This window comes from Malaciobacter mytili LMG 24559 (assembly GCF_003346775.1).
Classification (GTDB): Bacteria; Campylobacterota; Campylobacteria; order Campylobacterales; family Arcobacteraceae; genus Malaciobacter; species Malaciobacter mytili.
The window spans coordinates 2,709,471-2,767,141 of record NZ_CP031219.1; the positions used below are offsets into that span (position 1 = coordinate 2,709,471).

55 protein-coding genes (2 of these 55 cut by a window edge) are annotated in these 57,671 nt (G+C 27.0%); 19 read left to right on the forward strand and 36 right to left on the reverse strand.

Annotation, left to right across the window (positions count from 1 at the left end; all coding sequences use genetic code 11):
* Positions 1-564 carry the 3' portion of an AMIN domain-containing protein gene (locus tag AMYT_RS13095; RefSeq protein ID WP_114842969.1) on the forward strand. The gene continues 138 nt to the left of window position 1, outside the view, so the window shows 564 of its 702 coding nt (coding positions 139-702); its start codon lies beyond the left edge, outside the window; the stop codon is at positions 562-564.
* Between the two features lie 8 nt (positions 565-572).
* On the opposite strand, the gene AMYT_RS13100 is transcribed toward AMYT_RS13095, so the two are convergent.
* From AMYT_RS13100 to AMYT_RS13210, 23 genes are all read right to left on the reverse strand, one after another.
* The gene (locus AMYT_RS13100) at positions 573-1,745 is read right to left on the reverse strand and encodes a cation:proton antiporter (RefSeq protein WP_114842970.1); all 1,173 of its coding nucleotides are present in this window, start codon (positions 1,743-1,745) and stop codon (positions 573-575) included.
* 8 nt (positions 1,746-1,753) lie between these two features.
* Entirely contained in the window at positions 1,754-2,608 is an 855-nt protein-coding gene (locus AMYT_RS13105; protein ID WP_114842971.1) for a biotin synthase, read from the reverse strand.
* Positions 2,595-3,110, reverse strand: a complete 516-nt coding sequence (locus AMYT_RS13110; protein WP_114842972.1) for a metallophosphoesterase family protein — start codon at positions 3,108-3,110, stop codon at positions 2,595-2,597. The genes AMYT_RS13105 and AMYT_RS13110 overlap by 14 nt, the downstream gene beginning before the upstream one ends.
* Positions 3,107-5,440 (reverse strand): type I DNA topoisomerase, encoded by a 2,334-nt coding sequence (gene topA, locus AMYT_RS13115; RefSeq protein WP_114842973.1) that lies wholly within the window; start codon positions 5,438-5,440, stop codon positions 3,107-3,109. Before topA ends, AMYT_RS13110 begins: the two co-directional genes overlap by 4 nt.
* A 69-nt stretch (positions 5,441-5,509) precedes the next feature.
* The gene (locus AMYT_RS13120) at positions 5,510-6,280 is read right to left on the reverse strand and encodes a UDP-N-acetylmuramate dehydrogenase (RefSeq protein WP_114842974.1); all 771 of its coding nucleotides are present in this window, start codon (positions 6,278-6,280) and stop codon (positions 5,510-5,512) included.
* Positions 6,277-7,140 (reverse strand): menaquinone biosynthesis family protein, encoded by an 864-nt coding sequence (locus AMYT_RS13125; RefSeq protein ID WP_114842975.1) that lies wholly within the window; start codon positions 7,138-7,140, stop codon positions 6,277-6,279. The genes AMYT_RS13120 and AMYT_RS13125 overlap by 4 nt, the downstream gene beginning before the upstream one ends.
* Positions 7,141-7,224: 84 nt before the next feature.
* The gene (locus AMYT_RS13130; RefSeq protein ID WP_121500834.1) at positions 7,225-8,235 is read right to left on the reverse strand and encodes a glucosaminidase domain-containing protein; all 1,011 of its coding nucleotides are present in this window, start codon (positions 8,233-8,235) and stop codon (positions 7,225-7,227) included.
* A gap of 76 nt (positions 8,236-8,311) precedes the next feature.
* Complete coding sequence (gene nuoN, locus AMYT_RS13135; protein ID WP_114842976.1) at positions 8,312-9,793, reverse strand: NADH-quinone oxidoreductase subunit NuoN; 1,482 nt, start codon at positions 9,791-9,793, stop codon at positions 8,312-8,314.
* Positions 9,790-11,319 carry an NADH-quinone oxidoreductase subunit M gene (locus AMYT_RS13140; RefSeq protein WP_114842977.1) on the reverse strand — a complete coding sequence of 510 codons (1,530 nt, stop codon included), beginning with the start codon at positions 11,317-11,319 and terminating at the stop codon, positions 9,790-9,792. The genes nuoN and AMYT_RS13140 overlap by 4 nt, the downstream gene beginning before the upstream one ends.
* A gap of 12 nt (positions 11,320-11,331) precedes the next feature.
* A complete protein-coding gene (nuoL, locus tag AMYT_RS13145) occupies positions 11,332-13,194 on the reverse strand; it encodes an NADH-quinone oxidoreductase subunit L (RefSeq protein ID WP_114842978.1) in 1,863 nt (620 codons plus the stop codon).
* Positions 13,195-13,196: 2 nt separating this feature from the next.
* The gene (gene nuoK, locus AMYT_RS13150; protein ID WP_114842979.1) at positions 13,197-13,496 is read right to left on the reverse strand and encodes an NADH-quinone oxidoreductase subunit NuoK; all 300 of its coding nucleotides are present in this window, start codon (positions 13,494-13,496) and stop codon (positions 13,197-13,199) included.
* On the reverse strand, positions 13,493-14,050 hold the full coding sequence (locus AMYT_RS13155) for an NADH-quinone oxidoreductase subunit J (RefSeq protein ID WP_114843207.1): 558 nt from the start codon (positions 14,048-14,050) through the stop codon (positions 13,493-13,495). The genes nuoK and AMYT_RS13155 overlap by 4 nt, the downstream gene beginning before the upstream one ends.
* An 11-nt stretch (positions 14,051-14,061) precedes the next feature.
* Positions 14,062-14,685, reverse strand: a complete 624-nt coding sequence (gene nuoI / locus AMYT_RS13160; RefSeq protein ID WP_114842980.1) for an NADH-quinone oxidoreductase subunit NuoI — start codon at positions 14,683-14,685, stop codon at positions 14,062-14,064.
* A 9-nt stretch (positions 14,686-14,694) separates the two neighbouring features.
* Positions 14,695-15,687 carry an NADH-quinone oxidoreductase subunit NuoH gene (gene nuoH, locus AMYT_RS13165; protein WP_114842981.1) on the reverse strand — a complete coding sequence of 331 codons (993 nt, stop codon included), beginning with the start codon at positions 15,685-15,687 and terminating at the stop codon, positions 14,695-14,697.
* A 1-nt stretch (position 15,688) separates the two neighbouring features.
* On the reverse strand, positions 15,689-18,166 hold the full coding sequence (locus AMYT_RS13170; RefSeq protein WP_114842982.1) for an NADH-quinone oxidoreductase subunit G: 2,478 nt from the start codon (positions 18,164-18,166) through the stop codon (positions 15,689-15,691).
* 1 nt (position 18,167) lies between these two features.
* Positions 18,168-18,956, reverse strand: coding sequence for a hypothetical protein (locus AMYT_RS13175; RefSeq protein WP_114842983.1), 789 nt, complete (start codon positions 18,954-18,956; stop codon positions 18,168-18,170).
* Entirely contained in the window at positions 18,953-19,225 is a 273-nt protein-coding gene (locus AMYT_RS13180; RefSeq protein WP_114842984.1) for an NADH-ubiquinone oxidoreductase subunit E family protein, read from the reverse strand. The genes AMYT_RS13175 and AMYT_RS13180 overlap by 4 nt, the downstream gene beginning before the upstream one ends.
* 9 nt (positions 19,226-19,234) lie before the next feature.
* Positions 19,235-20,467 (reverse strand): NADH dehydrogenase (quinone) subunit D, encoded by a 1,233-nt coding sequence (nuoD, locus tag AMYT_RS13185; RefSeq protein WP_114842985.1) that lies wholly within the window; start codon positions 20,465-20,467, stop codon positions 19,235-19,237.
* A 3-nt stretch (positions 20,468-20,470) separates the two neighbouring features.
* Positions 20,471-21,280 carry an NADH-quinone oxidoreductase subunit C gene (locus tag AMYT_RS13190; RefSeq protein ID WP_114842986.1) on the reverse strand — a complete coding sequence of 270 codons (810 nt, stop codon included), beginning with the start codon at positions 21,278-21,280 and terminating at the stop codon, positions 20,471-20,473.
* On the reverse strand, positions 21,277-21,786 hold the full coding sequence (locus tag AMYT_RS13195) for a NuoB/complex I 20 kDa subunit family protein (RefSeq protein WP_114842987.1): 510 nt from the start codon (positions 21,784-21,786) through the stop codon (positions 21,277-21,279). Before AMYT_RS13195 ends, AMYT_RS13190 begins: the two co-directional genes overlap by 4 nt.
* Complete coding sequence (locus AMYT_RS13200; RefSeq protein ID WP_114842988.1) at positions 21,768-22,157, reverse strand: NAD(P)H-quinone oxidoreductase subunit 3; 390 nt, start codon at positions 22,155-22,157, stop codon at positions 21,768-21,770. Before AMYT_RS13200 ends, AMYT_RS13195 begins: the two co-directional genes overlap by 19 nt.
* Positions 22,158-22,795: 638 nt before the next feature.
* On the reverse strand, positions 22,796-24,532 hold the full coding sequence (locus tag AMYT_RS13205) for an ATP-binding protein (protein WP_114842989.1): 1,737 nt from the start codon (positions 24,530-24,532) through the stop codon (positions 22,796-22,798).
* On the reverse strand, positions 24,516-24,878 hold the full coding sequence (locus AMYT_RS13210) for a hypothetical protein (protein ID WP_114842990.1): 363 nt from the start codon (positions 24,876-24,878) through the stop codon (positions 24,516-24,518). Before AMYT_RS13210 ends, AMYT_RS13205 begins: the two co-directional genes overlap by 17 nt.
* Positions 24,879-25,093: 215 nt before the next feature.
* On the opposite strand from AMYT_RS13210, the gene AMYT_RS13215 reads away from it, so the two are divergent.
* Positions 25,094-27,451, forward strand: a complete 2,358-nt coding sequence (locus AMYT_RS13215) for a tetratricopeptide repeat protein (RefSeq protein ID WP_114842991.1) — start codon at positions 25,094-25,096, stop codon at positions 27,449-27,451.
* 25 nt (positions 27,452-27,476) lie between these two features.
* Here AMYT_RS13215 and AMYT_RS13220 read toward each other — a convergent pair whose 3' ends face one another.
* Together AMYT_RS13220 and AMYT_RS13225 are read right to left on the reverse strand one after the other, a co-directional pair.
* Positions 27,477-28,403: an AEC family transporter gene (locus AMYT_RS13220; RefSeq protein WP_114842992.1), complete on the reverse strand. Its 927-nt coding sequence runs from the start codon at positions 28,401-28,403 to the stop codon at positions 27,477-27,479.
* Positions 28,404-28,549: 146 nt separating this feature from the next.
* Positions 28,550-28,789 (reverse strand): helix-turn-helix transcriptional regulator, encoded by a 240-nt coding sequence (locus tag AMYT_RS13225; protein WP_114842993.1) that lies wholly within the window; start codon positions 28,787-28,789, stop codon positions 28,550-28,552.
* Positions 28,790-28,912: 123 nt separating this feature from the next.
* Between AMYT_RS13225 and AMYT_RS13230 the strand changes: the two genes are divergently transcribed.
* The gene (locus tag AMYT_RS13230; RefSeq protein WP_114842994.1) at positions 28,913-29,140 is read left to right on the forward strand and encodes a hypothetical protein; all 228 of its coding nucleotides are present in this window, start codon (positions 28,913-28,915) and stop codon (positions 29,138-29,140) included.
* A 5-nt stretch (positions 29,141-29,145) separates the two neighbouring features.
* Here the strand turns inward: AMYT_RS13230 and nfo are convergent, their stop codons facing one another.
* Positions 29,146-29,991, reverse strand: coding sequence for a deoxyribonuclease IV (gene nfo / locus AMYT_RS13235; RefSeq protein ID WP_114842995.1), 846 nt, complete (start codon positions 29,989-29,991; stop codon positions 29,146-29,148).
* A gap of 139 nt (positions 29,992-30,130) precedes the next feature.
* On the opposite strand from nfo, the gene AMYT_RS13240 reads away from it, so the two are divergent.
* On the forward strand, positions 30,131-32,089 hold the full coding sequence (locus tag AMYT_RS13240; RefSeq protein ID WP_114842996.1) for an EAL domain-containing protein: 1,959 nt from the start codon (positions 30,131-30,133) through the stop codon (positions 32,087-32,089).
* Here the strand turns inward: AMYT_RS13240 and AMYT_RS13245 are convergent.
* Positions 32,086-32,361 carry a hypothetical protein gene (locus tag AMYT_RS13245; RefSeq protein WP_114842997.1) on the reverse strand — a complete coding sequence of 92 codons (276 nt, stop codon included), beginning with the start codon at positions 32,359-32,361 and terminating at the stop codon, positions 32,086-32,088. The two genes, AMYT_RS13240 and AMYT_RS13245, sit on opposite strands and share 4 nt — an antisense overlap.
* 169 nt (positions 32,362-32,530) lie before the next feature.
* Between AMYT_RS13245 and AMYT_RS13250 the strand changes: the two genes are divergently transcribed.
* Genes AMYT_RS13250 through mreC form a run of 7 tightly spaced genes read left to right on the forward strand, consistent with a single transcriptional unit; the run spans position 32,531 to position 39,023 of the window.
* Positions 32,531-33,604: an epoxyqueuosine reductase QueH gene (locus AMYT_RS13250; RefSeq protein ID WP_114842998.1), complete on the forward strand. Its 1,074-nt coding sequence runs from the start codon at positions 32,531-32,533 to the stop codon at positions 33,602-33,604.
* Complete coding sequence (gene lpxB, locus AMYT_RS13255; RefSeq protein ID WP_114842999.1) at positions 33,601-34,644, forward strand: lipid-A-disaccharide synthase; 1,044 nt, start codon at positions 33,601-33,603, stop codon at positions 34,642-34,644. The genes AMYT_RS13250 and lpxB overlap by 4 nt, the downstream gene beginning before the upstream one ends.
* Before the next feature lie 56 nt (positions 34,645-34,700).
* On the forward strand, positions 34,701-35,144 hold the full coding sequence (gene fabZ, locus AMYT_RS13260) for a 3-hydroxyacyl-ACP dehydratase FabZ (protein WP_114843000.1): 444 nt from the start codon (positions 34,701-34,703) through the stop codon (positions 35,142-35,144).
* An 11-nt stretch (positions 35,145-35,155) separates the two neighbouring features.
* Positions 35,156-35,938: an acyl-ACP--UDP-N-acetylglucosamine O-acyltransferase gene (lpxA, locus tag AMYT_RS13265; protein WP_114843001.1), complete on the forward strand. Its 783-nt coding sequence runs from the start codon at positions 35,156-35,158 to the stop codon at positions 35,936-35,938.
* 18 nt (positions 35,939-35,956) lie between these two features.
* Positions 35,957-37,180 carry an ATP-dependent protease ATP-binding subunit ClpX gene (clpX, locus tag AMYT_RS13270; protein WP_114843002.1) on the forward strand — a complete coding sequence of 408 codons (1,224 nt, stop codon included), beginning with the start codon at positions 35,957-35,959 and terminating at the stop codon, positions 37,178-37,180.
* 15 nt (positions 37,181-37,195) lie between these two features.
* Positions 37,196-38,224: a rod shape-determining protein gene (locus AMYT_RS13275; RefSeq protein ID WP_114843003.1), complete on the forward strand. Its 1,029-nt coding sequence runs from the start codon at positions 37,196-37,198 to the stop codon at positions 38,222-38,224.
* Complete coding sequence (gene mreC, locus AMYT_RS13280; RefSeq protein WP_114843004.1) at positions 38,217-39,023, forward strand: rod shape-determining protein MreC; 807 nt, start codon at positions 38,217-38,219, stop codon at positions 39,021-39,023. The genes AMYT_RS13275 and mreC overlap by 8 nt, the downstream gene beginning before the upstream one ends.
* Here mreC and AMYT_RS13285 read toward each other — a convergent pair.
* The 3 genes from AMYT_RS13285 to AMYT_RS13295 are packed head-to-tail and all read right to left on the reverse strand — an operon-like array spanning position 39,016 to position 41,742.
* Positions 39,016-40,656, reverse strand: coding sequence for a GMC family oxidoreductase (locus tag AMYT_RS13285; RefSeq protein ID WP_114843005.1), 1,641 nt, complete (start codon positions 40,654-40,656; stop codon positions 39,016-39,018). The two genes, mreC and AMYT_RS13285, sit on opposite strands and share 8 nt — an antisense overlap.
* On the reverse strand, positions 40,646-41,131 hold the full coding sequence (locus tag AMYT_RS13290; protein ID WP_114843006.1) for a gluconate 2-dehydrogenase subunit 3 family protein: 486 nt from the start codon (positions 41,129-41,131) through the stop codon (positions 40,646-40,648). Before AMYT_RS13290 ends, AMYT_RS13285 begins: the two co-directional genes overlap by 11 nt.
* The gene (locus tag AMYT_RS13295; protein ID WP_114843007.1) at positions 41,131-41,742 is read right to left on the reverse strand and encodes a riboflavin synthase; all 612 of its coding nucleotides are present in this window, start codon (positions 41,740-41,742) and stop codon (positions 41,131-41,133) included. The genes AMYT_RS13290 and AMYT_RS13295 overlap by 1 nt, the downstream gene beginning before the upstream one ends.
* A 217-nt stretch (positions 41,743-41,959) precedes the next feature.
* Between AMYT_RS13295 and mnmG the strand changes: the two genes are divergently transcribed.
* The 3 genes from mnmG (at position 41,960) to AMYT_RS13310 (ending at position 45,139) form a co-directional block, all read left to right on the forward strand.
* Positions 41,960-43,831: a tRNA uridine-5-carboxymethylaminomethyl(34) synthesis enzyme MnmG gene (mnmG, locus tag AMYT_RS13300; protein ID WP_114843008.1), complete on the forward strand. Its 1,872-nt coding sequence runs from the start codon at positions 41,960-41,962 to the stop codon at positions 43,829-43,831.
* A 69-nt stretch (positions 43,832-43,900) separates the two neighbouring features.
* Positions 43,901-44,209 carry a hypothetical protein gene (locus AMYT_RS13305; RefSeq protein WP_114843009.1) on the forward strand — a complete coding sequence of 103 codons (309 nt, stop codon included), beginning with the start codon at positions 43,901-43,903 and terminating at the stop codon, positions 44,207-44,209.
* A gap of 174 nt (positions 44,210-44,383) precedes the next feature.
* The gene (locus AMYT_RS13310) at positions 44,384-45,139 is read left to right on the forward strand and encodes a hypothetical protein (RefSeq protein WP_114843010.1); all 756 of its coding nucleotides are present in this window, start codon (positions 44,384-44,386) and stop codon (positions 45,137-45,139) included.
* Positions 45,140-45,554: 415 nt separating this feature from the next.
* Here the strand turns inward: AMYT_RS13310 and AMYT_RS13315 are convergent, their stop codons facing one another.
* Entirely contained in the window at positions 45,555-46,331 is a 777-nt protein-coding gene (locus AMYT_RS13315; protein WP_114843011.1) for an exodeoxyribonuclease III, read from the reverse strand.
* A gap of 144 nt (positions 46,332-46,475) precedes the next feature.
* Between AMYT_RS13315 and AMYT_RS13320 the strand changes: the two genes are divergently transcribed.
* From AMYT_RS13320 to AMYT_RS13335, 4 genes are read left to right on the forward strand one after another with little or no spacing between them, the layout of a single operon-like run.
* Positions 46,476-47,858 carry a DNA methyltransferase gene (locus AMYT_RS13320; protein WP_114843012.1) on the forward strand — a complete coding sequence of 461 codons (1,383 nt, stop codon included), beginning with the start codon at positions 46,476-46,478 and terminating at the stop codon, positions 47,856-47,858.
* Complete coding sequence (locus AMYT_RS13325; RefSeq protein WP_129085749.1) at positions 47,845-48,819, forward strand: phosphoribosyltransferase-like protein; 975 nt, start codon at positions 47,845-47,847, stop codon at positions 48,817-48,819. The genes AMYT_RS13320 and AMYT_RS13325 overlap by 14 nt, the downstream gene beginning before the upstream one ends.
* A gap of 8 nt (positions 48,820-48,827) precedes the next feature.
* Positions 48,828-50,879, forward strand: coding sequence for an ORC-CDC6 family AAA ATPase (locus tag AMYT_RS13330; protein WP_114843014.1), 2,052 nt, complete (start codon positions 48,828-48,830; stop codon positions 50,877-50,879).
* 44 nt (positions 50,880-50,923) lie between these two features.
* A complete protein-coding gene (locus AMYT_RS13335) occupies positions 50,924-51,868 on the forward strand; it encodes a hypothetical protein (protein ID WP_162919511.1) in 945 nt (314 codons plus the stop codon).
* 13 nt (positions 51,869-51,881) lie between these two features.
* Here the strand turns inward: AMYT_RS13335 and AMYT_RS13340 are convergent, their stop codons facing one another.
* The 5 genes from AMYT_RS13340 to AMYT_RS13360 form a co-directional block, all read right to left on the reverse strand.
* Positions 51,882-53,063 (reverse strand): TniQ family protein, encoded by a 1,182-nt coding sequence (locus tag AMYT_RS13340; RefSeq protein WP_114843016.1) that lies wholly within the window; start codon positions 53,061-53,063, stop codon positions 51,882-51,884.
* Position 53,064: 1 nt separating this feature from the next.
* Positions 53,065-53,934 (reverse strand): TniB family NTP-binding protein, encoded by an 870-nt coding sequence (locus AMYT_RS13345; protein ID WP_114843017.1) that lies wholly within the window; start codon positions 53,932-53,934, stop codon positions 53,065-53,067.
* Positions 53,935-54,084: 150 nt separating this feature from the next.
* A complete protein-coding gene (locus AMYT_RS13350; protein ID WP_114843018.1) occupies positions 54,085-55,815 on the reverse strand; it encodes a Mu transposase C-terminal domain-containing protein in 1,731 nt (576 codons plus the stop codon).
* Positions 55,802-55,993: a hypothetical protein gene (locus AMYT_RS13355; RefSeq protein WP_114843019.1), complete on the reverse strand. Its 192-nt coding sequence runs from the start codon at positions 55,991-55,993 to the stop codon at positions 55,802-55,804. The genes AMYT_RS13350 and AMYT_RS13355 overlap by 14 nt, the downstream gene beginning before the upstream one ends.
* Before the next feature lie 201 nt (positions 55,994-56,194).
* Complete coding sequence (locus tag AMYT_RS13360) at positions 56,195-56,473, reverse strand: hypothetical protein (protein ID WP_114843020.1); 279 nt, start codon at positions 56,471-56,473, stop codon at positions 56,195-56,197.
* Between the two features lie 269 nt (positions 56,474-56,742).
* Here AMYT_RS13360 and AMYT_RS13365 point away from each other — a divergent pair, with 269 nt between their 5' ends.
* Positions 56,743-57,671, forward strand: the 5' portion of a protein-coding gene (locus AMYT_RS13365) for an AAA family ATPase (RefSeq protein WP_114843021.1). 862 nt of this gene lie beyond the right edge of the window; only the first 929 of its 1,791 coding nucleotides appear in the window; its start codon is at positions 56,743-56,745; the stop codon falls past the right edge of the window.

Genomic DNA, 57,671 nt, shown 5'->3' on the forward strand with positions numbered 1-57,671 from the left:
GAATTTGATAATCAAGAAAAATACTATATCAAAGAGATTCAAGATAATATGAAAGCTAATAGTATAAATAAAGATACAAAAGCTTCAAATGAAAAAAAAGAGCCTGAAGTCTTAACAGAAGAGAAAGTAAAAAAGCTTATAACACAAGCTCAACAAAAAACAGTTAGCGAAACTAAAAAGATTGTAAAAGAGCTAAAAGAGCAAAAACCTGAAGAGATTATTTATGTTAAACCAAGAACTGATGTATCTTATGAAAAAGAGATTTTACCATTTTTAAAACTTGAATATACAAATGAAAAACTTCAGTTACAATCAAAATATAAAGTATTTAAAAAGTTTACTTTACCAAATAAAAATAAAATGATTTTAGATTTTTATGCAAATGAAAACTTTTATACAATAAGAGAAGATTTAAACTCAACAAACTTTACAAAAATTACAGTTGGAAATCATAAAAAAGATAAATTTTTTAGAGTTGTAGTTGAATTATCTGATACACCATTAAATTATGAAGTAACATATGATGATAATCAAGTTACTATTTATAAACTAGAACAGATGTAAAATCTGTTTTAGTTTTTTGCTACTACATTTGGCTTCTTAAATCCCAAATAACTTGTTAATACTCTAATTACAATCATAACTATTAAAACCTCTAAAATTGAAGCTAAAATAAAAGCATAATAATGAAACTGATCAATTGCATGATTGTGATATGCAATTGTTGTTACAGCAATTAAAAGAGTTAAAGGCATAGAGTGAGATAGTCCTAGCATAAAAAACTTATCTCTACCCATCTCTTTAATAAATAATAATGATGCACAAAATCTAATTGCTATCATAGCAAATACAATTAAAAGTGCTGTTGTTATAAGCCCATCTTGAAATAACTCTTCTAATTCAAAAGAAGACCCCACATAAATAAAGAAAATTGGAACTAACCACCCAAATCCAAAGTGTTCTAATTTATGAGGTAATGACTTATTATGTTCAAAGAAAGTTGTAATAAATGTACCAGCAATAAATGCTCCAAAAGCAACTTCAAGCTGTAAATATATCATTAGTGCAATCATTACAAAGAAAATAGCCATAGATACTCTTATATCTTGTTCTTGATGGTCTTGAGTAGGCATAAGATATGTTTTAATCTCAGGATACCACCATACAACATTATGAAATAACTTATAAATAACTGTCATTAAAATCATAAAAACTGTAAATAAAAGCATTGTTTTATAAAACTGCCAAGTTATACCAAACTCAAGCATAGCAGAAACTGTTGTTAATGCAATAATTGAAACTATCTCTCCAATTAATCCTACAACAATAGCCATTCTTATCCAATCCACATCACCATACTCTTTTTTAAGTGCAGCAAGTATTCCAATGGAAATAAGAGGTAAGGTTACAATAAAAATATTACTTAATTCAAAATATAAAGTAATTGCAATAGATAAAGAAAATAGCACCACATTATATAAAAGAGATTTTTTAAGAATATTTGTTGGAATTGTTATTAGTTTTCTTAAATCAACTTCTAAACCAGCTAGAAACATTAAATATAAAAAGCCAAGCTCAGCAACTAACTCAAAAATTGAGTTTTCAACAATAAATGAAAAATATACTGCCAATGCTCCCAATGCTATTTCAATGGGAATTGTTGGTATCTTTAACGCCTTAGATAATAGAGGCGATGTAAATATAATTACAGATAAAGATATAATAATTAAAATTTCATCACCCATATATTACCTTACTTATTACATTCTCTTGTAATTTTAAAACCTAATCTTTCAAGTTCATCAATATCTTCTTGAGCAGACCTTCCTGCTGTTGTTAAGTAATCACCTATAACAAAAGCATTTGCTCCTCTATCAAAGATTTTATATTGTTCTTCTCCAAACATTAACTCTCTTCCTCCTGCAACCATTATTTTTTTCGCATTTGGAATCATTTTTCTTGCTAATTCAATTAGCTCAAAGGCCTCTTGTCTTGTAACACTATTTTCAACAATTGGTAAAGCAGAATTTGGATGGAAAAAATTTAAAGGAACATTCATAGGGTCTAAAGATGCAATTGACTCAAGCATAGATACTCTTTGCTCTTGTGTTTCACCTAAACCAAAAATTCCTCCACAAACAAGTCTTAACCCTACTTCTTTTACATTTTTACAAGTTTGGTATCTCTCTTCCCAAGTATGTGTAGTTACTATTTGAGAATAAAAATCTTGCGAAGTTTCTAAATTATGATTATAAGCATCAACTCCAGCTTCTTTTAGTGTTTGTAATTGTTCAACTGTTGCTGTACCATTACAGGCTATTAAAATTAATCCTAAATTCTCTTTTTTAACTGCTCTTGCAGCTTCACATACAAACTCTAATCTTTTTGGTGTTAAACCTTTACCAGCAGTTACTAAGCAAAAACCATTTGCATTATTTTCTTTTGCTCTTTTTGCTTCTTTAACAATTTGCTCTATATCTTTTTGTTTGTATCTTTGAATATCAGCTTTGTACTTTACACTTTGTGTACAAAATTTGCAATCTTCATTACATGTACCACTTTCAATATTACAAATAGCACAAAGAAATATCTCTTTATTTTCGTTCATATTTATACTCTTCTTTCTTAAAATTATTAGTATTTATATCTCTAAAGTAGTAGTTAATTATATACTCATTTTCTTTAATTTCTAGCAATACGCACTCACTAAGGGGTTTTTGCCTTGCACAAACCTCCCCTGGATTAATAAACAAAGTATTATTAGTATAACTACACTCAAACTCATGTGTATGACCAAAAATCACTATATTACTGTCTGAATTAAGATAATAAGGTAAGTGCATTAACTTAAATGTAATATCTTTTATTTTAAAGTAATATGGTTCTTTTTTAATTTTATATTTATCTGATAAACCCAATAAAGAGTAATCATTATTGCCAAAAACAGTAACATATACAAGCTTTGAATTATGTAATAATTTTAAATTATCTTCTATACATAAGTCACCAGCATGGACTAAAAACTGGGCACCTTGTTCCTTTAGATGATTTATTACTATTTCAGTATAGTCACTTCTTGAGTGACTATCTGATAAAATTCCTATTTTCATTTTGCTTTTTTTGTAGTTGTCTTAGAAGTGCTTTTTGTTGTTTTTTTAGTAGCAGTTTTTGTTTTTTTAGCAGGCTTAGCATCATTTTCAATAATCTCTTGACACTCTTCTAAAGTTAAATCTTGTGCAACTTTTCCTGCAGGTATTTTATAATTTTTTCTACCTTTTTTAATATATGGTCCATATTGCCCTATTAATATTTGTATTTTCTCTTTTTCAAATACTTTTATTGTTGCTTTATCTTTTGCTTCATCTATTTCTTTTATAACTTCTAAGGCTCTATTTAAATCAATAGTATATGGATCATCAGTTTTTAATGAATAAAATTTTGTCTTTACTTGTAAATAAGGACCAAATCTACCAATATTTGCAATAATATCTTCCCCTTCATTATTTTTACCCACATTTCTTGGAAGATTAAATAAAAATAGTGCTTCATCTAAAGTAATAGTATCCATATTTAAATGTTCAGGAATTGCAACAAATTTTGGTTTTTCTTCATCCTCTTTACTTCCAATTTGAACAAAAGGACCAAATCTTCCAACTCTAGCAGTTACAGGTTTCCCTGATTTTGGATCAGTTCCAATTTCTCTTACTTGTAAATAGTCTTCTTTACTTACACTTGTCTCTTTTTCATCAATTCTCTTTTTAAAATCTCCATAGAAATCTTTCATTACTTGTTCCCAAGCAATTTTTCCCTCAGCAATTTCATCAAATTCTTCTTCAATTTTTGCTGTAAAACCTAAATCTACAATTTCAGAAAAATGATCTGTTAGAAAAGAGTTTACAATCTCACCTGTTGGAGTAGGTGCAAGTTTTTTGTCTTCAGTTTTAACCACATATTCTCTTTGTTGAATTGTTGAAATAGTTGGAGCATAAGTTGAAGGTCTTCCTATCCCTTCACTTTCAAGTTTTTTAACTAAACTAGCTTCAGTATATCTTGCAGGTGGTTTAGTAAATAGTTGTTCTAAATCCAATTTTTCTAAATCTAAAATTGTTCCAACTTTTATTGTTGGTAAGATTTTTTCACTACTATCAAGGGCGCTTTCAGGATTATCACTACCTTCTGTATAAGCTTTCATAAATCCCGCAAAAAGAATTCTTTGTCCCTTTGATTGAAATTCAAACTCTTTATTTTTCCCTGCACTAATTTTGTATGTAGTATTTGCAATTTTTGCACTACTCATTTGTGTTGCTAAAGTTCTCTTCCAAATTAAAGAGTATAATTTATATTGAACACTTTCCACATATGGTTTAATATCACTTGGTTTTAAAGCTAAATTAACAGGTCTAATGGCTTCGTGTGCTTCTTGTGCACCTTTTGCTTTTGATTTATAAACCCTTGGTTTATTTAATGAATACTCTTTTCCATACTCTTGCTCAATTACTTCTTTGGCTGCACTTGTTGCAACTTTTGAAAGATTTAAAGAGTCAGTTCTCATATAAGTGATTAACCCACCTGTATGATTTGGGATATTCCCTACATTTCCTTCATAAAGTTGTTGTGCAATAACCATTGTTTGCTTAACAGAAAGTCCAAGTTTTCTACTTGCTTCTTGTTGTAAAGTAGAAGTTGTAAAAGGAGGTGCTGGATTTCTTGTAGATTCATTTTCCTCTATATCAAAAAGTTCAAAATTACCTTGATTAATTGAAGCTTCAATCTCTTTTGCTTCTTGTTCATTTTTTACTTTTGCAGTTTTTGTATTAATTTTTGCAAGTTCTGATTTTAATTCAGGATTTATAAAATCAGCTTTTATTTTCCAATACTCTTCAGGAACAAACTCTCTTATTTCATTTTCTCTATCAACGATAATTCTTACTGCAACAGATTGAACTCTACCCGCACTTAAACCATATCTTACTTTTTTCCATAAAAGTGGCGATAACTCATATCCAACTGCTCTATCTAAGATTCTTCTTGCTTGTTGAGCATCTACTAAATTTTGATCAACATCTCTTGGATTTTCTATAGCTTTTAAAATAGCATCTTTTGTAATTTCATGAAAAACTATTCTTTTAATAGGATTTTTTTCAATTTTAAGTGAAGGAATTAGGTGCCATGCAATAGCTTCCCCTTCCCTATCTTCATCGGCTGCTAGGTAGATTACTGTATCTTTTGTAATATGTTTTTTTAAATCTGCTATAACTTTTCTTTTATCAGTTGAAATTAAATACTGAGGTTTAAAATTATCATTTGGGTCAAAACCTAATTTTGATTTTGGTAAATCTCTTACATGCCCCATTGAGGCCATAACTACATAACTATTATCTAAAAACTTTGATATTGTTTTTGCTTTTGCGGGTGACTCCACTATTACTAAATTCTTCAAACTATCTTACCCTTACCCAATTTTTAAAGTGCAAAGTGTATCATAAATTAATCTAATTAAAAATAAAGTTTAATAAATAACTATCTCTTCTTCTAAATTTATATCAAATTTTTCTTTAACTTTTTGCTTTGCTAAGTTTATTAAAAAAATTGCATCTTCAAAAGTTCCAGCCCCTTCATTTATCAAAAAGTTAGCATGTTCTTTTGAAAAAGACATATCCCCTTTTTTAAAACCTTTTAAACCAACTTCTTCTATTAATCTTCCTGCAAAATCATTTTTTGGATTTTTAAAACAAGAACCAGCACTTGGTTTTTGGGGTTGATTATCTCTCATTTTATTAAACTCTTTTAATCTTTCTTTACTAAAACCACTTTGTGTATTTAAAACTACTTCATAAACTATAGTATCAATTTTTGTATCCCTATAAGAATACTCTACTTCTTCTTTTTTTATATAACCATCTTTTGTTTTAATTTTTTCTATATGATTAAAAATTTCCCAAACTTTTAATCCTGCATTCATTTTTACAACCCCACCCATTGTTCCAGGTAATTTTGCTAAAAACTCTAAATTTGCTATATTATTTTTTCTACAATAACTTAAAACTTTTCCTGTACTTGTTGCACAACCTATATAAAGCCTATTTTCTTCTTGTTTTATATAATCAAAATTACTTCCTAAAATAGCAAAGTTTGGAGGGTTATTTGATACTAAAAGATTATTAGCTTTTCCAATTATTGTATAGTTATCATAATCACCAATTTCTTCAATTACTTTAATTTGACAAACTGGTCCAATTTTTATAGAAGAGTATCTTGAAAAATCTACTTGTTTTATCACTTGTTTCTTAATTCCTCATATTCACTTGGAATTAAAAAATCTTTTGCTTTTATTAAATTCTCATAAAAGCCATGTTTATATCCTAATTCAAACAATTTATCCAAAGCTTTATATTGTATTTCACTTAACATTATAGAATCATCATTTGCATAAAGGTCTAAATAAGTATCAAGAGTTGGGGCATCTACTCTAATAAGTCCTTTTTCTAAAAGCATAGGAGCTAAAACTTTTCTATTTTTATTTGCAACATCAACAGCTTTTATTAAAGTATTTTCATAATCAATTGCACTATGTAGTGGAATTGAACGTCTAAGACACATACCCCCTAAAGGTAAAGGTAGCTCTCCTCCACTTAATTCAACCCATACATCCCACATCTCTTTTTCAACTTCTAAATCTTTATCATAAGTTAAAATTGATTCATGAATTAAAACTCCTGCATCAACACTTCCTTCTAATACAGCTTTTTCAATATCTAAAAAGTTCATATATGATATTTTTGCTTCAGGATAGGCTATTTTAAATAAAAGAGCATTTGTAGTAAATTCTCCACTTAATGCCACTTTGAAATTTCTTTTTAGTTTAGCACCTTTTTTCTTAATTAATTTTGGTCCATACCCTTGACCAAAAGAAACAGCTGTTTTTAATAAAGCATACTCCTCTTTTACAAAAGGATATAGTGCAAAAGAAATTGCACAAATATCATAAACACCTTTTAAAGTAGCTTGATTTAATGTTTCTATATCATCTGCAATATTTTCAAACTTTGCATCTTTAGCAGTTACCCAACCAAACTTAATTGCATAATACATAAAAATATCATCAGCATCTGGTGAGTGAGCAACACTTATAGTTTTCAAATTGTTTCCTTAGTTTCTTTGTAGTAGTTCTTAAAAAACAAATTGTAACAAGTTATCTATTACTTAGAAGTTAAACAAAGTAAATTACTTTGTTTCTTCTTTAGTTTTTTCTTCTGGTTTTTCTTCTGATTTTACAGAAATTTCTTCTTTATTTTCATTTTCTTTTAATTGAGTTTTTTCATCTTCTTGTAACTGTTTTGAAGTAGTTATTTCCTCTTTATTTTCTTCAATAGCTTTCTCTTCTATTTTTCTTTCTTCTTCTTTTTCTACTTCACTTAAAGGTTCATCTTTTTCAATAATAAATTCTTTATCATCATATTTTGTAAAATTATTAAATTTTATCATTGAAGATAAAGCTTTTCCATAAGCCTCTTTTTTTTCTGAGTATTTATCTAATTTTGTAACTAATAAATATGGATTTGGATTTTCATAATTTAGTTTTCTAAACTCTTTAAAAGCAGCACTTCTTGATAAAACTATATAATAATCTTTTATTGCACCTTTTATAGTTGCATATTTTTTTAGCCATATAGTCTTTTCACCCCTTTGACTATTTGCAGCAATTCTTGGCTCAGTTTTATTAAAAGACCAAACTCCAAAAATATTATTTGCCTCTTTAAAAAATCTTGATTCTCCCCAAGCACTCTCCATTGCTGCTTGTGCAAGGGCAATTGATTTTGGATGTGGTTTTAAAGCATATAATAACTCTTCATTTGATTCAACTTTGTAAAACTCTTTTAGATTTTCTATTTCTTCAGTTATATTTCCCTCTTTTATATCTTCTTGAATTCTTAAAAACTGAATTTTTAATTCATCATAAACTTCATTTAAAGGTGGTACCATCATTTTAATAAAATTTGCTTTTTTAACTGCAACTGGTACAGTATTTTTTATTCTTAATTTATTTAACTGCATAATAGTTTGAGATAACTCTTCTTCTAGTCTCTTTTCATTTTCTTTACTATTATTTAACTGCAAAATTAAATCTTCTACTTGATGCGATAGGTGTTGAATTTGTTTATCTTGCATATGATAAAAATATCCAAAAAGTAGTAAAACAACAATGCTCATTCCAATAAGATATATTTTTTTCATAAAGTTTCCTGTATATTGTGATATCTTAGTGTAGCAAAATATCACTAAAAGTTATTTTTGTTGAAATTTTCGGGGATTAAAACCCCGAAATTTGTATATAGTAAGAAATTATTTGAAGTAATGGTTCAATAGTAAAAATTGAAAGAATTGTAAAAATTGCACAAATTGCTGCTATAAATTTTATAGGCATAGATGCATTTTGTAAATAATACTCTTTAGAGTTAATTGGTTCTTTTAAAAACATATAAACGATTGGTTTTAAATAATAATATGCTGCAATTGCTGAATTTAAAACCATAATTAAAGCTAAAAACATAAACCCTGCATTTAAAGCACTACTAATTAAATATAGCTTCCCCCAAAAAAGTGCAAAGGGAGGAAGACCTGCTAAACTTAACATAAATAAAGCCATTATACAAGCAGTTACTGGTGAAGTTTTTACTAATCCTGCATATTTATTTAAACTATCATCAGTTAAACTCTCATCTTTTATTCTATTTAACCAAAGCATAGTAAATCCACCAAGATTTGTAATTAAAAACATAGCCCAATATAAAAATAGACTTTGTGTTGCTTGATGTGTACCTATTAAAATAGCAGCCATTGCAAAACCTGCATTTGAAATAGATGAATATGCTAACATTCTTTTTATATCATTTTGTAATAAAGCAATAATATTCGGAATTGTCATTGTTAATACAACCATTGTATATAAAATAGTTTGTATAAAAATATCATCACTTATAATAAATATCTCAAAAAATCTAAGAGCCACTATAAATCCAGCAATTTTTGGAACAATAGAAATAAATCCAGCTAAAGCCGAAGATGAACCCTCATAAACATCTGCAACCCATAAGTGAAAAGGGAATAAAGAAAGTTTAAATCCAAGTGCAGCTATTAAAAATACTGTTCCTACTAAAATTACAAAATAGTTTTCAAAATTATTTTGAGTTAAGATATATGAAATTTGTCCCAACTCTACACTTCCTGTTTGAGCATAAAAAATCATAGACCCAAAGGCAAAAAATGCAGCTGCTAATGCACCCATAGTAAAATATTTAATTGCAGCTTCAATGGCTGTTAATCTATTATGCATAGCTATCATTGTATATAAAGCTAGTGAAGCCGTCTCTAAAGAAACAAAGATTAAAATAAGGCTATCTGAACTTACCATAAACTGAAATCCAGCTATCATAAATAAAAATAGTGCAAAATATTCTGGGTACCTAAACTCTTGAAAGCTAAGCTTTGAAAATCCTAAAGCAATAAAGAAAATAGAAGCTATTACAATTATTGCTTGAGATAAAGTTGAAATACCATCAACTAATAATAAATCAAAAAATCCTCTACTATCTGAATTAAAAGCAAAAATAAATCCTAAATCAATTAGTAAAAATAAAATAGCTAAAATTATATATAAAGATTTATCTAATTTTTTATTTACTAAATCTACACATAAAATAACTAAAGCACCAATAATTGCTGCTATCATTGGAGCAATTGTAGTAAAGTTTAAACTAGCAAAATCAATGGCTATTTTTGGAATTTCATTCATTTTTGTGCTCCATTTATACTATTTGCATCTAGTAATCTAATTTGCGCTTCTTGTGTAACTATTTTTGCATGCATTATTTCAATCATCTTAGATACTGTATTATTTGCAGGTTCTAAAATTGGTTTTGGATAAACTCCTAAAAGTATAACTAAAGCTACTAAAGGAATAAGTGCCATTAACTCTTTTTTATTTAAATCAAGAAGTTTTTTATTCTCTTCTTTAGTTATTTCACCAAAAAAAGATTTTTTATACATTACTAACATATAAACTGCACCTAAAATAATAGTAAGTCCAGCAATTAAAGTAAGAGTTGGCGAGATTTTAAAAAAACCAAGAAGAGATAAAAACTCTCCTACAAACCCAATAGTTAGAGGAAGTCCCACAGAAGCCATTAAAATCACTGCAAAAATTGTTGCATATTTTGGCATTACTTTTGCAAGCCCACCAAACTCTTCTATTTGTTTTGTATGTCTTCTATCATAAATCACTCCAACAAGCATAAACAGTGCTCCTGATACTATTCCATGAGAAATCATAAGAAAAATAGCTCCTGCTATTCCTTCTACATTTAAAGCAAAAATACCTAAAATTATAACTCCCATATGAGAAACAGAAGAGTAAGCAATTACTTGTTTCATATCCTCTTGGGCATAAGCTACCATTGCAGTGTAAACAATTGCAATTAAGGCTAAAATTGCCATAGGAATTACTAAATATGAGCTAGCATCTGGAAATAGAGGTAAAGAAAATCTTACAAAACCATATGTTCCCATTTTTAGTAATACTGCTGCTAGAATTACTGAACCAATTGTTGGGGCTTGCCCATGGGCATAAGGTAACCAAGTATGAAAAGGGAACATTGGCACTTTAATAGCAAACCCAGCAAAAAAGGCAATAAATAACCAAAGTTGCAAATCAAAAGGTAAAATAAGCATATTCCAATCTTGAATATTAAAACTCCAATTTCCTGTTGTTTGAAAGTAGATATATCCAAGGTATAACATACCTAAAAGCATAATTAGTGAACCAAAAAAAGTATATAAAAAGAATTTAATTGCTGCATAAACTCTTAATTTTCCTCCCCAAGCTCCAATTATATAAAGCATAGGAATAAGTGATAGTTCCCAAAATAAATAGAAAATTATGGCATCTAAAGCTAAAAATACTCCAACCATTGTCATTTCTAAAAATAAAACTGTAATAATTAGATTTTTTAAAGCTTTTGTTTCACTAAGACCAATTAAAGAAATCATTGTCATAAAAGTTGTCATAATAACCAAAAATAGTGAAATTCCATCTATACCTACAAGGTAATTTATTCCATAAGAGGGAATTATTGGGAAACTTTGAGTAAATTGCATACTTGAATCTTGTACATCAAAATTTATCCACATTACTATACTTAAAATAAACTCTATTGCAGTTACTAAAATCCCATAAGCTTTTATAGAATCCTCTTTTACTAAAAACCCTATAAGTGCAGCAAAGGCTGGGAAAAATATTAGTATTGATAAAATATAATCCATCTGCTTTAACCTTTAATTGATAAATGCAAGAGTTGCACTTAATAGTAATATAAACACAACACCTATTGCCATAACCTTCAATGCATGGGATAAATTCCCAGATTGAATTGGTCTTGAATTCTCACCAGTTTTATAAACAACTCTTGCAATTAAATCAACAGTTGCATCAACAATTTTTAAATCCACAACTTTAAATGCAAATTTTGAAAGAGCATAATATGTTTTACAAACTACTTTGTCATAAAACAAAGGAATATAATATTGATTTAACAATAATTTATATATAGCTTTTTCTTCCCAAGATTTACAAAACCCACCATTTTTATACTTAAATACTGCAAATAAAATACCAAAAATTGCAATTGCACTTGTTAGTGCTATTAAAATATATGCTGTTTGATGTGAAATATTTGAAGCCTCCCATGTTGGAAGAGTTTTAGTAACCATTTGTACAAAAGAGTGTTCAAACCAACCAGCAATTATTGCTAAAAGAGCAAGGGGAATCATAGCTGCAATAACAAAAGGATATGTTTCATGAGGATGGAAATCATACTCTTTATAAACAGGTGTTGAGAAAAATATTTTCATAATAAGTCTAAAAGAATAAAAAGCTGTAAGTCCTGCTGTTATAAATAAAATACTCCATAAAATAATTGCATCTGCATTAAAAGCAGCTTCTAAAATCTTATCTTTTGAGAAAAAACCTGCAAAAGGAAAAATTCCAGCAAGAGCAATTGAAGCAATAATCATAATAATTGCAGTTGGTTTCATCTTTTCATATAACCCACCCATTTTTCTAATATCAATTTCATTATTCATTGCATGCATTACATTTCCTGCACCTAAAAATAAGACTGATTTAAAAAAAGCATGTGTTGCAAGGTGAAATAATGCTACCCAATAAGCTCCAAGTCCAGCAGCAACAAACATATATCCCAATTGAGATAAAGTTGAATAAGCAATTACTCTTTTCATATCATTATTTACTAAAGCCATAGTGGCTGCAAAAATTGCTACAAAAGCCCCTAAACAAGCAATAAAATAGCCAACTTCAGGAATTGTTGTATAAATCTCATTTGCTCTAATTACTAAATAAACCCCTGCTGTTACCATTGTAGCCGCATGAATAAGAGCTGAAACTGGTGTTGGGCCTTCCATTGCATCTGCAAGCCAAGTATGAAAAGGAAATTGTGCTGATTTTCCCATTGCTCCAATAAATAAAAATATTCCTATTGATACAATAGTAAGTGTTGAAAGAGAGTCTATATTTGCAAATACAATATCATACTGTAAACTTCCAATATTCCAATAAATTAGGAAAATTCCAATCAGCATTCCTAAATCTGCTATTCTATTCATAATAAAAGCTTCATTAGCAGCCCAAGAAGCACTGTGTTTATGATACCAAAACCCAATAAGAAGCCAAGAACAAAGCCCAACTCCTTCCCATCCTATAAATAGTCCTGCAAAGTTATCAGACATTACTAAAATAAGCATAGAAAATACAAAGGCACTTAAATATGAGAAATATCTATTAAATCCTTTATCATGTTCCATATAACCAATAGAGTGAATATGTACCATTGTTGATACAATTGTAACCACACTCATCATAATTACACTTACTTCATCAACTATAAACCCAAAAGGTATATTAATATTTCCAACAACTATCCAATCCATCATTCTAACATGGATAATTTCACCTGTTTTATATACATAATATAAAAGATTTAATGAAGCAATAGTTGAAACAGCTAACATAAAAGAAGTAAAAAGACCTGTAAAAATAGTTTTTTTACCCATAGCAAAAAGAGCAGCTATAAGGGAACCTACAAGTGGAGCAAAAAGTGCTATATATAAATATTTTTCCATAATTAGCCTTTTAATCTTTGCATACTATCTAAATCAATAGTTCCTGTCTTTTTATACCATAAAATAAGTAATCCAAGACCAATTGCAACTTCAGAAGCTGCAATTGCAACTATAAAAAATGCAAACATTTGACCTGTTAAATCCCCATGAAATTTAGAAATAGCGGCAAGTCCTACATTTACAGCATTTAACATAATTTCAGTAGAGAAAAAAAGCATTAGAAGATTTTTTCTTCTAATTACTCCAAACAATCCTATACAAAATAGAAGAGTTGATAAAATTAAATAAGCATTTAAACTCATAGGTCTTCCTTTTGTTCTTCTATTTGATTTTCACTTAATTGAGTATATGAAGTATTCATTCTTTTACCAGCTAAAATAATCCCTCCAACCATTGCCACAAGAAGCATAATTGCAGCAACTTCAAAAGGAATTAAATATTTAGTAAATAAAACCACTCCCACATCTTGTGTATTTCCCCACTCTGGATGAATAGGAAGATTTGCTTGTACATTTTGTCCAATTATAGGAGATACAAAAATAATAACGATTAAAAGAGCAATAAGTCCACTTAATAAAAACACTAACCTTGGATTTTTAATTTTCTCTTTTACAAGAGAAAGTGAATCAAAAAACATCATACCAAAAGCATATAAAGCCATAACTGCACCTGTATAAACTACTATTTGTACTGCACCTAAAAACTCCGCATCTAAAAGAAAGAAAAAAGCTGAAATAAATATCATACCAGCAGCTAAGGAACTTAAAGCATAAAGGGCATTATTTGTAAATACTGTTATACAAAACATTACAACAGTTAAAGTTGCAAATAGATAAAAAGCTACTACTTCAAACAACATTTTCTCTCCTAATATAAAAGTGGAGTTTTCTTGATTTTTTCATCAGCATCAATAGATACTGCTCCAAAACCTTCATACTCTTTTTGTAAAGATAATTTATCAAGAGGTGTTAATAAATCCTCTTTTAATGCAAAATGAGCTCTTTGTTCACTGGCATTTTCATATCTTCCACCATGAACAATAGCAAGTTCAGGGCAAACCTCAGCACAATATCCACAAAAAATACATCTACCCATATTTATTGTATATTCTAAAACCTCTTTTCTTGAATTTTCATCAATTCTAGTATCCATTTTTATACAATTTGAAATACATATTTTTTCACAAAGTCCACAGCCAATACATCTATTTTCACCAGATTCTAACAAAGCTAAAAGTTTGTGTACTGCTCTATATCGTGGAGAAATAGGAAGTTTCTCTGCTGGATATTGAACTGTATGCATTTGATTTTTAAATAAGGCTTCTTTCATCATATTAAAAGTAATTTTCAATCCATTAAAAAGCTCACCTTTTAAACTTCTTTTTACAACTTGTTTAAAAGCCTCACCATTTGTTTTAGGATAATTATCATCTTGAACAGTAATATAGTTTTGAACACCTACATTTCTATTTTTAAACTCTTCTAAACTCATTTTATACTCCTAAAACATCATCACAAAACCAGTGATTAAGATATTTAACACTGCAAGTGGCATTAAGATTTTCCAACATAACCACATAAGTTGGTCAGGTCTAATATGTGGCCAAGAAGCTCTTGTCCAAAGAAAAAAGAAAATCAAAAACATTACTTTTAAAATAATTGCTAAACCACCAGGGATAAACCAAAGGTCATTAAAACCACCTAAAAAGATAAGTGAAACTAAAAAACAAATTGTAAAAAGATTTGCATATTCCCCAATAAAGAACATTCCCCATCTAATACCTGAATACTCCGTTGCATACCCTGCAATAATTTCAGCTTCATGTTCTAATAAATCAAATGGTGTTCTATTCGTCTCAGCAAATCCAGCTATTACAAATAAAATAAAAGCAAGAGGTTGAGACCACACTAACCAAGAAGTAAAACCACCATTTTGATAATTATTTATATCAATTAAAGATAGACTTCCCACAAGCATTAAAGGTGCAAGAAGAGCTAGTCCTGAAACCACTTCATAAGATAAAAGTTGAATAGCAGTTCTAGCTCCACCTAAAAGTGACCACTTATTTGCACTGCTCATTCCACCTAAAAGCGGTCCATAAAGTCCAACTGATGCCACTCCCATTACAAATAAAACTCCAACATTTATATCAGCAATAATTGGTCTTACTGTATAACCAAATAGTTCAAATTCAGGTAAAAAAGGAACTGCACTCATAGCAATAAAAGCTGTTGCAGCTGTTATAATTGGAGCAATCATAAAAATTGGTCTTATGGCATTTTGAGGAATAAAATCTTCCTTCATAAATAGTTTAATACCATCTGCTGCTATTTGTAAAAGTCCATATGGTCCCACATTCATAGGACCTAATCTTCTTTGCATAAAAGCAAGAATTTTTCTTTCTATATAAGTAGTAAATCCTGCAAGTGCTGAGAATAGTGCTAAAATAACAATAGCTTTTACAACTGTCTCAATAATAATACTTGTTTCCATACTAAGCCTTTGATATAACTGCTTTATTAAATCTATAAGAATCAAAAAGTTCTTTAGTCTTAATATTTTTATCAAAAGTAGAAATATATGCTATTTCTCCATCTATTTGATCATCAAAATAAACTTCTAATTTTAAAGTTTTGCCATTTGCACTAATATTTACACTATCTTTTTCATTTAAACAAAGTTTTTCTAAAAGAGCTTTTGATAGATAAATTCCTGTTTTTGCTTTTTCTTTAAACTCATGAGAAATAGCTACAAATTCATTAAATACATTTATAGGATTTGCTTTATAAATAGTAATTTCTTCTTGAGTTTTACTAAACTGTTCACTAGAAGAAATAGTAAACTCTTCACTACTACTTACTTCCATCACATCAAGTAAATAACCCCTATTCTCTTGCATATCATTTGAAAAGTAGTTAGATAAGTCATCAAAACAAATTGCTTTAAAACCTTTTTTTAAAGGTAAAGCTTGTGTATATTTTATTGTATATTCTATCTCTTGCTCTAAAAGTTTATTTGCTATATCATTTAAAGTATAACCTTTATATGGTAAAGCTGCATTTGTAGGAACAACCCTTTTATCAATATTTACAAAAGTTCCCTCTTGTTGGTTTAAAGCTGGAATATCTAAATCTGCATCCCCTAAAGCAGATAATTCAAAATCAGCTTTTTCATTATATCCTACAATAAAACCATCAGCTTTTTCATCAAGTTCACAAATTAAACTTACACCTAAAGTATTTGTTTTTGTAGGAATAATTACTAAATTAAAGTTTGTATATTTTTCAATTAAACCACATAATTTTGCTAAAGTTTCCCAATTTGGATGAGTTATTAAATCCTCTCCTATAATTAAAGAAAAACTTTGTTTTTTATCAATCATTGAAGAGATAAGTTCATAAAAACTCTCATTTTGTTCAATCTCATCTAAAAGTTTTGAGTAGATATATTCAACTTGTTTTTCTTCATCTTTAGAGATTATTTTTTTAACTTCTTTTTCTTCACCAGTTTGTTCATCTATTACTTTTTCAATAACTTGTTCTTTTTTTGTCTCAATTACTGTTTTTACTCTTTTTTCTTTTAAAGATTCTAAATACTCTTTAATATTTAAAGGTAAATTCTCATTTGCAAATAAATCAAGTATTAAATATAAAATAGCCTCTTCTTTTAAAGGTTTATGGTAAATAAATTCAGAACTTTTACCTTTTTTACCAATTTTTTCTACTATTTTATCAACTATTGGATGGAAATATAATCCATTTGCTTTATTTGTTACTATTGTATTATTAAAAGCATATCTTGCATTTGGTAAATCATGTTTTAAAAAACTTCCAAGTGAGATTACAAAATCTGCATTATGAACCTCTTTTAAAGAACCTTTATATAAACTATTTCCAGTAACACTACTAAAAGCTTTTAAGAATCTTTGATATTTAAAAGCATCTTCATTTATAAGTTTAAAGCCAAGTTTTTCTTTTAATTTTTGTAAAAGTAAAGCTTCTTCATTTGTTATAAAAGAGTTAAATTTTACACTAGTTGCTTTTTGAAAAGCCTCTATTGCACTATTAAAAGCTACTTCATTTTTAACTTGAACTTTATTTTCAAAATCATATGCAAATCTTGCTGCACCATTTAAAGATACATAATGATGGTCATTTGTAACCCTATATATTTTTAAAACATTATGTTTTTCAATTGACTCATGTTTTCTTTCATAATATATTAAAGAACAATCACTTGAATGTGGGTTTGAAGCTGGAATTCTTGTAAGCTCCCAAGCATTTGATTTATATTGAAAATCATGTGAAACTAAAGCCCCAACAGGACAAACAGAGATACATTCTCCACAATCTGTACATGAATTTTCATCAAAACCAATTAAAGATTTATTTAACTTATTCCACATAGAATAAGCATCTTTTGGCATACTATCTTTAAAAGTTTTTTCAATAGCATCAGAGCTTCTTTTTACTGTACTTAAAGCATTTGAACCTATCATATCTTTACATACTGTTACACACTTTTCACAAACAATACATAAGCCAGGGTCATAATTCATTACTCCCCAATGTTGAGTTGGTCTTGGTATATCTTTTATAGCATAATTTTGAGAATCAACTTTCATATATAAAGTATAATTTTGTAATTCACACTCTCCACTTTGGTCACAAACACCACATTGTAAAGGATGATTTACATCATATACTTCCATTATTGCTCTTCTTTCTTTAGCAATATTTTCAGTAGTTGTTTTTACTTGCATACCCTCTTTAGCTTTTGCATTACAAGCATACACTTGTTTTCCATCAGCTTCAACTAAACATAACCTACATGCTAAAGTTGGAGAACATCTTGTAAGATAGCAAATTGCTGGAATAAAAATACCATTTGCTCTTGCAATATTTAATAAAGACTCTCCCTCATTTGCATTACAAATTTTCCCATCAATTTCTAATGATATTAGTTCGCTCACTTTAAAGCCTTTCAATCTTTACGGGTTTATAGTTATATCCTACACTTAAAAAATCTTTATTTTCTATTGTTGCACAAATAGCAATTGTACTTTGTAAACTAGGACTTATTTTAAATTTTTTCTTAGTTTCACCTTCACCTGATTTAATTAAAATTTCACTTTCATCTTCAATTTTTGCAATTCTTGCAAAAGAGGCACTACCATACACAATATCTTCATCTTGTTTTTTATCAATATAAGAATAAATTACAGTTCCATTAAAAGGTAATAACTCTTCAACCTCTTCAAGTTCTTCATCTTCTAAACTTATCTGTTTTGTAGAGATTATTTTAAAATCACTATATTTTTCAATTAAAGCTAAAATTTTTAGAATATTTTTTGCTCTTTTATGATTAAAAATATCTTCACCAACTATTAATACTTTATTTCTTTTTTCTTGTGAAAGTTCTAAAATCTCTTCAAATTCTTCTTCTCCGGCACTTGATTCAGCAGAGATATATCCAATATCCAACTCATCTATATATTCTTGTATATTGTTATTTGAGTTTTTAACAAAAGTATCTAAAAGTAAAGCACTAACGCCTTCTTCACTTCCTGCTTCATATTTTATAAATTGTGTATAAAAATCTTTTAAAGATAAAGTATCAACAGCATGCATATAAACAATATTGGCACTATTATTCTCTTTTGCTTCTTGTATTGCTTGAAAGATCTCTTTATTTGTATTTGATAAAAAAATACCAAAAGTTAAAATAAAATCACTATTTTTTAAAACTTCTAAATTCTTCATAGGTTCTCTTCTTTTTCTTCTAAAATCTCTTTTTTTTCTGGTTGCACTTTTTTAACTACAATTGTCCAATCAACTTCATTAAACTTAATTGAGTTCATTAAGGTATAACCATTTTCATATAATAAATCTGCACTTTTTTGAATAGGAGTAAAATCCCCTATTTCAAAGATAAAAATAGCATTTTCACCATCTTTTATATCATCTTTTAATAACTCTAACATTCTGTTATAAAAATTATCTTTTAAAGCTCTTAAATCATATCTTTTCACAATTTGCCTTTAACGATCAATTTCACCAAATACAACATTTAAGTTACCAATTAAAGTAACCACATCTGCTAATTGATGGCCAGGTAATAGGTCTTCTAAAAGTCCCGTATGGAAAAAACTTGGCGCTCTTAATTTTAATTTATAAGCATAAGGGCTTCCATCACTTACAATCATAAAACCTAATTCACCTTTTGGTGATTCTGTTGCAACATAAATTTCACCTTTTGGTGGTCTCATACCTTGTGTTACTAAAACAAAGTGTTGCATTAAAGAGTAGTTTTGAGTCATTATTTGCTCTTTAGGAGCTGAAATATACTCAGGAGCATGTGCCATTAATTCACTTTGGCTACTTTTATACATAGGTACTAATTGTCTTAAAATTTTTATAGACTCTCTTATTTCTTGCATATAACATTTATATCTTCCATAAGAATCCCCTGTAGTTGCAACTGGAATATCAAAATCAAGTTCAGGATATATACCATAAGGCATCTCACGTCTTAGATCCCATTTAATCCCTGAACCTCTTAATGCAACCCCTGATACACCCCAAGATTTTGCAAGTTCAGGAGTTATTATACCTACATTTTCAAGTCTCATTCTCCAAATTCTATTCTCAGTTAATAAACCTTCATATTTATCAACTTCTACTTCTAAAATCTTTAAATATTTCTGTAAATCCTCACACCAAGAAGATGGTAAATCTAAAGGCACTCCACCTATTCTAACTGCACTATGAGTAAGCCTTGCACCGCAATAGTCTTCCATTAAGTCCATTGCGAACTCTCTTTCTCTAAAAGTATATAAAAATACACTCATAGCTCCAACATCAAGGGCATGGGTTGCAAGCCAAAATAGATGAGAAATAATTCTATTTAATTCTAAAAGCATAGTTCTAATAATCTCAGCTCTTCTAGGAACTTGTATATCTAAAAGTTTTTCAACAGCTAAAGCAAAACCATAGTTATTTGAAGTAGAAGCTATATAATCCATTCTATCAGTAGTTGGCAAGAATTCATTATATATCATATTTTCTGCCATTTTTTCCATACCTCTATGAAGGTATCCCACATCAGGTCTAGCTTTTACTACTTCTTCCCCTTGAAGCTCTAAAATAAGTCTCATTTGCCCATGTGCAGAAGGGTGTTGTGGTCCAAAATTAACCACCATTGTATTATCTTCTCTTTCGAAATTTATATTTTCAAAAAAAGGTTTTAATCTATTTCCTACTTGTTGTTGCATAACTTATCTTCTCTCTTTTAATGTTACAGAGTCTTCTTCTTTAAACTTCTTAATAAGTTTTACTCCTTGCTCTTCTTGATAAGCCAATGGTGTATGTTCTGGTTCTTTACCATTTGATATATCAACTCCATAAGGCACTTCATGTCCTAATCTTGCAAATCTTGTAGTATCATATCTATCAATAGCTGCTGCATCTCTTATTTCTGGGCCTATTATTTGCCTTGCTTCTTTTCCAAAAATTTTATCAACTTCATACCAAGATGCTGCCTCATCTCCATGTAAAGGGTATGTTTTTCTTAAAGGATGATCATGCCAATCATTAGGCATAAGGATTCTTTTCATATTTGGATGATTTAAAATTTTCACCCCATACATATCATACATCTCTCTTTCTGCCCAATTTGCCATTTTAAATAAAGAATATACAGACTCTATTGGTTGTTTTTCTTCAATAAAACATTTAACCCTAAGCCTTTTTCTTTTTGTTAAAGAAAGCATTTCATAAAATATTTCAAAACCACCCTTTGAAGCTATATAATCAATAGCAGAAAGCTCCATTAGCATCTCATATTCAAGTTTAGTTTTTAAAAGCTCTAAAGTTTTTAAATTATCTTTAGGATTTATATATATTACTAAATGCTCTTTTTCAAGATATTTATCTAAAAGCTTTATTGTTGAAGATAAAACTTCCACATCATTTGCAAAAACTTCATCAGTAGATACTTCAAGTCTAGGAATTAAAGGAGTTACAAAAAATCTATCATTATAGTATGCTTTTTGCTGCACATCAGTTTTTGATTTATACTCTCTCATACTAATCTCTTTTTCTTAATATTTCTAAAAATAGATTCTCTTCTAATCTTTTTTTGTAGCATCATAAGTGCATATTGTAAAGTTTCAGGTCTAGGAGCACACCCTGGAAGATATATATCAACTGGCACAATTCTATCTGCACCTTGAACAGTTGCATAAGTATTAAACATCCCACCTGTATTAGCGCAACTTCCCATAGAAATAACCCATTTAGGATCCGGCATTTGATCATATAATCTTCTCATAAATTCAGCATGTTTTTTTGTAAGAGTTCCAGCTATTACAATAACATCAGCTTGCCTTGGACTTGCTCTAAAAATAGTTCCAAATCTATCAAAGTCGTATCTAGAAGCTCCTGTTGCCATCATCTCAATAGCACAACAGGCAAGACCATAAGTTAGAGGCCATAAAGAGTTACTTCGTCCCCAATTTACTAGCTTATCAACTGTTGTTAAAGCTATTGGAGCACCGCCATTTGAAAAATAGTCTACTTTATGCTGTGCCATTCAAGTGCTCCTTTTTTCCATGCATAAATAAATCCAATAGTTAAAATTACAATAAATAAAATCATCTCAATAAATCCAAACCAACCAAGAACTTTAAAATCCACAGCCCAAGGGAACATAAAGATAATTTCAATATCAAATAAAATAAATAATAAAGCCATAAGATAGAATTGAACCGAGATAGTATTAGGTTGTTTTGTAACTTCAGGTCCACACTCATATAAAGATACTTTTAACTTTTCAGTATTTAGCCTTGCAATTTTTCTACTAATAACCCTTGCAAGATACACAGTTAAGATAAAAGCAGTAAATGTTAAAACGAACATAACAAATACACCAAAATACGGATGAGAAAAATCCATATGCGTCATCATGTATCCTTAAGATTTAATTTATACACTTAAGTGTTAATTAATTTATTATTTAAATCCTATCTAATATCTACTAAAGCTATACTTATGCTACGCTTGGCTACATACTTAAATTAAGAAAATTTTTAGATATTATTAGAATCCATAAAAAATTTTATAAATTTCTTACAAAAAAGTAATATAGAAAAGTTACCTATATTATAATTTTGCAGTTTTATTTGTCACTATCTTCCTAGTAAGATAATTTTACAAATCTTTAATATTTTATTTTTTAAAAATAAATGATTATTATTATAATTATAATGTAGATAAATATAGATAAAATTTTATTTTTTAATTAACTTTTTTAGAAAGACTATTTTAAGGTGCCTTGAGAAGTTTTTAAAATTTATTTCTAAAATAAATATATAATTTTTATATAAAAAAAATCTATTTTAAAGAATTCTTAAACCTTAAAAATAAGTTTTATTTATTTTTATATTTGTCATTTTTTTATTTGATTTTTTATAATAAAAGGTGGTTACTTAAATAAAAAGATTTTTTTCAATTAAAAATATGAGTTTTAGCTCTTTTTTTATAAGTATAACTTATAGTATAAAAATAAAAAAAGTAGAAATTACTTCTACTTTTTAACTATTTTAACTCATAAATCCCATTTTATTTTCTGTATCAAAATTGCCTTTTTGCTCTTTTTCTATTTGTTCTTTAAAAGACTCAACAGTAAAAATTGGTTCCTCTTCTAGGGCAATTTTATAAGCTGTATTTTTAATAATCATCTCAATTTGTCCACCTGTTAATTCATATGAAACAAGTTTTTCTATATCAAAATTCTCACTTAAAGGTAAAGATTCAGGAAGTAGTTTTTCCCAAAGTTTTCTTCTTTGTTCTAAATTTGGTTTTTTAAATTCTATTTTATAATTAAATCTTCTTGAAAAAGCTGTATCAATAGATTCTAATAAATTTGTAGTGGCTATTAAAATCCCATCAAATCTCTCAATTTGCTCTAAGAAAATATTTTGCATTTGGTTATGCATTTTTTCACTTCCACTATTTGAAGTGCTACTTCTTGAGCTTAAAAACTGATCTGCTTCATTTAAAAGCAATATAGGTTCTGATTTAGTTTTATCTACTAAATCTCTATATGTATCAAAAATACTTCTAACATTTTTTTCACTCTCACCCACATACATAGATAAAATCTTACTACAATCAAAACTTAATACTTCTCTTTTTAAAGATTTTGCTAAAGCTAAAGCGGTTAAAGTTTTTCCTGTTCCTGCAAAACCATAGAAAATAATTCTTGCTTCAATTCCTTTTCTTTTATCTTTTACTCCCCACTGCTTTAACCTATTTAAAACATTTTTATCTACTTGTTTAAGTAAAGCATCTAAAGTTTCTCTTGTTTTTTCATTTAAAACAACATCTTCTAAAGTTTTATTTGTAGAGATAAGTTCAAACATCTCTTGCTCTTTAATAACAGAGTCTAATTTCATCTTAGCTCTTCTACTTTTCTTTTTTGTAGGATGAGAGATTTTATATAAGATTTCATCAGGAATAAAAAAGTTTCTATTAATCCCTCCAAAAGGTGTTAAAACCTCATCATAATCTATTAAACTATTTGATACTAGTTTAGAACTTTCTTCAAGTAAACTTCTATATTTAATCTTTTCATAATCATCACTAGAAATAAGTTCAATTAAAGAATTCATATCTCTAATTGTCCCATCACCACCTGAATACTCCTCTTTTAATAAAGCTAAAAATATCATTTGTTCTTGCTCATTTAGTGAGTGTTCTTTAAAAAAGTCTTCAAGCATTATCTCTTTTTCTGTAACTTTAACTCTCTCTTTAATTCTATTTTCTAACATCATTAGTTTTGATTTTAGTCTATTTCTATTAGGAGAGTTCTCATCAAAATTTCTTTTAACCATATTTAACTGTTGAGCTAAATCTATTTTAAAAAACTGATCTTGCAAATACTCTAAATGATCACTATATTTTTTAATTTCAGGAAGAATGAACTCTAAAGAACCTTCCTCTAAAAGTTTTAAAAATGAAGTTGATAAAGATACAGATGAGTTTAAAAGTTCAAGCTTTGAAATATCACTTATTTTTACATGATCAAAACTATTATGTACTAGCCACCCCAATTCTAAAAGTGATTTAATACAGTCAATTTTATATAAATGCTCATAGTTTTTTATTTCATAAAATTCACTTAAAATATCAATTACAATTAAAGCATCTCTACCACTTATATACTCTTTTGTAATATATTGTAAGATTTTTGCTTCTTCATTTGTACACTTTAATTGTCCAAATAAAGTAGTTTTTGTTATATCTTTTGCATTAATAAACTCAATTATTTCTTTCATTTTGTAACTTTTCCTGTAAAAATTTATAAAAGATTTCCATATCTTCTTTTGAATTAAAATCTAACTTTTTATCATTAAATATTATGCTATTTTTTTGTTTTTCTATCTTATTTATATCTTTAAAAAAATACTCAGCCTTATTTTTTTGTAAATCTATTACTAAACTATTTTTCATCTCTAAAACTCTATTTTCACATATGGCTTTATATGAACCTTTAGAATAGATATAATTTTTACAATTTTGAGTTTTTATATACTCTTCAAGCTCTTTTAAATTTGAGTTGTCATACATATTTAGTGCGATAAAAATAAATGCTATAAAACCGAAAAACACTAAAAATAACATAACCTACTCCTAAAATAAAAGAATAGATAATACATAAAAGTCTCTTAACTGTTAATGAGTTAATTTTTATAAGTATTTTATGTGCTATAGCTTGAATTAAGATTAGTTAGTCTATTATCAGATTTTAATAATGGTTGTTAATTACAACTAAGTTAGATTTTATCTAAAATTGGTGGTACAAAGTACTAAATTATTTTAATTAAAAAAGAGAGATTATGAAAATAGCAATATCAATTTTTTTAACCTTATTATTTTTAACTGGTTGTTCTACTTTGAATTTTCAAAATACTGTAAGTTCAAAAGAAGAATTAATAAATAAAGCAAATAAGGGTGATATTAAAGCAATGATTGCTTTAAATAAGTATTATAAATTCCCAGAAACAAAAGAGGGATTTGATCTTTATAATAAATGGTATGAAACTATTAATAAAGAAGATAAAACAGAAGATATTTTAGAGTTTGCAAATATTTTTTCAAAATACAATGATATGTTTATTAATGGAAAACAAAAAACTCAACATTTATATAATCTTGCAGTTGAGTTAGGAAGTGAAGATGCTTTATTTTTACAAATTGAAGCATATTTAAAAGAGTATAATTATCCTAAAATCAATCAAATAAAGAAAAAAATTTTAGAAAATCCAACAGAAGAAAAATTAACTAAATTATATACTCTTTATAAAAGTAAATATATGAATACAGAAGCTTCAAAAATAATTGAGCTTATGACAAGTTACGGATTTACTTATAAACAAACAACAGAAGAAAAGCTAAAGGATTTAATATATAAAAAAGATAGTCAAGATGAGATAAATAAAATTTTAGAGGAAGTTATAGCTTCAAAAGACTCTAAAGAGATTTTTCAAACAGCAGATTATCTAAAAAAGAAATATAAATATACTTATGCTTTAAAACTTTATGAAGCAGGACTTTTACTTGATAATACAAATGCTCATGCTTATTATGAAGCTTCAGAAATTTACAGAAGAGGTAACTATACTGAAAATCTAAAAAGAGATGAGAATAAAGCTCTTGAGTCATTACAAAAAGCTGCTGATTATAATCACTTTAAAGCAAGTGCTGAGTTATTAAGAGAATATACAAAAAATCAAGAGAATATACAAGATTATTTTAATTTAGTAGAAAAACTAAAACAAACAAAAGAAGGTAAAAGAGCCTTAGCACAGTATTACTACAACAATTATAAAAAAGCTAAAGCAAATGAGATTTTAAATGAGCTAGCACAAGAAGGTGATGAAGAGGCTATTTTAGAGCTTGCTTTAAGAATTCCATCAAAATATAGTTTTAATCCTGAAGAGTTTAATTTAACAAAAAAATGGCAAAAAAATATTATTGAAAGTAATAATCTATCTTTAAAAAAGAAATTTGAAGAAAAAATCTCTTCTTTTAGATTCGCTTCTTATTATACAACAATGAATGAAGAGTTAGTAAAAAAAGCTTTAGAAGAAAAAAATATTATAACTTTAAGAGAGCTATATATAAAAAATAGATATAGAAATTATGATATAGCACTTGAGTATTTACAAACAGCTGCAAATTATGGTGATGTAAAAAGTAATTTAAATTTAGCAAGAGACTATTTAGGAAGTAAAAAAGAGGAAGATATAAATAAAGTTTTAGCTATTTATGAAGATTTAGCACAAAAAGGTGATATAAATACTACAAGAACCTTAGCAGAATTTTATTTCTATCCTCCATATACAAAAGAAAATTTTAAAGACTATAAAAAAGCTATTTACTACTATGAAAAAGCTGCTAATATGGGTGATTTAAGATCTATTAAAAAACTAGCTCAAATATTTCTTTGTGGAGAATGTGAAAGTAAAAAACTTGTAGATTATAAAAAAGCTAAAATTTATTTAGAAAAATTAGCACAAATGGGAGAAGCTAGAGATTTATTTAATCTTGGATGGACTTATAATTTTGGAAAAGGTGTAGAAAAAGATTTACTAAAAGCAAAAGAGTATTATGAAAAAGCAGCAAATTTAGGATTTTCAAGTGCTTATTATAATCTTGCATGGTTATATTATAAAGATGATGTAATTAAAGTAGATTATAAAAAAGCTTTAGAATATCTAAAAAAAGGTGTAGAATTAAATAACTCAAATTGTATAAATCTTTTAGGATTATTTTATGAAAAAGGGTATGGAGTTGAAAAAAATATGCAAACTGCCATTTCATATTATAAACAAATAGCTAATTTTGATAAATATGCAGCAAATAATCTTGCAAACTATTATAGAGATAATAAAAACTATAAAGAAGCTTTTAAATATTATGAAATTGGAAGCCAATTAGGAAATGATGAGTCTATGAATGAATTAGGTATTATTTATGAACAAGGATTAGGAGTGCAAAAAGATATACAAACTGCACTAAACTATTATAATAAAGCTTATAATGCCAATTTAAACCCACATGCAGCATATAATATAGGTTTAATATATCATTATGCAAAAGGTGGAATTAAAAAAGATTTACAATTAGCAAAAAAATGGTATAAAAGATCAACAATTGATGATGCTAAAAAACAACTAGCAAAAATTAAATAATAAAGAGTAGTTTTAAACTACTCTTTTAAAAATATCCTTGAAGAAGCATTAAAAATGCAGAGATTGTAAAAATAGAAACTAAAGTTTCTGCTGTAATAATTGTAGACATTAATTTTAAATCTCCTCCAAGTTCCCTTGCTAAAATATAAGAGCTTGAAGCTGTTGGCATTGAACCAAAAAGAACTAATATTGCTAAAGCTTGGCCTTGTATTCCAAAAGCTTGCCCTATAAAAAAAATAAAAGTAGGAAATAATGCAAGTTTAGTAAAAAGTGAACTAAATAACTCTAATTTTACTTCTTTAATATGTTTTATATGAAGTCCTACTCCAACAGATAAAAGTCCTAAAGGAAGTGCTGCAGAACTTAAAATACCTAAAGTTTTTTCAATTGGTGCATATAAACTAATTCCAAAATAGTTTAATAAACCTCCAAATATACATCCTAAAATTAGGGGATTTTTAATAATAGACTTAATAAAAGAGATTACTGTTATTTTACTACTAGCAGCATATATAGAAAAAATACTAATACAAAATACATTTATTATTGGTATCATAAAAGTCATTAAAAGTGCAGCTAAAACTAAACCACTATCTCCAAAAATAGCATCTGTTAAAGCTAAAAATACATAAGTATTAAACCTTATTGCACCTTGATAAATAGAAGTAAAAGCTTTACCATCAAATAAAAATAAAAATTTAGATAAAAGCATTAAAAATATAGTTATAAATATTAAAGTAAGTATAGATGAAGAAATAAATGCAAAACCATCTATTTCATTTAAAGAAGCAGTTGAAAGTTTATAAACTAATAAAGCAGGGAAAAGTACATAATATGTAAATTTATCTGCATACTGCCAAAATTCAATACTTGGAAACTCTATTCGTTTAAATAAATATCCTAAAAAAATTAAAAAAGAAACAGGTAATAGTGCCACTAAAATTGTTTCCATAATTCTCCCTTTGAAAACATTTTTCTTTATTGATTAAAAATTAAAGGGGAAATTATACTCTTTTTTTCAATATTTTCAATTAGAGTAAAAAAGTAACTATTATTTAATTTTAAACTAAAACATTTTTTTAATATATTTATAAAAAATCACTTAAAAAACTCTGATATTTCAACATCTAATACATATGCAATTTTACCCAAATGTTCAAGATTAAAATGGTAACCTTTATGGTATATCTCTGCATAAGAGATAACACTAACACTTTTATGTCCTATTGCATGAGACAAGGCTAATTGGCTTATCCCTTTTTGTATTCTTATTTGCTTTACATTGTTTCCTATTTTTTTATGAAATTGCTCTAAATTGAAATTATCAATATCTTTCATTATATAATTTTTTTGCCTTATTTATATAAGTTGAGATTAAATTTTAGGAAGTTATAATCAAATGTACAACTTATTATAATAAGTTTTGGCTTATTTTAATTATTTTTTAAAGAGAGGAGTGATATGAAGGAAGTTATAAAATTATTAGGGAAGTTAGATTTAAAATCAAATATTTTTTATAACAAAATTATTGAAAATAAAAATTCTGTAATGATAAAAAAGTCCTGTGAAAAAAAAATTACGGCACTTGAAATTAAAGAATTAGTGAGTATATATGATCTTATTTATACATATAAAGATTTAAAAATAAAAGTTGCAGAAAATGGAGATATTTTAATAAAAAAGATTTAGTGGAATTAATTTTCCACTAAATTATAAAGTGCTTGTATTTCTTCTTCCCAAATCTCTTCATTTATTGTTTCTAAAATAAGAGGAATGTCATCCATTCTTTCATCATTCATAATATATTTAAAAGCATCCCAACCAATTTTCCCAAGACCTAAAGAATCATGTCTATCAACTCTACTCCCTAGTTCTGGCTTGGAGTCATTTATATGCATACCTAAAAGAAACTGTTTTCCAACAACTCTATCAAACTCTTCCCAAGTTTTATCATATGCTTCTTTTGTTCTTATATCATACCCAGCTGTAAACATATGACAAGTATCAATACATACTCCAACTCTACTTTTATCTTCTACTTTATCAATTAAATACGCAAGATGTTCAAATTTATACCCTAAATTGCTTCCTTGTCCAGCTGTATTTTCAATTACTAGTTTTACATCTTTAGTAGCTTCAATTGCTTGATTCATAGATAAAGCAATTCTATCTAAACACTCTTCTTCAGATATTTTTCTTAAATGCGAACCAGGATGAAAATTTAATCTATCCAGTCCCAAAATTTCGCATCTTTGTATTTCGTGAATAAAGCTATTTAAAGATTTTTCCCTTGCTTCTTCACTTGGGTGTCCTAAATTTATAAGATAACTATCATGAGGTAAAATATGCTTTGGTTGAATTTTTGATTTTTCTAACTCTTCAAACCATTTATCAATAGTTTTACTATCTAACTCTTTTGCTGTCCATTGTCTTTGATTTTTAGTAAAAAGGGCAAAGGCCTTTGCTTTAATTGCAGTTGCATTTATAGGTGCATTAAATACTCCACCACTTGCGCTTACATGTGCTCCAACATATTTCATAGTCCGTCCTCGTTTTACGTGGATTTTACAAAAAATGTGCTTTAAAAATTATTTGATATACAAATCACAAATTTTAATAAAATTATTTCTTATTAAGTAATAACTTTATACAATAACTAAAAAATTATTTTGAGTTTCTATGGATAAATCAACAACGTATAAAAAACTGATTACTAAAATTATTTTCTTTACACTCTTTGTCACTTTAGGTGTAGCTTTTATATATGGAGAGTACCTTAAAAAAGATGCCATAGAAAAACTTACAAAAATAGATGCAAAAAAAACTAGTAAACTTATCTTTCAATCTTTATACTCAGCAATGGAAAAAGGTTGGACAAAAAAAGATTTAGCAAATATTATTGATAGAATTAATACTATTGATGAAGAGATGGTAGTAAATGTATATAGAAGTCCAATTGTAGCTGAACTTTATGGTGATATTGAAAATGATGAAAAAGCAAGAAAAGCAAATCCTTTTGTAAAAAAAGCTTTAGAAAAAGAAGAAGTTTTAAATATCATAGATAAATCTTTAATTCAATTTTATTATCCAATAGTTGCAGAAAAAAAATGTCTTACATGTCATACAAACGCCCAAATAGGTAATGTTTTAGGAGTAATTGATATTTCTTATCCTGTACATGATTTAAAAGTCTCTTTAACAGGTATGATTAACTTTTTTGCAATGTTTATTATTCTTTTTTCTATAATTATATTTTTAGCTTTATATTTTGAGTTTGATAAATATTTAGTAAAACCAATAAAAAAATTTGTACATATAATAAATGAAATTTCAGAAAATAAAGATATAAAACAAAGAATTCAAATTGATAATAAAATAGAAGAGATTACTTCTATGCAAAAAGTATTTAATAATATGCTTGATTCTTTAGAATATCAATTTTATAATGATGAATTAACTTCTCTTCCAAATAGAAAAAAATTATTAGAAACTATTGCTGAAAATAAGTATGCTTCTTTAATGCTTATTAATATTGATAAATTCCAAGAGATAAATGATTTATATGGGGATAATATAGGGAATAACCTTTTAGTTCATATTTCAACTATATTAGAAGAAAACTCTCCTAAATCTTCAGTTTTATTTAAAATGCACGCAGATGAATATGCTTTATATTATGAACAAGACTTATCTTTAGAAGAGTTAAAAAGTTTAGCTTTATATTTAATTGATAGCATAGAAAAAAATGCTTTTGTGGTAACAAATGGAAATGAAGCCCATGTAAATGCATCAATTGGTATTGCTATTGGAAATGAAGCACTTTTAACAAATGCAGATATAGCTTTAAAAATTGCAAAAAGAAAAAGACAAAAATATATAGTTTATGACTCATCAATGAAAATTGAGCATGAATATGAGCAAAATTTAAAATGGGGTAAAAAAATAAAAGACGCCATAAAAGAAGATAGAATTATCCCATTATTTCAACCAATAGTTGATACACAAACTCAAAAAATTTTAAAGTATGAGTCATTAATTAGAATGATAGATAAAAATGGAGAATTAATCTCTCCTATTCACTTTTTAGAATTGGCAAAGAAAAATAAACTATATCCTCAACTTACAATGATAATGATTAAAAAAACATTTGAAAAGTTTAGTAAAATAGATAAAAAAATCTCTATAAATTTAAGTGTTGATGATATTTTAAATAAAGAAGTATATGACTGTATAATAAAACATCTAAAAGTATCAAATTTAGGTCCTAGAGTTGTATTTGAACTAATAGAATCTGAAGGAATTGAAAACTTTGAAGAGGTTTTAAATTTTATTGAAGAGGTTAAAACATATGGATGTCAAATCTCTATTGATGATTTTGGAACAGGATACTCAAACTTTGAATATCTAATGAAGTTAAAAGTTGATTATATTAAAATTGATGCTTCAATGATTAGAAATATAGATACAAATAGAAACTCACAAATGGTAACAGAAACTATTATAGATTTTGCAAATAAGATGAAAATAGAGACTATTGCTGAGTTTATTCACTCAAAAAATGTATATGAAAAAGTAAAAGAATTAGGTATTCATTATGCACAAGGATACTATTTTGGAGAGCCAACTAGTTTAGACTAGTTTCTCTTTACTTTTATTAAAATTGCATTTTTTCTATCTTTAAAATTTATCTCATTATCTTCTTTTTCAAAAAGCTCTTTTATAAATTTTTCATTATACGAACTACTTAAATATTGTTTATTAAAACTTTTATAATCTAAACAACTAAAAGTATCACTACAAACTTGTTGTTTATAAAGTTTTAAATTTAAAATACTCTTTCCTGCTGTAAATATCTGAACTTGTGTAAAATCTTGATATTTTGTAATAAATCCTGTATCATAAAACTTCATAGTTGGTGTTTTAATAAGTATTGTTGCACTATGGCTTTTTATTGGCTGTTTAGTTGCACAAGCACTAAAAAGTAAAGTAATTATTAAAAAAATATATTTATTTATAGCTTTTCCTTTTGTTTTGGATTATTTTACTATAATTGCGCAAAAATATGAGTAAAGGTTAGTTTTGTTAGTACATATATGTTGTTCAGTAGATAGCCACTACTTTTTAGAAAAAATTCAAGAAGATTACCCAAATGAAGAGCTTGTAGGGTATTTTTATGACCCTAATATTCATCCTTATAGTGAATATAGATTAAGATACTTAGATGTAGAACATTCATGTAAAAAATTAGGTATAAAATTAATCGAAGGTCCTTATAATCTTGAAGAATGGCTAAAAAAAGTAAAAGGGATGGAACATCTTCCTGAAAAAGGAGATAGATGTACAGTATGTTATGATGATAGGCTAGAAAATAGTGTTCAAAAAGCACTGGAATTAGGACATAATAAATTTACAACTACACTTCTTATTTCTCCTAAAAAATCCCAAGAAAAACTTGAAAAAATAGGAAATGAACTTCAAGAAAAAACAGCTGTTGAGTTTGTTTTTAAAGATTATAGAGCAGGAAATGGAACACAACTACAAGGGGAAGTTGTAAAAAAATTCTCTTTATATAGACAAAATTATTGTGGTTGCCTTTTTGGTCTAACAGCACAAAGAGAGAGTCAAAAAAAAGTAATGGATGAGATGTTTAATCCAATTTCAAATCAAATTTTGCCTGAGTCAATTGAGCAAAGATTAGAACTTTATCAAAAAAGAAATAAATTTGAAGAAGAAAATAAACCCTATAAGATTATTAAACAAAGATTTTTAAATTATCGATTATTTAATGGAAAAGTTGCTATAAATAAGCAAACTATTCCTTCATATTTTTTATGTTATTCAACAATAAATAGAACAAATACAAATGGAAGAATAGAGTATTGTAAAGATGGGATAAACTACTTAAATAGAGATGAAGTAAAATTACTTGATTTAGATACTTTTAATACTTTAGCAAATAGTGATTATGCAAATGTAAAAGAGCTTATGTATAATCCTTTAAAATTTGAAGAGGAATTAGAAGTAAGAAATAAAATAGTTAATAATGCTTATGATTTAAGTGCTGTTATAATTGTAGATACAATTATTGATGGAAAATATGAAATACAATTAGATGCTCAAACATACGAAGATATAAAGGAAGAGATTATATGAAAATATTAGTAAGTGCATTGGAGACTTCTTCAAATATTCATTTAAAAGAGTTAAAAAAATATTTAAGTGATGAAGTAGAGTTTGTTGGAGTATTTGATAAAGAGTTAGGAACTCCCTTATATGATTTAACTGCACTTGCTATTATGGGTTTTATAGATGCTTTAAAAAAATTAAGATTTTTCTTTAAATTAAGAGATGAATTAGTAGAGCTTGCAAAAGATTGTGATAAGGTTTTATTAATGGATAGTTCAGGGTTTAATTTACCTTTAGCAAAAAAACTTAAAGAGACTTATCCAAATAAACAGATTATTTATTATATCTTACCTCAAGCTTGGGCATGGAAGAAAAAAAGAGTAGAAAAACTACAAGCATATTGTACAAAGCTTTGTTCAATTATTCCTTTTGAAGAAGAACTTTATACAAAAAAAGATTTAATTACTTATGTGGGGCACCCCTTATTAGATGAGATAAAACACTTTAAACAAACATATGAGAAAACTAATAAAATTATATATATGCCAGGAAGTAGAAAAACAGAAATAGTAAATCATATGCCTGTTTTTAGACAAATAGTAAAAGAATTACCAAATAAAGAACATATTTTAATAATTCCTTCAAAATTTGACCAAGAGTATATAAATAGAGTCTATGGAGACATTAGTGATTTTACAATTTCAAATGACGCTCATAAAAGTTTAATTGAAGCTGAGTTTGGTTTTATTTGCTCGGGAACAGCAACCCTAGAAGCAAGTTTAATAGGAACACCTTTTGTTATGTCATATGTGGCTAAGAAACTTGATTATTTTATTGGAAGACTTTTTGTAAAACTTCCATATATTGGTTTAGCAAATATATTTTTTGATAAAATGGGTAAAAAGGCTATTCATAAAGAGTTTTTTCAAGAAGAGGTTACTTTTAAAAATCTATTAGATGAGTATCATAATATGAACAAAGAAAATTTTTTAAATAATTCAAAAATATTAAGAGAGTATTTAAAAAATGGTAGTTCAAAAAATGTTGCTCAAATAATACAAAACTAATTTTTTTTTAGATAAAATGTATAGCTATTAAAAACACACAGTATATAGGATATAGAATGTTAGATGTTATGGAAATTCAAGAAATTTTACCTCATAGATACCCATTTTTATTAGTAGATAGAATTACTGAAATGGAAAAAGGTAAGAGTGTAACTGGTTATAAAAATATTTCTATTAGTGAACCTGCATTTATGGGACACTTTCCAGGACACCCTATTTACCCAGGAGTATTAATTCTTGAAGGTATGGCTCAAGCAGGTGGAGTTTTAGCTTTAAAAAGTAATGATTTATCAGCAGAAGAGTTACAAAATAAAGTTATCTATTTTATGAGTATTGATAAAGCAAAATTTAGAAGCCCTGTAAGACCAGGAGACCAATTAGTTTATAAAATTGAAATTTTAAAATTAAGAGGTAGTCTAATTGTATTAGATGGGAAAGCTTATGTAGATGGAAAACTAGTTGCTGAGGCAGAATTAAAAGCAATGGTTGTAGATAAATAATTAGGTTTGATATGAACAACATTCACAAAACAGCAATAATTGAAGAAGGTGCACAATTAGGTGATAATATTACTATTGGTGCATATACAATTATTGGAAAAGATGTAAAAATTGGAGATGGAACTACTATTGGTTCTCATACATTAATTGAAGGAAAAACTACGATTGGACAAAACAATCAAATTTTTTCTCATGCTACACTAGGGTCAATTCCTCAAGATTTAAAATTTCAAGGGGAAGATGTAGAGTTAATTATTGGTAATAATAATAAAATTAGAGAATATACTTTATTTAATCCGGGAACAATAGGTGGTGGAAGTAAAACAGTTATTGGTGATAATAACCTTTTTATGGGATATACTCATGTAGCTCATGATTGTATTATTGGAAATAATTGTATTTTTGCAAATGTTGCAACATTAGCTGGTCATGTGGAGTGTGGTGATGCAGTTGTTGTAGGAGGACTTACACCTGTTCACCAATTTTGTAAACTAGGAAGTTATGCAATGATTGGTGGAGGTTCAGTTGTAACACAAGATATACCTCCATTTTGTTTAGCAGAAGGGAATCGTGCAGTTTTAAGAGGTCTTAACTTAACAGGTCTTAGAAGAAGACTTGATAATAGAGAAGATATTGATGAAATAAAAAAAGCTTATAAAGCAATTTTTCAATCTAAAGACCCAATTGCGGATGTTGCTAATAAATTACTTGAAGAGAGTAATAATAGTTATGTACATGAATTGGCTCAATTTGTATTAGATACAAAAAGAGGAATTCCATTTAATAGAAAATAGTGGAGAATTTTATAAAATATGAGTAGTGTAAAGTGTGATTTTTGTGGAGTTAGTGAATCAAAAGATAATCCAATTATTGCAGGAGATAATGGATATATTTGTAAAGGTTGTGTAACTGCAGCATATGATATTTTAAATGGTGTAGAACCAAGAAATTTTGATGATGAAGAAGTACCACAACAAGAAGAACAAAAAGAGATTAAACTAAAAACTCCAGCGCAATTAAAAGCTATATTAGATGACTATGTAGTAGGACAAAATAGAGCCAAAAAAGTTTTATCGGTTGCAGTATATAACCACTATAAAAGAATATTTAGAAATGATTTTAATGAAGATGAAACTGAAATTAATAAATCAAATGTTCTTTTAATAGGACCAACAGGAAGTGGAAAAACTTTACTTGCTCAAACAATTGCAAAATACCTTGATGTTCCTTTAGCAATTGCTGATGCTACTTCATTAACAGAAGCTGGTTATGTGGGTGATGATGTTGAAAATGTTATTACAAGACTTCTTCAAGCAGCTAATGGTGATGTAAAAAAAGCCGAAAAAGGTATTATTTTTATTGATGAAGTGGATAAAGTAGCAAGAATGAGTGAAAATCGTTCTATAACTAGAGATGTATCAGGTGAGGGAGTACAACAAGCACTACTTAAAATTGTTGAAGGTGCGGTTGTAAATGTACCACCAAAAGGTGGAAGAAAACATCCTGGACAAGATGCTATTCAAGTTGATACTACAAATATCTTATTTATTTGTGGTGGGGCTTTTGATGGAATCGAAGATATTATAAAAAAGAAAAAAGGTGCAAATATCTTAGGATTTAATCAAGATAAAAAAAGTAAAAATGAACAAACTGACTTAATCTCTGAAGTTGAAGCTCATGATTTAGTTAAATTTGGACTTATTCCAGAATTAATTGGAAGACTTCATATGATTGCAACTTTAAATGAGATAAGTGAAGATGATATGGTTCATATTTTAACAGAACCAAAAAATGCACTTATAAAACAATACATCAAACTATTTAAAATGGATGATGTAGATTTAAGTTTTAAAAAAGATGCTCTAAAAGAAATTGCAAAAAAAGCAATTGAGAGAAAAACAGGAGCAAGAGGTTTAAGATCAATTTTAGAAGATATTATGTTAGATATAATGTTTGATTTACCAAACTACAAAGGTAAAAAAATTACAATAACAAAAGCAGTTGTTTTAAAAGAAAAAGAAGTTGAAGTAGCATAATAAAGGATAAGAAGAATGTTAAATAAATTAATAGGTCTATTTTCGAATGATATGGCGATTGATTTAGGAACAGCAAATACTGTTGTTTCTATTAGAGGGAAAGGTATCATAATTAATGAACCTTCTGTTGTTGCAGTTCAGCATGATAGATATGGAAGAGATAAAATATTAGCTGTTGGGCAAGAAGCAAAACAGATGATAGGTAAAACTCCACTTAATATTCAAGCTGTAAGGCCTATGAAAGATGGTGTAATAGCTGACTTTGAGATGACTGAAAGAATGATTAGATATTTCATTGAAAAAGCTCACTCAAGAAAATCATTTATTAGACCTAGAATCATTATTTGCATTCCTTTTGGTATTACTCAAGTTGAGAAAAAAGCAGTAAAAGAATCAGCTATGAGTGCAGGAGCAAGAGAAGTATTTCTTGTAGAAGAACCAATGGCAGCAGCAATTGGTGCAGGTATTCCTGTATCTGATCCTTCTGGTTATGTTGTTGTAGATATTGGTGGAGGGACAACTGAAATTGGAGTTACTTCACTTGGTGGACTAGTATTATGTAAATCTATTAAAGTTGCAGGAGATAGATTTGATAAAGCAATTATGGATTATGTAAGACAAAACTATAATCTATATATTGGTGAAAGAACAGCAGAAAGTATTAAAATAGAAATAGGAACTGCTATAAAACTTGAAAAAGAGTTAAAAATCAAAGTAAAAGGAAGAGATAACTCTGGATTGCTTTCAACTATTGAGTTAGGAAGTGAAGGAGTTAGAACTGCAATAAAAGAACCTTTAAGAGAAATTGTTTCAGCAGTGAAGAGTGTATTAGAAGATATGCCACCTGATTTAGCAAGTGATATTGTTGATAATGGAGTTATTTTAACTGGTGGAGGAGCTTTAATTAGAGGTCTAGACACATATTTAGCAGATATTATTAAATTACCTGTAAAAGTTGCTGATGAGCCTTTATTAGCAGTTGCTTATGGTACAAGTAATGTCTTAAATCAAGCGGAGCTTTTAAAACTTATCACTAATGAATAAACTAATCTTCTTTATTCTTTTTTTAATAGTAAGTTTGTTATACATCTTAGATGTAAACAAACTTATGAGTACAAATTTTACTTTTTTTAATAAAATCAAAGAATTTTATATTGAAAAAGTTATAAGCATAACTAACTTTACAGAAAAATATTTTAATCAAGCAAAAAATATTTCCATATTAAAAAAAGAAAATGAAGAATTATTAAAATACAAAACTTTATATATTGATCAAAAAACTCAACTAAATGAAATCCAAAAAAAATCTTCTTTACAAACAATACAAGAGTCTGTAACTTTAGTAAAAGCTCTTTCTTATGTTGAATTTGATGACTTAACAAGAGTATGGTTAGATTTAAAAAAAGAAGATACTAAAATTGCTGGACTTATTTATAATAACTTTGCAGCAGGAATAGTAGTAAAAAAAGATGATAAAGCTTTAGCTTTATTAAATGGAAATGAAAAAGCAAATTATGCAGTTTTTATTGGAGAGAATAGTGCTCCGGGAATTATTCATGATTATAGAAAAAGTAAATATATAGTTGCAAAGTATATTCCTATTTGGATAGATATAAAAATAGGAGATGAAGTTATAACTTCAGGAATGGATAATATATTCTTTAAAGGTTTAAAAGTAGGAAAAGTAATCTCTATAAATAAAATGGCTGATATGCAAGAGGCAGTTATTGCCCCTTATGCACAGGTTTTAAAAGAGAGATTTTTTTACCTTTATGAAACAAAAGCAGAAATACCCAAAAATATAAAAGTTGAAACACAAGAAGAAAAACAACAACCTAAATAATTGTTTTTATATAATCAGCAACTCTAAATGAATTTGCATATATTGTCCAAGTGTGAGGTACACTTCCTCCTGTTGGCATAAAACTTCCATCTGTTATAAAAAGATTTTTTAAATCATGACTTTGACAATATTTATTTAAAACAGAAGTTTTAGGATTGTTTCCAAATCTACACCCTCCTGCTTGTAAATTTGAAGAAGGTAAAGAACTCATCTCTAATTTAATATTTTTTGCACCCATTTGCTCTAAAACATCTTTTCCTTTTTGTGCTAAAAAATTTGCAACTTTTAAGTCTTGAGGATGGGCACCTATTCTTATATTAGCAACAGGAATTCCATATTTATCTTTATACTTCTCATCAACACTTACAAAACAGTTATCATTTGGAGTCCAATCAGTAAAAATTTCAAAATTTAAAACTCTTTTTTTTGTAAAATTATTATAAATATTTTCTTGTAAAGCTTTTCCAAAAAGTAATTTGCCTTGCTCATCTTTTTTATATAAATTTGCTTTTCTTATTGGATTTGCATGTTCAAAAAGAAAATCTATTGTTCCACCTTTAAACTCTTTTGTATAATACCAATCTTTTAAAGCCCTATTTACAAAAAGACCTTGAGTAAAAAGCTCTTTATACTCTAAATTTGTTTTATCAAACTCTGCACTTCCAATACCACCACCTGTAAAAATCATATTTTTACCAACTTGCTTTGAACTATTTGCAAGTCCATTAACAAAATATTGATTTTTTGAATTTAATAAAAGTCTTGAAGTCTCTACAGCTTGTGCTGCAACTACAAATAGCTTTGCTTGAATACTTTTTTTAGTACCCTCTTTTGTAAAATAATAAGCCTTTGTAACTTCTGTTTTTGTACTATCTAACTTATATACAAAACAGTTTGATTTTATAATTAAATTTCCTGTTTTTAAAGCTTGAACTAAAAGGGAAGCTCTAGAGCTTCCTTTTGCACCACTACTACAACCATAACTTCCACAAAAATTTGAATAATAACAAGCATTTCTATGATCTTTAGCTTGGCTTAAAATTGCTCTTGGAACTTTATATGAAGTATAATTTAACTCTTTGCAGGCCTTATCAAAAAGCTTTGTAATTGGATGTTCTTCTAGTGGTTTATATGCATACTGTTTTTTACTTCTTGGCTCATGATGCTTATAGTTGGTAACTTCACCAGAAACTCCCACTACTTCTTCTACTTTTGTATAATATTTTTCTAAATCATCATAAGTAATAGGCCAATCTTCAATATTTGAACCTTCCAATTTTCCATATTCACTTTTAAGCCTAAAATCTTTGGGTTTTAATCTATGAAAATAACCACTCATAAAATTTGAAGAGCCTCCTAAAATATTCCCATTCCACCAACTCCAACCAGTCTCATAAGTGGGAAATTTCATCCATTTATTATCTACAAACTCTTCAATAGTATGATATTGTTCTTGTAAAGAAGGTGTAATTATATTTCTTCTAACAAAGGCTATTTCATCTTTTGAAAAATCTTTTTCATTATATATAGAGCCTTTTTCTAAAATAAGTACTTTTTTACCCTCTTTTGTAAGTTCATAAGCAATAGGTCCAGCACCTGCTCCACTTCCAATTATACAAATATCATAAACCATTTATTTTCCCATATTTTACTTTTGGTTTTGGATTTCCTGCTTGAAAATTCAAAGCTTTATATCCTATTTCATTTTTATTACCACCATAAATTGGATCACTAAGCATTGCTTCAATACCATAATAAATAAGTAGAGATAACCAACTTTCACCATAACTATTTAAACTTACTTCTTGAATAATTTCTTCTTTTTGTTTTTTTGAAGCTTTTAAAAATAAAGGAAAAGAAGAGTTAAAATCAAGTGCTCCTTGAAGCAAATATTCTAAATCACTTTTATCAAAACTCTTTTCTTTAGAGTTTTGATATAAATAGTTTAAAGCCCCAAACTCTTTTGAACTAGGCATATTATTAGTTTTAGGAAACAAAACTTCAAAGACCTCTTCTATTATAATCCAAGGAAGGTTATCTTCTTTTGCATTTAATAAAGTAGTCGTGGCAAGAAGTGCACTTGTAACTAAAAAATCTCTTCTTTTCATTAGTATCTTGCCATTATATTATCAACTTCATCCCAAGATAATTTATTTTCTTTATTTTTAAACATATTATAAATATATCTTGCAAACATATCGGTTTCTAAATTTACTCTTGTTCCAACTTTATATCTTTTAAAAATTGTATTTTCTATTGTATGAGGAATAATTGTAAGCCTAAAACTATTTGTAAAAACTTCATTTACTGTTAAGGATACTCCATCTATTGTAACACTACCTTTTGGTATTATATATTTTGAATATTCTTTTGGTAAAGAGATTATATAGTCTGTTGAATTTCCATTTTGTTTTATTGAAGTTACTATTCCAAGACAATCCACATGTCCTTGAACTATGTGTCCTTCAAATCTATCTTTCATCATCATTGCAGGTTCAATATGAACTTTACCTCTATAATTTTCCATAGCAAGGATTTTTTGAGATTCTAAAGATAACTCAACAGTAAAAGTTCCTGTAGAAACTCTTACAACTGTTAAACATGCTCCATTTACAGCAATAGAATCTCCAATCTTTGGTTTATATTTGGCTTTTAATGTTAAAAAATTATTATTAAAACTTAAAACTTCTGCCAATTCTCTAATTAATCCTGTAAACACATAAATCCTTCAACAATAATTTGATAATGTCCAAAATATTTGGAATAATTTCAATTTTTTGGTATCATACCGAAAAATTATTGAGAAGCAAATTTTAATATTATTTACTATACTAAATGCTTCCTTTCTTAAAGACTTTTTTAAAAAACAGAAAAGCTTATCTTTTAAATGGCCTGTTTTTAAAATATAACATACATAATATTTTTATGGAGATAAAATGAACTATGACATAATCGTCGTTGGAGGCGGACACGCTGGAATTGAAGCTTCATTAGCAAGTGCTAGAATGGGGAAAAAAACTCTTCTAATTACTATGCTTGTAGAACAAATTGGTGCAGCTTCATGTAACCCAGCAATTGGAGGATTAGCCAAAGGGCATCTTGTTAGAGAACTTGATGCTATTGGTGGTGAAATGGGGCTTTGTACAGATTCAACTGGTATTCAATTTAGAATATTAAATGCTAGTAAAGGTGCAGCAGTACAAGGTAGTAGAGCACAAATAGATATGGATAAATATAGAGAGTATATGAGAAAAGTTTGTCATAATACTACTAATTTAGAAGTATATCAAGATGAAGTAAAATCTCTAATTTTAGATGAGCAAGGGAATGTTTGTGGAGTTAAAACTAAACTAACAGAAGAGTTTAAAGCAAAAAAAGTAATTCTTACAACAGGTACTTTTATGAGAGGTCTTATTCATATTGGTGAAAATAAATATGAAGCTGGAAGAGCATGGGAATTACCCTCAACTACTCTATCAATTCAATTAAAAGAACTAGGATTAAATGTAGGAAGATTAAAAACAGGGACTCCTTCAAGAATTGATGCAAACTCTATTGATTTTTCAGTAATGGAAGCGCATGGAGGAGATGAAAAGCCTACTCCTTTTTCATTTAGAACAAATAAAAAAGAGTTTAATCCAAAACAGTTTCCATGTTATATAACATATACAAATACGGGAACTCATCATACAATTACATCAAACTTTGATAGAGCCCCACTTTTTACAGGACAAATTCAAGGTTTAGGACCAAGATACTGTCCAAGTATTGAAGATAAAGTAAATAGATTTAGCGAAAGAGATAGACACCAACTATTTTTAGAACCACAAACTGCAATGTGTACAGAGTATTATATAAATGGACTTAGTACTTCTTTACCTATTGATGTACAAAAAGAGATGATTCACTCAATCAAAGGTTTAGAAAATGCAAAAATTATTAGATATGGATATGCTATTGAGTATGATTATGTTGATCCAACAGAATTAAAACATACTTTAGAGACTAAAAAAATCAATAACTTATATCTAGCTGGACAAATCAATGCAACAACAGGATATGAAGAAGCGGCTTCGCAAGGATTAATCGCAGGAATTAATGCTGCATTGGCAATTGATAATAAAGAACCATTTGTATTAAGAAGAGATGAAGCTTATATTGGAGTTTTAATTGATGATTTAGTTACTAAAGGAACTAATGAACCATATAGAATGTTTACAAGTAGAGCTGAATATAGACTTCTTTTAAGAGAAGAAAGTGCTGATTTAAGACTAAGTAAATATGGTCATGAGTTAGGATTAATTGATGATGAAACAATGGCTAATGTTGAATATAAAAGAAAAGTTATTAATGATGCAGTTGAGTTTATGGCAAAGGAATGGTTTACTTCTAAAAAAGAGAATTTAGAGCTTCTTGATAGATTAGGTGAAGAGAGAATTAAAGATAGAGCTTTACTAATTGACTTAGTTGGAAGAAGCACTATTGATGCAACTAAATTTGATGAACTAGTTCCTTCTTTAAAAGATGTAGATGAATATCTAAAAGAACAAATTATTATTGAAGCTAAATATTATAGATATATTTCTAAACAACAAAAACAAATTGAAAAAATGCAAAAAATGTTAAAAATGAAAATTCCTGAAGATTTTGATTATTCAAAAATCTCTGGATTATCAAATGAAGTAATTGAAAAGCTTCAAAAATTTAAACCACCAACGCTATTTAATGCAAGTGAAATTTCAGGAGTAACACCAGCTGCAATTGATATTTTACATATGTATATAAATGTGAAATCTCAAAAACAATAAAAAATGAGAATGGACATTAAAAATTGATAATGTGTACATTAAAATTTGAGAATGGAGTTTTAAAATAAAATGGTACGAGGTAAAAGTATCATTCCAGATTTTATGGCTGAAAACCCATATGATACATTTAGACTACTTTTACCTCTTAAACTTAACTTGGATGAGGATAAGTATGGAAATAGCCATTTTAAAGTCATTATTAAAAATATGACTCAAAATGAGCTATTTACATATGATTTATCTCCAGAATTATTATTTACTCATTTCCCTTTAGAAAAATCTTTTAGTAATGGTCAACAAAATAACTACTATCAAAATAAAACAATCTTTGAAAAAGATTTTATAATCGATACTACAAATATCTCTAAAAATAATTAGTATAAACTTCATGAACTTCTTGATGAAAAAAGTATTGTTTCTATTAGTGGTTGGAAAAGAAAATTCTTAAATGAATCAAAATACATTAACTGTTATCTTATAGAACAAAATGGGAATAAAATCATTATTCCTGATTTTGCAATTGCTATATATTACTACTTTAGATTTTCGGAAATGAGAGAAGCTGCCTTAGACTGTAATCTTGAAGACCTATATGTAATGTGTACTCCCGATAGAAATGATGCAAAAATTGTCTTATCAATACCTAGAAATGATGAAGACGCAGCTTTTATACATAGATATGCTTGTAATGAAATTGCACAGAAAAAGTTTGATAATATAGGTAAATACATAAACAACTATTTAAGCTATATAAGAAATCTTGATATTGATAAAGAGATTGAAAATATCCCAATAAAAGCAAATTTCCCTATAAAAGAAAAGTTCAAAATAGAAACTAGATGTAGTATTCTAACTAATGAAGAAAGTAAGGAAAAATACTATTTTATACATGAAATACTAAATGACTATTCTGATATTAGTTTTGATAAATTTACTAAAATTATTGAACAAAATAAAACAATAACTACAATAGATGAATTTGAAAATCTTCCTAAAGTAGATAAAGAAATACCTGGAAATATTACGGAAATACTTAAAGGTAAACCTGCAAATAAAAAGTATACTCAAACTCATCATAGAAAAGATAAAAAGAAAAGTTGTGGTAGTTTAAATAGAATTGAAATTGAGTATGAAACTATTACAAAAGATACTTTAATCGATATACTAAAAATATATCAAGAACAACAAAATAATGAATCTATAGACCAGAGCTTAACAGAATCATCTAATAAAGGTGAAAAGAATATAAGTAAGATTATCATATCAAGCGAGTTTGAAAAAGAGAATGAAGAAAGAAACCTCTTATAAAAAAATTTAATATTTCAGAAGTTCAGTATTTACCAGAAGTTAAAATAAAAGATACAGAAGATATAAATAAACGATGTAAAATAAGAAAGAGACAAAAACAATATCTTATTGCAACATTTCAATATGAAGAAATATATGTAGGACTATTAGAACTTGAAAACAATCCTTCATCAGAAGCTGCTACTTGGGTAATAATTTCAAGAGAAAATTATATTTCCGAGCATATATTTAATAGCTTTATTTCATTTTATTTAAAAGACAATTTATCAATCAAAGATTTAAAGGCTATATATAATAAATCTCCCATAAAATTCATTACAAAAAATCACGAAAGGGATGAGAACTTAACAATAGAACAACTTAGCAAATGGCTAGCTGCATTAATAGGAAAACTATCAATCAATTGAAAGCCAAGCTAAAAATATTCACTTAAATCAATTTCTATTCCAATGGGACAATGGTCTGAACCTAAGACATCTTTTAAAATAAAGGCATCTTTTAGTTTCGATTTTAAGTCTTCTGAAATCAATATATAATCTATTCTCCAACCTTCATTTTTTTCTCTAGCTTTTGAACGATAAGGGAAAAGAGAATATGCATCCTCTACATCACCATTAATATATCTAAAAGTATCAATAAAACCATTCTCAAGAAATTGACTAAAATACTCTCTTTCAATATCTGAAAATCCAGACTTGCTATATATTTTTGTTTTCTTTAAATCTATATCTTTATGGGCAGTATTAAAATCTCCACAAATAATTATAAGTTTTCCTTCTTCTTTTAAGTTTAAGCAATAATATAAAAAGTTTTCATAAAAACTAAGTTTGATTTTTAATCTTTCCTCATTTAATTTACCATTTGGGAAATAGACATTAAACAATACTACCTTTCCAAAATGTTGTTCAATTATTCTTCCTTCATAATTTGAATCTATTTGAAAACAAAAATCCTTTTTATCACAAATAAAATCGGCATAAATTGTTGTGCCTGAAAAGCCTTTATTTACACTAATATTTGAAATTATATTTTTAAATTTTTTTTGAAATAGACAAGAATGCTCAAAGTCCGGTATAGATAATTTTGTTTCTTGGAGACATAAAATATTTGGTCTATATAAATCTACCCAATTTAAGGCTTTCTTCTTTTCTATAGCTCTTAGTCCATTTACATTCCAAGATAAAATTTTCACAGATTCACATACCTTTATTAAGTTATATTTTTTTCAAAGTAAGAGTTAAAATCAATAATATCAATAAATACTAATTTTTAGCTTATACTTTTATCTAACTAGCAGCTTTCTTTTGATATATTTATACATCAAAAGGTAGTATAGATGAATAAGAAATATCAGGGAAGCATTTTTTTTAATGATTTTTTATTAAATTTAATAGACAATTATAAAAAAGACCCTACTCCACAAATAGTAAATTTTAGAAAATTAGTTACACAAATTACAAATATGGATAGACATACTCACTTTATTCATGCTTATCCGGCTAAATTATTACAACAAATTCCTTATCTCTTTCTAAACAATGATATTTTTTCAAAAGAAGGTGATACTATATTAGATACCTTCTGTGGAACAGGAACTGTACCTCTTGAAGCCTCTATTGCAAATAGAAATGCTATAGGAGTAGATGTCAATCCCTTAGCTGCTTTAATTGCAAAAACAAAAACTTCTAAACAAAGTATTAAATCATTAGAAATTAAACTAGAAGAGATACAACAACTTTTTAAAGAATATCAATCTTCTAAGAAAAAGTTTTATATTCCTAATATTGCCAATATTAATCATTGGTATAATAAAGAAACTATCAGAAAATTATCTAAAATAAAATATATTATAGATAATATTGAAGAAACAGAAATCAAAGAATTTTTTCAAGTAGTATTTTCGATTTGCTGCAGAAAGTATAGCTACTCTGACCCTAGAATTTCTGTACCTGTTAAGATAAATGAAGAAAAATTTCCCGAGGGTCACTCTTTAAGAGAAGCTGCTGCAAAACATCTCGACTTTATTAAAAGAAATAAAATATATGAATACTTTGTTGAACAAGCAAAGAAGAACATTCTTAGATTAAGAAACTACCAAAACTCGACAATGCTTAATAACAGTAAAGTTTCAATTTTTAATACAGATATAAAATCTATTCATGAAGCTAAAATTCAAGCTAATACTATTCAAATGATTTTGACTTCTCCTCCTTATGTTAGTGCTCAAAAATATATTAGAGCCTCTAGTTTGAGTTTACAATGGCTAGAACTCCATGACAAAGATTTAGCATCTTTGGATAAACAATCTATAGGGAGAGAATATTTCTCACCTTCAGTATACAAACAGTTTCATGTTATAGGTTTTAATAGTATAGATAATATTTTATTGAAAATATTCAAAAAGAATAAACTACGTGCATATATTACATATATGTACTTAATAGAAATGAAACAAACCTTACAAAAATCCTTTAAACTACTTAAAACTAATGGGTATTTTGTTATGGTTATAGGAAATAATACCATTGCTGGTTATGAATTCTTAACATATAAATACTTGATAGAAATTGCAGAATCAATTGGATTTAAAACAGAACTTGTACTAATTGATGATATTAAGTCTCGGGGATTAATGACAAAAAGGAATAAAACTGCAAGTGTTATTTCAAGAGAATATATTGTTGTATTTAAAAAGAGGTTTAATAATGAACTATTTTGAAGATGAATCTGAAGAAGTAAAATACGAAAAAGAATATCATTATTTAGAATCAAAAATTAAAATCTTATCTCAAAGTTTCTTATGGAATGGTAGTGAGGTAAGTGAGAGATTACAAGATTGGCAATCAAACTTTAATGGACAAGTAAAAGATTCTAAAATAGAATTGCATAATGCAATGTTTTTACTAAGTCAATTTATGTTCTTTAATGATAAAACTATTAGAAATTTTCTTCAATCAATTTATAAAGATCTTATTGTTAAACCTATAATTGATAGTATTAGAAGAAATAATGAAAATACTATTGATTTAACTTTTATTCAAGAAAACTTGAATACAAAACTTTCTTTAATAAAATTTATTCCAATTGGAAAAATATCTGGTAGTGGTGCGATGATTTCATATCTTTTTAGACAAGCAACAGATATATCAGAAGAACAAGTTATACTAGCTTCAGATTTATATAATTCTTCTGGAAATTTAAATTTTCCAGAAATTGAACATTATATTTTAATTGATGACTTAGCAGGGAGCGGTACACAAGTTTGTGACTTTGTAACAAAACATAAGATTTTAAATCTAAAAATAGAAAACAAACATATACAAATATCATATCTACCTATATTTTCAACTAGTATAGCAATTGAAAAAATAAAAAAGTCAACTTTTCATCAAATATATGTAAATCCATTATTTGAGCTTGATGAAAGCTATCAAGTTTATTCACAAAAAAGTAGATATTTTTCAAATGTAAAAAAACATAAGTATATTGGTAGACTTATGTCAAAATATATATTTAAGAAGTATGCAAAAAATCTAAATTTTATAGAAGAAAACTCATTAGGCTATTCTAATACACAATTAATGTTAGCTTTTTCACATAATACTCCAGATAATACACTACCATTATTTTGGGAAGATTCAAAATGGAATGCTATCTTTAAAAGATATAATAAAAAATAGGTAATTATATGATTAAAAATCCCTTTGAAAATACAAAAGCATCTTATATGAGCAATGAAGAAATCCTTTCTTATTGGACAGATATTAATAATCAAACTATTATATCAACCGAACAAGAAGAAGTTGATAACACAGAATTAGAAATCCAGAATTATCACTATATAATGAATCCAAGACTATCTCTACCTATTTTCATTCTAGGTAGTAAAGGTAGTGGGAAAACTCATTTATTACGGTATTTCTCACTTGAACTTCAAGAAAAAGATGCTGAAGATAACCATATAAGTCTTTTAGAACAAATTAAAAAAGACCAATATCTAGGTATTTTATTTACTTCTAGTTCCTTTGAATTTCAAATGTTCCAAAATGATGGAGATTCTAATTCTGTGTATATTTATTATTCAAATCTAGTATTTATAGAGGTTTTTTTTGTTCACTGTAATAAACTATTTGAATGTATTAATGATAAAGAACATGAAAAAAAACTACTTGCTCAACTAGCCCCATTATTCTTTCCAAGATTTAGAGAAAATATAATTAATATTTCTAACCTTCAAAAATTTTTAGAATTCATCACAGATACTAGAATGAATCTTGAAGAAGAAATTTTAATGTCAAAGGCAAATAAAGCATATACACCAAATTACAAATTTTTATTTAATCCTGCTCCAAGTTTTTTCCAGAAAGTAATTAAATATACCTTCTCAAATACTATTGATCTGAAAGACATACATATATTATTTATGATTGATGAATTTGAAAACTTTGATGAATACCAACAAAAATACATCAATACATGTTTAAGGCATCCTGAATATCCAGATTATCTTTCTATTCGTATTTGTGGTAGATTATATTCCATTAAAACAGATGAAACTTTCGATGACAATGAACCTCTTATGGAAGGAGCCGAAAAAAAAACATCTATTTTAGATAAAGTATTATCTTCAAACAATCGGTCGGGTTTTACAAACTATGCCTCACAGCTTGCTATCAATAGAATAAGAGAAAATATAAAAACAGACCTTGAATCTAATGATTTTTTAAAATTATTTAAAGACTTAGATAGAGAAAACTATTTTTATAATATATTAAACTCATCGCAAAAAGACAATGAAGTATTTTCAAAAAAACTAATTTCTTACTTAGAACAGGAAGGTTTTGTTAAAACTCAAATTCATAACATAATAAAGAAACTTTTTATTAAAGAAAACTTATTTTTATCAAAATTGAACTTTTTATTATTGTATAAAAGCTGGTATAAATCTCCTGATTTAATTAAAAGAAGTACAGAAATTCAGAAATCCCTTCAAAATCTTTTAAATAATAAAAAAAATTTTCATCAAACACAGATAGATCATCATGGAGTTGATATGCTTTATCAAGTATATAAAGATACTAAAAATTTATACAATTATTGTGGTTTTGATTCTATAATTAATATGTCTGAAGCGAATCCTAGAAATTATTTAACTATTCTAAGTAATTTACATAGACACTGTACCTTTAAAAATATTAATATGTTTGAAGGAGATGAAATACCAATTACTTTACAAAATAAAGCTATGAGAGAAACATCTGAGTGGTTCTGGAATGATATTCATAAATATAAAAATTTAATTGATAATAAAATTTTCTTTGTTCTTGAAAGATTATGTCATTTTTTCCGTTTACATAGAATCTCAGATAAACCAGTAGAAAAAACTTTAATTTCTTTTTCTTTTGATATTAATAGTATTAACAAAGATATATTAAAAATAATTGATGATGCAGTAAAACATTCAATCTTTATTGAGCAATCTTCAGGTAAAAAAACTAAAAATGAACATTCTATTATAAAACAATATAGTATTAATGCAATGTTTTCACCTAAATGGGATTTACCTCTTCAAATAGGTGGTACCATTGAATTAAAAAAAGAAGAAATACATGCTTTATTTGATGAAGATAAAAAATCTTGGGAAAGATATAGAGATATACGATTGTCTAGATATAACTATCCATTTAAAGATAAAACTTCAAATAGTTTATTTGATACGGTAATAGGTATAGAAAAATGATTCTTAATTCTTATAATTTGTATTATCATGATACATATAAAACATTGGATGATTTTTCTTCAAATTCAAAAAATTATGATTTATTTATTTCTGGTTACACAGAAGAGACAATGGTCAGAAGTGTTTATGATAAAGTTGATTCAATAAAAAAGGTATGGTTAATTTTTCCAGATTATCATTTAACCTCTATACCTTCCGAAGAAAATTTTACAGAGACTATATCAATAGATAATACATACTTAGAATCTACATTTACAAATAACTTTTTTACAAATTATTCATTAGATAAATATATTGATAAAAAAATATGTATCGATATTACAGGTTTTATAAAACCTTATATTTTTTCATTGATACGTTTATTTAAAGAAAATAACTTTAAAAACATCGATATAATATATAGTGAACCTAAATATTATAAAGATAAAGAAAAAACTAAATTTTCATCACAGATTTTATCTGTACGTGCAATTAATTTTTTTAATTCTTCAAATCCTGATACTTCAAAAGACATGCTAATAATAAATGCGGGGTATGACATTAATTTAATTTCTTCAGTAATTGAAAGATATAGTAGTATTAAACAAAAAAAGTTACTTTTAGGTTCCCCACCATTAATGCCAGATATGCTCCAAGAAAACCTTTTAAATATTGAAAATATAAAAAATGATTTTCATAGTTTTAATCCATTATTTTCTCCTGCAAATAATCCTTTTGAAACAGCCAATGTGATTTCAACGTATATTCAAGAGTATACTCAAAAAAATAAAATAACTAACTTATATATAGCACCATTAGCTACAAAACCACAAGCTCTTGGATTACTTCTTTTTTTAATGGCAGAAAAAGTTAAATTAGAAAAAGAGCATAATATTAAAATTAAAGTTATATATCCTTTTACAGAATCATATTCATCCTCAGCAGGGAAGGAGATATCTCGAATTAATATATATAATTTAGATTTTAATATTTTAAATTTAAGTAATTAGAAATACACTTTATTTATTCTTTTATATTTTTAATTACTTTATACATTTTATTGTATTCCTTATGGATCATGGAATGGCATCCTATAACTTCTGCAACATTTAATTGGTTTACAATCTCTCCTTTTTCTTGTAAATATTTTATTGCACCAATAACTTCACTTTCACTAATAACTCTTCCTGTTTTATTTTTCATTGGAATAAGTTCATCTATCATATTCTTGTACCAAAATGAAAAGTTATTGAAACCATGAACAAATTCTCTATGTGTTAAGTTATTTTGATAAGCAAAATTTACAAAGTTTTTTGGATAGTTTTGGAAAAGAAAATAAACCATTAAAGTTAATATAAACTCTTTTTTTATTGATAAGGCTTTCTTTGAATTATACTCATTAAGTTTGATACAAATATCTTTATATTCCTCAATCATTGGAAATTCATTTAAATTCAATTTTTCTTTTCTATTGAGAAGATATCTTAGCTTTGTAAAACTATCAAATACAAATACTGAATTTATCTTTTTTTTATTGATAAAAAAATAGCCTTTATTTAATCCATTTTCAAACCAGTCAATTGCTTTTAATCCATAAAGAAAATTTGATGGTATTGGCAAAGATATTGTTTCTCTCAAATCTCTTTCACATTTAAAACAAAAACATAATTCCTTAAAATGTCTGATTTTGGATAAATTAATTTTTTCATAACATTTCCAACATCTATCAGTCAAAAATATTTTATGTTTGGGACAGGCATTATAGAAACTGTATCTCCATTTCTTTCTAAAGTAAGGAATATTATCTTCAGCTAAACACTTAGGACAATACATTAAACCATTATGAGTTCTCTTATCTACTAATTTTCTAATTTGAAAAGTTGGATATAAACTATTTTCTTCACAAGTGAATAAATATCCCTCTTCACTTCTTAAAGACATTTGCAAAATTTGTTTTAGAGATAATCCACTTTTAAAAGAGATCTGATTAATCAATTTTTCGTCATATAAAAAATCTAAATCCGTTCTAGATGTTGCACAACCTTCATGACGAATAAATAAACTAATAAAAGTAGATAAGTTTCTTTGATGTTCTATTGCCATTCTGATAAACCAAGAACTTAATAATTCTTTATCTTGAACTTTAGGTATAAATAAAAAGAAATAGTCTTGAACCCAATCTCTATTTCTTTTTTGAGTAGCCATTTTATAACTTTGGTAAGTATTCTATATCATCAACAATAATATATTCTCTTTTAGACTTTATAGCTTTAACAGCTGCTTTTTTTATTAAATTTACAGTCTTACCTATTAAACCTTCTGATTTATGAAAAAGAGCACTCATAATCTCTGGATCTTCTGCTAGATTTGAAGCTTCTTTTAAAGGTAAACATCTTTCATATGTTGCTAAAAAGGACCTATATTTTCTATCATTATTCCATCGAGGTAATTCAATTGAAGGGAATCTAGATTCTGTTTCAGCACCAATAGATAAAGCTGAATGAGCAATTCTAGTACCAGCTAAAATTATAGTCAAAGACAAACTATTACTTAGCTGTTTTAAATCATCAATAAAGGTTCTTTGTTTATTTAGATTCCCTGTTAAAGAACTATGTATTTCATCGATAAGTATCATTCTAGTACCTAACTTACACAGATAATGCTTCACTAAATTTGCTTTTATTGAAACCTTTTCAATTCTTTTGTGAGGAACACATAATTCATCTAAGATAAGACTATATAACCTACTCTCATCAGGAATTGTTGGAGCTTGGAAATATAGTATTGGAATTTCATAAGTAGTAATATTCCCTTTTTCAATTGCTTCTAATTTTACTTTATGTAAATCGTACATCCTTTTTAAAATTACTGTTTTGCCATTATTTGAATCCCCATAAATAAGTAATCCCTCATGTCTCATTTGAGGTGGGTCTAAAAATTTATCTTCTAAAATCTCTACAAGTTTTGCAGCTGAACCATATCCAATCCAATGGTCTTTTTTACAATATATAATTCTTTCTTCATCACTTTTACTTAAATATTCAAAAGCGTCAGGTGTTAAATTTCTATCATTCATAAATTAACCTATTGGGTAAATTTCATAATCACTATCATCTTCTTCATTAAATTGTTTTTCTAAATTTAATTTTGATTGAGATTTGGGAGTCACATCTAGTACTTTTGATTCATATTCCATTGTTTTTTCTTGATGTTTTTTTGTACTTTTTTATCTTCTAACAGACTTAGTTTCTTTTTTAGCATCTAAAATATATTGATTTAATCTTTCATGTGCTTCAAAAATATCATGAGGTTCAAGTTCTCTACCAGTGATAGCTTTTTTTGCTTCACTTATAGATCTTCTTAATTCTGTTAAATCCATAGCTGGTCTTCTTATATCTGCATATGGGATAATAATATATTCTTTAATATCTTCATCATAAACATAGATTTTACTAATATCTCTTGGGTCTCTTCTACACTCAACTTCATTTATCAAATCAGGTTTTAATTTTTTATATTGAGATGGAATTATATATTTTCTAAGAGTTTCTGAAAAATAAGTAATGTAATCAATAGTTATCCCATTTTTTTGAACACTTCTTTTTATTTTTGGTAATAATGACATTCTGAATTTTATAGTATCAGCAGGTACTATTGGTAAAAATGGTATTTCTTTCTCATCTCTAACTCCAAGTAAACCTTGATAAAATTTTTCTTCAGGTGTCATACCTAAAGAACTATGTACAGTTTTATGATATACATTTACTATAAAATCAATATACCACTTTTCTAATTCAGAAACTGTTACAGCTGCTTTTTTACCAGATTTATATTTACCTTTTTCAAATATATTTGAAAAAGTACTTCCTGGTAATTGATGTGTTTTTTTCATAAAAGTGCCTATAACACGTTCAACTGCACCACCAAATTCAGGACGTGCTACTGGACGATAAATATCCTCAATAGCAAATTCACTACAAAAACTATGTAAGCTTATCGACCTAAAATCTTTTCCATTGTCCATATGAATTTTACGAGGTAAACCATAAACTGGCCACTCTCCTTTTATACCATGTTGATTCAAAAAATCATCTTTTGGTAATACTGCATTTAAAAAACATTGTCCCACACTAAAATAACTAGGAGCATTTAATGAAATATAAAAACCATAAATCATTCTACTAATAGCAACAGTAATAAATGGTCTTCCTATTTCTTCTCTTGTTTCTTCATCAACTAAAATTACATCAACTTTAGTATGATCTATTTGTATAATATCTAGAGGTAGTTTTACTTCAGGAAACTTTCCAGGCATTCCTCTAGTTTCTCTTACACTAAGATTTTTTCTATGTTTTGCAATTAATTTAGGATTAATATTATTAAGCCGATTTCTGATTGCTCCTTTTTTAGAAATCTGAACATTAAATTTTTTACATTCATTAGCTATTACATTGTAAATATTTGAAAATGGTAATTGCTGGTCATCTAAATATACTTCATTAATTATTGTATTTATAATTTCTTCTGTTTCTTGAGGAAATCTAGATTTTCCTTTAGCTCCACAATTTTCTCTATTTCCAGCAAGGGAACTAACTGTGCCAAACTTTTCAAAAGTTTCAATCCATCTATAAAGAGTTGCCATACCTTTTTTAAATTTTTTAGCTCGTTTTTCTACATCTTTAGCTGTTCTATTCTTCATTTCAAGTAAAGGTTTAATTATTTCATACTTTTCTTTTGCTTTATCTAGATCTTTATCTCCATATTCTACTTGTGATTTTTCAGGTTCATTTGCATTTTTAAATTCTTTTGTTAAATCATTTACTTTTACAATAACTTCTTTATAAGGATTAATACTCTGTTTTAATAAAACTTTATCAGCAGAAGGAAAACTTTTTATTATATATTCATTATCTTCATAAAATATTTTTGAGTTTATATTAAATTTAATTACTCCCATTATTTATCTCCACAATAGATTTCATCGTGACCTTTTCATTTTCTAAATCAGTTTTTAAAATATTTTGAGCCACAAGTTTCCAAATATTATTTGAAACTCTTTGATACTCAACTGGAGATTTCATTATTAAATTTGTAAGTTCAAATGCTGATATTTTTTTATCTTTTAATTTATCCAATATAATATCATCATACTTATCTTCAGATGGATGAAGAATAAATCTATATAAAAAATCAATATTTGATATATAAATATCATTAAAATTAAGTTCTGTAAGAAATTTAAAATCTACCCCTATTCCCTCACATCTTATTTTTGCTACATTAAATTTTTTTTCATAAGTATCTTTATTCTTTTCAAATTCACTTAAGTATTTAACTTAAATAAGTGCATCTTTTAGATTTGTTTTTTTGTATCTTTTAACAAAGCAATCTACATCATACTTTTGGGGTTTACCATTTTTAATTATCATTATTCGGGGTTGTTCTCGGTAAGTTTCTACAGTATTATCAAATTCTAGATAAAGAAAAAGTGTCTTTTCAAGTGAAGAGTCAAATTCAATAGATCTATTATTTTTAACACTTGGGAAATGTCCAGTTACGGAACAATAGCTTTTTTTAATTTGTCTTTGTCCAAAAGTTATTGCATCATCATACATAATTTATCCAAAGTAATTTTAATAAATTATAGTATAAATAGTCTTTTATATAAATATTAAAATATTTCTTCGTATTATTAATTTATAATGTATTAATAAAAATTTATTTTTTATGATGAGATTGTGTATAAACTAGATACAATAATTACTAAGAATAAAAAAGAGATATAATCAATTGTCTTGATAAATCAAAAACTGAAAGAACTATAAATAGCTTCCAGGCATATAAAAGAGCATAGTATCTCAATAATTATTTAAGGAAAAATTTAATGCAATTAATATATCAATGGATAGATAAATATAGAAGTATTAATGATAATAATTTACTAAACAGCTTAGAACTTAATTTTCATCATAAATATAGATTTAAATATGATGGAAAAGATAAACTAGAATTTGAAATATTAGAAAAAACTAACTATATTGATACTTATTATAAAGAAAATCAATACTATTCTATGATTGTTGGTAAAAATGGAAGTGGTAAAAGTTCTATATTTGAAATGCTTTATAATGGTATAAACATATCACTTGATATGAAAAGTAGAAAAGAAAAGATAAGAGATAAATTTATTGCAATTTTTTTAGATGAAGATAAGTTCTTATTTTATGGTTTTGAAATAAATGGGCAAAATGAAATTTATGTATCTAGGATAGAATCAATAAATAAAATAAACCTTGATATAGAATATAGAGAATACATAGACAACTTGAGAATTTTAAGTATTAATTCAGATTTTGGAAGTTTAGAAAATATAGAAACTAACTATGAAATGTCAAGAGAGAGAATAAAAATATCTGATAATATAAAAAAGAAAGATATAACAACATTTTTATTAGATAGGCAACAAGCATTCGAAAATAATTCTTTTATGAATTCCAATATGTATGAATCAATATTAAATTATTCTAAAAATGATTTTATTCAAAGTTTTTTATTAAACTATAAATATTTTAAAAGTATAGAAAATAATGATATAGAATTACCACAATATGTATACTTCAAATTTGACATTCCTCCTAAAAATTATTATGAATATAAGTTCAAAAAAGTGATAAATGAAAGTAGTGAAAAAATAAAAGATTTTTTGATAGAGCTTTCAGAAACTTTGTTAGATTATTATGATTCAATTAAACTTTCATCTGAATTATCAATTTTTCAGAAAATAGAATCATTTTATATATTTTATTTAATAGA

Excerpts from the sequence above, each read along its gene's own strand:
- AMYT_RS13100 (WP_114842970.1), bottom strand. The coding sequence starts at position 1,745 with ATGGGTGATGAAATTTTAATTATTATATCTTTATCTGTAATTATATTT.
- AMYT_RS13105 (WP_114842971.1), bottom strand. The coding sequence starts at position 2,608 with ATGAACGAAAATAAAGAGATATTTCTTTGTGCTATTTGTAATATTGAA.
- AMYT_RS13110 (WP_114842972.1), bottom strand. The coding sequence starts at position 3,110 with ATGAAAATAGGAATTTTATCAGATAGTCACTCAAGAAGTGACTATACT.
- AMYT_RS13130 (WP_121500834.1), bottom strand. The coding sequence starts at position 8,235 with ATGAAAAAAATATATCTTATTGGAATGAGCATTGTTGTTTTACTACTT.
- nuoN (WP_114842976.1), bottom strand. The coding sequence starts at position 9,793 with ATGAATGAAATTCCAAAAATAGCCATTGATTTTGCTAGTTTAAACTTT.
- AMYT_RS13140 (WP_114842977.1), bottom strand. The coding sequence starts at position 11,319 with ATGGATTATATTTTATCAATACTAATATTTTTCCCAGCCTTTGCTGCA.
- nuoL (WP_114842978.1), bottom strand. The coding sequence starts at position 13,194 with ATGGAAAAATATTTATATATAGCACTTTTTGCTCCACTTGTAGGTTCC.
- nuoK (WP_114842979.1), bottom strand. The coding sequence starts at position 13,496 with ATGAGTTTAAATGCTTATTTAATTTTATCAACTCTTCTATTTTGTATA.
- nuoI (WP_114842980.1), bottom strand. The coding sequence starts at position 14,685 with ATGAGTTTAGAAGAGTTTAAAAATAGAAATGTAGGTGTTCAAAACTAT.
- nuoH (WP_114842981.1), bottom strand. The coding sequence starts at position 15,687 with ATGGAAACAAGTATTATTATTGAGACAGTTGTAAAAGCTATTGTTATT.
- AMYT_RS13175 (WP_114842983.1), bottom strand. The coding sequence starts at position 18,956 with ATGAAGAATTTAGAAGTTTTAAAAAATAGTGATTTTATTTTAACTTTT.
- nuoD (WP_114842985.1), bottom strand. The coding sequence starts at position 20,467 with ATGCAACAACAAGTAGGAAATAGATTAAAACCTTTTTTTGAAAATATA.
- AMYT_RS13190 (WP_114842986.1), bottom strand. The coding sequence starts at position 21,280 with ATGAGAGAGTATAAATCAAAAACTGATGTGCAGCAAAAAGCATACTAT.
- AMYT_RS13195 (WP_114842987.1), bottom strand. The coding sequence starts at position 21,786 with ATGGCACAGCATAAAGTAGACTATTTTTCAAATGGCGGTGCTCCAATA.
- AMYT_RS13200 (WP_114842988.1), bottom strand. The coding sequence starts at position 22,157 with ATGACGCATATGGATTTTTCTCATCCGTATTTTGGTGTATTTGTTATG.
- AMYT_RS13205 (WP_114842989.1), bottom strand. The coding sequence starts at position 24,532 with ATGAAAGAAATAATTGAGTTTATTAATGCAAAAGATATAACAAAAACT.
- AMYT_RS13210 (WP_114842990.1), bottom strand. The coding sequence starts at position 24,878 with ATGTTATTTTTAGTGTTTTTCGGTTTTATAGCATTTATTTTTATCGCA.
- AMYT_RS13215 (WP_114842991.1), top strand. The coding sequence starts at position 25,094 with ATGAAAATAGCAATATCAATTTTTTTAACCTTATTATTTTTAACTGGT.
- AMYT_RS13220 (WP_114842992.1), bottom strand. The coding sequence starts at position 28,403 with ATGGAAACAATTTTAGTGGCACTATTACCTGTTTCTTTTTTAATTTTT.
- AMYT_RS13225 (WP_114842993.1), bottom strand. The coding sequence starts at position 28,789 with ATGAAAGATATTGATAATTTCAATTTAGAGCAATTTCATAAAAAAATA.
- AMYT_RS13230 (WP_114842994.1), top strand. The coding sequence starts at position 28,913 with ATGAAGGAAGTTATAAAATTATTAGGGAAGTTAGATTTAAAATCAAAT.
- nfo (WP_114842995.1), bottom strand. The coding sequence starts at position 29,991 with ATGAAATATGTTGGAGCACATGTAAGCGCAAGTGGTGGAGTATTTAAT.
- AMYT_RS13240 (WP_114842996.1), top strand. The coding sequence starts at position 30,131 with ATGGATAAATCAACAACGTATAAAAAACTGATTACTAAAATTATTTTC.
- AMYT_RS13245 (WP_114842997.1), bottom strand. The coding sequence starts at position 32,361 with ATGAAGTTTTATGATACAGGATTTATTACAAAATATCAAGATTTTACA.
- lpxB (WP_114842999.1), top strand. The coding sequence starts at position 33,601 with ATGAAAATATTAGTAAGTGCATTGGAGACTTCTTCAAATATTCATTTA.
- fabZ (WP_114843000.1), top strand. The coding sequence starts at position 34,701 with ATGTTAGATGTTATGGAAATTCAAGAAATTTTACCTCATAGATACCCA.
- lpxA (WP_114843001.1), top strand. The coding sequence starts at position 35,156 with ATGAACAACATTCACAAAACAGCAATAATTGAAGAAGGTGCACAATTA.
- clpX (WP_114843002.1), top strand. The coding sequence starts at position 35,957 with ATGAGTAGTGTAAAGTGTGATTTTTGTGGAGTTAGTGAATCAAAAGAT.
- AMYT_RS13275 (WP_114843003.1), top strand. The coding sequence starts at position 37,196 with ATGTTAAATAAATTAATAGGTCTATTTTCGAATGATATGGCGATTGAT.
- mreC (WP_114843004.1), top strand. The coding sequence starts at position 38,217 with ATGAATAAACTAATCTTCTTTATTCTTTTTTTAATAGTAAGTTTGTTA.
- AMYT_RS13285 (WP_114843005.1), bottom strand. The coding sequence starts at position 40,656 with ATGGTTTATGATATTTGTATAATTGGAAGTGGAGCAGGTGCTGGACCT.
- AMYT_RS13290 (WP_114843006.1), bottom strand. The coding sequence starts at position 41,131 with ATGAAAAGAAGAGATTTTTTAGTTACAAGTGCACTTCTTGCCACGACT.
- mnmG (WP_114843008.1), top strand. The coding sequence starts at position 41,960 with ATGAACTATGACATAATCGTCGTTGGAGGCGGACACGCTGGAATTGAA.
- AMYT_RS13305 (WP_114843009.1), top strand. The coding sequence starts at position 43,901 with ATGGTACGAGGTAAAAGTATCATTCCAGATTTTATGGCTGAAAACCCA.
- AMYT_RS13310 (WP_114843010.1), top strand. The coding sequence starts at position 44,384 with ATGAGAGAAGCTGCCTTAGACTGTAATCTTGAAGACCTATATGTAATG.
- AMYT_RS13320 (WP_114843012.1), top strand. The coding sequence starts at position 46,476 with ATGAATAAGAAATATCAGGGAAGCATTTTTTTTAATGATTTTTTATTA.
- AMYT_RS13325 (WP_129085749.1), top strand. The coding sequence starts at position 47,845 with ATGAACTATTTTGAAGATGAATCTGAAGAAGTAAAATACGAAAAAGAA.
- AMYT_RS13330 (WP_114843014.1), top strand. The coding sequence starts at position 48,828 with ATGATTAAAAATCCCTTTGAAAATACAAAAGCATCTTATATGAGCAAT.
- AMYT_RS13340 (WP_114843016.1), bottom strand. The coding sequence starts at position 53,063 with ATGGCTACTCAAAAAAGAAATAGAGATTGGGTTCAAGACTATTTCTTT.
- AMYT_RS13345 (WP_114843017.1), bottom strand. The coding sequence starts at position 53,934 with ATGAATGATAGAAATTTAACACCTGACGCTTTTGAATATTTAAGTAAA.
- AMYT_RS13350 (WP_114843018.1), bottom strand. The coding sequence starts at position 55,815 with ATGGGAGTAATTAAATTTAATATAAACTCAAAAATATTTTATGAAGAT.
- AMYT_RS13360 (WP_114843020.1), bottom strand. The coding sequence starts at position 56,473 with ATGTATGATGATGCAATAACTTTTGGACAAAGACAAATTAAAAAAAGC.